The organism is Streptomyces sp. NPDC097595, from assembly GCF_044761525.1.
Classification (GTDB): Bacteria; Actinomycetota; Actinomycetes; order Streptomycetales; family Streptomycetaceae; genus Streptomyces; species Streptomyces drozdowiczii_A.
Map to the genome: position 1 here is coordinate 253,275 of NZ_JBIWCN010000009.1, position 45,350 is coordinate 298,624.

Consider the following 45,350-nt stretch of genomic DNA (forward strand, 5'->3'; position numbering starts at 1 on the left):
GTTACGCGGCGCGGCGGCTGCGCTGCGCGGTGCCCCTGGAGGCACCGGCGCTGCGGGACGCACCTGCGCTGCGGGACGCACCGGCCCCCCGGCCCCGGCCGCGGCTGCCCGAGCGAGTGCCCGTACCTGCCGGCCGCGTACGCGGCTTGGGCTGCGTCGGCTGCGGGACCTCTATGACCACCGCGACGCCGGACGGTTCGCGGGCGCCCGTGATGCGGGTCAGCTCCTCGTCACTGGAGCGGATGCGCGTGGTGCGCGGGTCGATGCCCGCGTCGCGCATCAGACGGGTCATGTCGCGCTTCTCGTCGGGCAGGACGAGGGTGACGACACTGCCGGACTCACCGGCACGGGCCGTGCGGCCGCCCCGGTGGAGGTAGTCCTTGTGGTCGGTCGGCGGGTCCACGTTGACCACGAGGTCGAGGTCGTCCACGTGGATGCCCCGGGCCGCCACGTTCGTCGCGACGAGAGCCGTGACCTGGCCGTTCTTGAACTGGTCCAGGGTCCGGTTGCGCTGCGGCTGCGAGCGCCCGCCGTGCAGCGCGGCAGCGCGTACCCCACTGGCGAGGAGCCGCTTGGCGAAGCGGTCCGCGGCACGCTTGGTGTCCACGAACATGATCACGCGACCCTCGCGGGCGGCGATCCGGGTCGCGACGGCCTTCTTGTCGGTCTCGTCCAGGACATGGAGGACGTGGTGCTCCATGGTGGTGACCGCACCGGCGGACGGGTCGACGGAGTGCACGACGGGGTCGGTCAGGAACATCTTGACCAGGCGGTCGATGTTCTTGTCCAGGGTCGCCGAGAACAGCATCCGCTGGCCGCCCGCCTCGACCTGCCTGAGCAGGGCGGTGACCTGGGGCATGAAGCCCATGTCGGCCATCTGGTCGGCCTCGTCCAGGACGGTGATGGCGACCTGGTCCAGTCGGCAGTCGCCGCGCTCGATGAGGTCCTTGAGCCGGCCCGGGGTCGCGACCAGCACCTCGGCGCCGCGCCGCAGCGTGGCGGACTGCCGGGTGATCGACATGCCGCCGACGACCGTGGCCAGGCGCAGGTTGACCGAGGTGGCGTACGGCGTCAGCGCGTCGGTGACCTGCTGGGCGAGCTCGCGGGTCGGGACGAGGACGAGGGCCAGGGGGGCCTTCGGCTCGGCGCGGCGGCCGGAGGTGCGGGCCAGCAGCGCGAGCCCGAAGGCGAGGGTCTTGCCGGAGCCGGTGCGGCCCCGGCCGAGGATGTCACGGCCGGCCAGCGAGTTGGGCAGTGTGGCGCCCTGGATCGGGAACGGCTCGGTCACGCCCTGCGCGGCAAGGGTCTTCAGCAGGGCGGCGGGCATGTCCAGCTCGGCGAACGCCTCGACGGCGGGCAGTGCGGGGGTGATGGTCTCGGGCAGCGCGAATTCGCCCTGCGGCGGCGTGGCCCTGCGACGGGGCGACGCCTTTCCGGTTCCCTTGCCGGAACCCTGTGCGGTTGCCTGTGCCCGGTCCGTGCCGCGCGCCCTGGACGGGCGGTTGCGGGCGGGACGGTCCTGGCGTTCGGAGCGGGTCATATCGGGATTGTCCTCCTGGGACAGCACGAGCCGGGGCCCGCACCTTGACGGTGCGGGCCCCGGCTGCGAGGTACGCGTCCGGCGATAATTAGGCCGGGACGATGTTCTCCGCCTGCGGGCCCTTCTGGCCCTGCGTGACGTCGAAGCTGACCTTCTGGCCCTCGACGAGCTCACGGAAGCCCTGGGCGTTGATGTTCGAGTAGTGGGCGAAGACGTCGGCGCCGCCGCCGTCCTGCTCGATGAAGCCGAAGCCCTTTTCAGAGTTGAACCACTTCACGGTTCCAGTAGCCATGTCGATCTCCTAAGGAGGTGCAGTGCCGGAAATTCGCACTTTACGAATTCCAAGTCGCCGCATTGAGCCCCATCCGGAGAAAGCCGGAAAACAATAAAGCGCCTGACGAAGCATTCCCGTCAGGCGCACATAAAGTTCATGGGTACCAAAACTGCAACGCCACCACCGTAGCACGACCCGGCGGCGGATGTCGGGAGGCGGTCCGATCAGCCGTCGTTGCCCCTGCGGATCGTGCGCAGCGGGCGGCCCGGGCGCCAGGTGCTGATGACCATGGTGTCGCCGCCCTCCAGGCCGACCCGCACCACCTCGGTGGGCCGGACGCGGAACAGGTGGAAGGGCTCGGGCGGGGTGCGCCCCTCGACGAAGCGGGCGAGGACGGCGGGGTCGGTCACCTCGACGGCGTGCCCGGAGATCCGGACGTCCCCGTCGGCCAGCTCGGCGTCGGGCCCGGGGTTGGCGTGCACGCTGAAGCGGGGGTCGCGGCGCAGATCGAGGGCCTTGCGGGAGTTCGGCATCATGCCGAGGTGCGGCTCGTCCTCCCAGAAGTCCACCTCCAGGCCGGTGAGCCGGGGCGATCCGTCCTTGCGGAGGGTGGCGAGGACATGGTGCTTGTACTGCGCGAACCTCCGTCGCACGGTGTCGGCGAAGTCGGGTTCGGCGGTGCGGAAGTCGGTCCAGGTGCTGGTGGTCATGGACTCATGGAACCGGAGAATCCCGTCATCCCCTGTCCGGTATTCCGGTCTGACACGATGAGCGCATGCGGAATGATCACTTCACGGAGCGCTCGCGTGCCCTGGTGCGGCGGCTGCATCCCCTGGACTGGCTGGCCGGAGGGCTGCTCCTGCTCGGGGTGATCGCCGCGGCGACCGGGCTGCTGCCTTCCGGTCCCGCCGAGGACCAGCTGCGGCGCATCGGGCCGCTGCTCGCGTTCCTGGCGACGGTGATCGTGCTGGCGGAGCTGGCGGGCCGGGCCCAGGTCTTCGACGTGGTCGCGGCGTGGGTGGCGCGGGCCGGGCGGGGGCGCTATCCGCTGCTGTTCGGGCTGTGCGTGGCGTTCGCCTCGCTGACCACGATCACCCTGAATCTGGACACGACGGCCGTGCTGCTCACCCCGGTGATGCTGGCGCTGGCCGGGCGGGTGGGCATCGCGGCGGTGCCGCTGGCGATGACGACGGTGTGGCTGGCCAACACGGCGAGCCTGCTGCTCCCCGTATCGAATCTGACCAATCTGCTGGCGGCGGACCGGGTGGCGCTGTCCCCGGCCGGTCTGGCCGGGGTGATGTGGCTGCCGCAGCTGGCCGCGATCGGGATGACGGCGCTGTGCCTGTGGGTCTTCTACTGGCGCCGGGGCCGGCGCGGCGCCGACTCGTACACCCCGCCGCCCGTGCCCTCGCCCGACGACCGGGTGCTGCTGGGGGTCTGCTCGGTGGCGTGCGCCGGGTTCCTGCTGGCGATCCTGGTGGTGGACGTGCCGCTGTGGTCGGCCTCGCTGGTGGCGATGGTCGTCGTGGTGGCGGCGTACGCGGTGCGGCGGCGCGAGGAGCTGCGGCTCTCGCTGGTCCCGTGGCGGCTGCTGGTCCTGGTGCCGGGGATGTTCCTGGTGGTGGAGACGGTCAACGCGCACGGGCTGCACGAGGTGCTGGTGCGGGCGCTCGGCTCGGACGACGGCCTCGCGGGCATGCTGCGCACCGCCGGGGTGGGCGCCGGGCTCGCCAACGTACTGAACAACCTTCCGGCGTACGTGGCGGGCGAGGCGGTCGTCCCGGCGGACAACCACCACCAGCTGCTGGCCCTGCTCATCGGGGTCAACGCGGGCCCGCTGGTCACCCCGTGGGGGTCGCTGGCGACGCTGCTGTGGTTCGAGCGGTGCCGGTTCCAGGGGACGCGGATCGGCGTACGGCGCTTCGCGCTGACCGGCCTGGTCCTCGCGGTCACGGCGACGGCGGCGGCGACCTGCGCGCTGGCGCTGACCGTCTGAGCCCCCGGCGCCACCTGTCCCCGGACGCGCCACGGCGCCTGCCGATTCGTCCGGTCGGGGACGGGCAGGCGCCGCGTTCAGTTCCGCACGCCGTTGTGCGGGACGTCTGTGTGCCGTATCAGACCGTCAGGGAACGGTCCGTCGGGCGGATCGGGGCCGGCAGGGCGCTGGCTCCGGTCAGGAAGCGGTCCACTCCGCGCGCCGCGGAGCGGCCCTCGGCGATGGCCCACACGATGAGGGACTGGCCGCGGCCCGCGTCACCGGCGACGAAGACGCCGTCGACGTTGGTCGCGTAGTCCGCGTCGCGGGCGATGTTGCCGCGCTCGTCGAGCTCCAGACCGAACTGCTGGACCAGGCCGTTGGCCTGGTCGGTGCCGGTGAAGCCCATCGCGAGCGTGACCAGCTGCGCGGGGATGACCCGCTCGGTGCCGGGCTTCTGCTCCAGCTTACCGTCCTTGAACTCCACCTCGATCAGGTGGAGGGCCTGGACGTTGCCGTCCTCGTCGCCCTCGAAGTGGGTGGTCGAGACGGAGTAGACCCGCTCGCCGCCCTCCTCGTGCGCGGAGGTGACCTTGTAGAGCATGGGGAAGGTCGGCCAGGGCTGGTTGGTGTTCCGCTCCTCGCCCGGCTTCGGCATGATCTCCAGCTGGGTGACGGACAGGGCGCCCTGGCGGTGCGCGGTGCCGACGCAGTCGGCGCCGGTGTCGCCGCCGCCGATGACGACGACGTGCTTGCCCTCGGCGGTGATCGGGGAGACCGTCAGGTCGCCCTCCTGCACCTTGTTGGCGAGCGGCAGGTACTCCATCGCGAAGTGCACACCGTTCAGCTCCCGGCCCGGGACGGGCAGGTCGCGCGAGACGGTGGCACCGGCGGCGATGACCACGGCGTCGTAGCGGCGGCGCAGCTTCGCGGCGTCGATGTCCCGGCCGATCTCGGTCTCGGTGCGGAACTTGGTGCCCTCCGCGCGCATCTGCTCGATGCGGCGGTTGATGTGCGACTTCTCCATCTTGAACTCGGGGATGCCGTACCGGAGGAGGCCCCCGATGCGGTCCGCGCGCTCGTAGACGGCGACCGTGTGACCGGCCCGGGTCAGCTGCTGGGCGGCGGCGAGGCCGGCCGGACCCGAGCCGATGACGGCGACGGTCTTGCCGGAGAGGCGCTCGGGCGGCTGCGGGGTCACGTCGCCGCGGTCCCACGCCTGGTCGATGATCGAGACCTCGACGTTCTTGATGGTGACGGCCGGCTGGTTGATGCCGAGCACACACGCCGACTCGCACGGGGCGGGGCAGAGCCGCCCGGTGAACTCCGGGAAGTTGTTCGTGGCGTGCAGCCGCTCGGACGCGGCGGTCCAGTCCTCGCGGTAGGCGTAGTCGTTCCACTCGGGGATGAGGTTTCCGAGCGGGCAGCCGTTGTGGCAGAACGGGATGCCGCAGTCCATGCAGCGGCCGGCCTGCTTGCTGATGATCGGGAGCAGCGAGCCGGGGACGTAGACCTCGTTCCAGTCCTTGACGCGCTCACCGGCCGGGCGGGTCTGCGCGACCTCGCGGCCGGTGGTCAGGAAGCCCTTGGGGTCAGCCATTGGTCGCCGCCTCCATCATCTTCTCGGTGGTCTCCTGCTCGGAGAGACCGGCGAGCTCAGCGGCGTCCTTGGCGGCGAGCACTGCCTTGTAGGTGGACGGGATGATCTTGCTGAAGCGGGCCACGGCGGTGTCCCACTCGGCGAGGAGCTTCTCGGCGACGGTGGAGCCGGTCTCCTCCTGGTGGCGGCGCACGACGTCGTGCAGCCACTGCTTGTCGGTGTCGGTCAGCTCCTCGACCGCGCCGAGGTTGCCGGCGTTGACGTTGTCGCGGTCGAGGTCGATGACGTACGCGACACCGCCGGACATGCCGGCCGCGAAGTTGCGCCCGGTCTCGCCGAGCACCACGGCGTGGCCGCCGGTCATGTACTCGCAGCCGTGGTCGCCCACGCCCTCGGAGACGACGGTGGCGCCGGAGTTGCGGACGCAGAACCGCTCGCCGGTGCGGCCGCGGAGGAACAGTTCGCCGCCGGTGGCGCCGTAGGCGATGGTGTTGCCCGCGATGGTGGAGTACTCGGCGAGGTGGTCGGCGCCGCGGTCGGGGCGGACGACGACGCGGCCGCCGGACAGGCCCTTGCCGACGTAGTCGTTGGCGTCGCCCTCCAGGCGCAGCGTGACACCGCTGGGCAGGAAGGCGCCGAAGGACTGGCCCGCGGAGCCGGTGAAGGTGATGTCGATGGTGTCCTGGGGCAGGCCCGCACCGCCGAACTTCTTCGTGACCTCGTGGCCGAGCATCGTGCCGACGGTCCGGTTGATGTTCCGGATCGCGATCTGCGCGCGGACCGGCTGGGCGGTCTCGGGGCTGTCGGCCTTGAGGGCGTCGGCGGCGAGCTTGATCAGCTCGTTGTCGAGGGCCTTGTCGAGGGCGTGGTCCTGCTCGGTGTTCCGGTACCGGACCGCGCCTTCGGGCAGCTCGGGGACGTAGAACAGCGGGGCGAGGTCCAGGCCCTGCGCCTTCCAGTGCGTGACGGCGCGGTCGGTGTCCAGCAGCTCGGCGTGGCCGACGGCCTCCTCGATCGTGCGGAAGCCGAGCTCGGCGAGGAGCTCGCGGACCTCCTGCGCGATGAACTCGAAGAAGTTGACGACGTACTCGGCCTTGCCGGAGAAGCGGTCGCGCAGCACCGGGTTCTGGGTGGCGATGCCGACGGGGCAGGTGTCGAGGTGGCAGACGCGCATCATGACGCAGCCGGAGACGACGAGCGGCGCGGTCGCGAAACCGAACTCCTCGGCGCCGAGCAGCGCGGCGATGACGACGTCGCGGCCGGTCTTGAGCTGGCCGTCGGTCTGGACGACGATGCGGTCGCGCAGGCCGTTGAGCAGCAGGGTCTGCTGGGTCTCGGCGAGGCCGAGCTCCCAGGGGCCGCCCGCGTGCTTGAGGCTCGTCAGCGGGGACGCGCCCGTGCCGCCGTCGTGGCCGGAGATGAGGACCACGTCCGCGTGCGCCTTGGAGACGCCCGCCGCGACCGTGCCGACGCCGACCTCGGAGACCAGCTTCACGTGGATGCGGGCCTGCGGGTTGGCGTTCTTGAGGTCGTGGATCAGCTGAGCCAGGTCCTCGATGGAGTAGATGTCGTGGTGCGGCGGCGGGGAGATCAGGCCGACGCCCGGGGTGGAGTGCCGGGTCTTGGCGACCCACGGGTAGACCTTGTGGCCGGGCAGCTGGCCGCCCTCGCCGGGCTTGGCGCCCTGGGCCATCTTGATCTGGATGTCGTCCGCGTTGACCAGGTACTCGCTGGTGACACCGAAGCGGCCGGAGGCGACCTGCTTGATGGACGAGCGGCGGGCCGGGTCGTAGAGCCGGTCGGCGTCCTCGCCGCCCTCACCGGTGTTGGACTTGCCGCCCAGCTGGTTCATCGCGATGGCGAGGGTCTCGTGGGCCTCGCGCGAGATGGAGCCGTAGGACATGGCACCGGTGGAGAACCGCTTGACGATCTCCGAGGCGGGCTCGACCTCGTCGATGTCGATCGAGGGGCGGTCCGAGGTGAAGCCGAACAGGCCGCGGAGCGTCATCAGCCGCTCGGACTGCTCGTTCACCCGGTCCGTGTACTTCTTGAAGATGTCGTACCGGCGGTTGCGGGTGGCGTGCTGGAGGCGGAAGACCGTCTCCGGGTCGAACAGGTGCGGCTCGCCCTCGCGGCGCCACTGGTACTCGCCGCCGATCTCCAGCGCGCGGTGCGAGGCGGAGATGCCGGAGGCCGGGTAGCCCTTGGTGTGCCGGGCGGCGACCTCCTTGGCGACGACGTCGAGACCGGCGCCGCCGATCTTGGTGGCGGTGCCGTTGAAGTAGCGGTCCACGAAGGACTGGTCGAGGCCGACCGCCTCGAAGACCTGGGCGCCGCGGTAGGAGGCGACCGTGGAGATGCCCATCTTGGACATGACCTTCAGGACGCCCTTGCCCAGCGCGTAGATCAGGTTGCGGATGGCGTCCTCGGCCTCGATGCCCTCGATGAAGGTGCCGGCCCGGACCAGGTCCTCGACGGACTCCATGGCGAGGTACGGGTTGACCGCGGCGGCGCCGTAGCCGATCAGCAGCGCGACGTGGTGGACCTCGCGGACGTCACCGGCCTCGACCAGCAGGCCCACCTGGGTGCGCTGCTTGGTGCGGATGAGGTGGTGGTGGACGGCGGAGGTGAGCAGCAGCGAGGGGATCGGCGCGTGCTCGGCGTCGGAGTGCCGGTCGGAGAGGACGATCAGGCGGGCGCCGTCCTCGATGGCGGCGTCGACCTCGGTGCAGATCTCCTCGATCCGGGCGGCCAGCGCGTCGCCGCCGCCGTGCACCCGGTAGAGGCCGGAGAGCGTGGCGGCCTTCATGCCCGGCATGTCGCCGTCGGCGTTGATGTGTATGAGCTTGGCCAGCTCGTCGTTGTCGATCACCGGGAAGGGCAGCGCGACGCTGCGGCAGGACGCGGCGCCCGGCTCCAGGAGGTTGCCCGAGGGGCCGAGGACGGAGCGCAGCGAGGTGACGAGCTCCTCGCGGATGGCGTCCAGCGGCGGGTTGGTGACCTGCGCGAACAGCTGGGTGAAGTAGTCGAACAGCAGCCGGGGCCGGGCCGAGAGCGCGGCGATCGGCGAGTCGGTGCCCATGGAGCCCAGGGGCTCGCCGCCGGTGCGGGCCATCGGGGCGAGGATGACGCGCAGCTCCTCCTCGGTGTACCCGAAGGTCTGCTGGCGGCGGGTGACGGAGGCGTGCGTGTGGACGATGTGCTCCCGCTCGGGGAGGTCCTCCAGCTCGATCTCGCCGCTCTCCAGCCACTCCTGGTAGGGGTGCTCGGCGGCGAGGGACGCCTTGATCTCGTCGTCCTCGATGATGCGGTGCTCGGCGGTGTCCACGAGGAACATGCGGCCGGGCTGGAGGCGGCCCTTGCGGACGACCTTGGCGGGGTCGATGTCCAGGACGCCGACCTCGGAGGACAGCACGACGAGGCCGTCGTCGGTGACCCAGTAGCGGCCGGGGCGCAGACCGTTGCGGTCGAGGACCGCGCCGACCTGGACGCCGTCGGTGAAGGTGACGCAGGCCGGGCCGTCCCAGGGCTCCATCATCGCGGAGTGGTACTGGTAGAACGCGCGGCGGGCCGGGTCCATCGAGTCGTGGTTCTCCCACGCCTCGGGGACCATCATCAGCACCGAGTGCGGCAGCGAGCGGCCGCCGAGGTGGAGCAGTTCCAGGACCTCGTCGAAGGACGCGGAGTCGGAGGCGTCCGGGGTGCAGACGGGGAAGATCCGGTCGAGCGGCGCGTCACCGAAGAGGCCGGAGGCGAGCTGGGACTCGCGGGCCTTCATCCAGTTCCGGTTGCCCTTGACCGTGTTGATCTCGCCGTTGTGGGCGACGAAGCGGTACGGGTGGGCGAGCGGCCAGCTCGGGAAGGTGTTGGTCGAGAAGCGCGAGTGGACCAGGGCGACCGCGGTGGCGAACCGGGGGTCGGAGAGGTCCGGGAAGAAGGGCTCCAGCTGACCGGTGGTGAGCATGCCCTTGTAGACGATGGTGCGGGCGGAGAGCGACGGGAAGTAGACCCCGGCCTCGCGCTCGGCGCGCTTGCGCAGCAGGAACGCCTTGCGGTCCAGTGCGATGCCGGTGCTCTCGCCGTCCGAGACGAAGAGCTGGCGGAATTCGGGCATCGTGGCGCGGGCGCCGTTGCCGAGGATGTCCGGGGTGACCGGGACCTCGCGCCAGCCGAGGACCGTGAGGCCCTCCTCGCCGGCGATCTTCTCCAGCTCGCGGACGGCGCCGGTGGAGTCGTCGGCGGGCAGGAAGGCGATGCCGACGGCGTAGCCGCCGGCCTCCGGGAGCGCGAAGGGGACCTCGGCGCGCAGGAACGTGTCCGGGACCTGGAGCAGGATGCCGGCACCGTCACCGGAGTCGGGCTCCGATCCGGTGGCACCGCGGTGTTCGAGGTTGCGGAGCACGGTCAGAGCCTGCTCGACCATCTCGTGGCCGGGCACACCGGTCAGAGTGGCTACGAACCCCACGCCACAGGCGTCGTGCTCGTTGCGGGGGTCGTACATCCCCTGGGGGGCGGGGCGACCGTCCATGGGCGACCAGGCGTCGGTGCGCATCGGCTCTCCCGTCGTCGTCGTGGCATATGCAGTGCCGAGGGACGACGTTGGCCCTCTGCGAAATTTCGTGCAGATTACATGATGGGGCGCTTCTCAAAAAGCGGATGAACCATTCCAACATGCGGACACCGTCGACGACGGTGGAGTGGGTCGCTGTCGGAGGATCGGCGCCCGGGAGACGCGGAGAGCAGGCGTCGTTGCCTGCGGTGTCTACGGCTCATGCCCGGTGGCGGAGAAAACGAAACCGCCGGGTAATGGCTACTTATGTGCAGCCCTGCATAGAGACTCATTTTACGGTGCGCGGTGCGGTCGCGCCCAGGGGCGCGGGCCAAGACGTACGTCACACGCGTGGCATACGCGTAACGGGCCGATTGCGTGAACCGGCCCCGTTACGCGTACGAAGCAGGCGGGGTCAGCCGCCGGCCGCCACGCCGAACAGGGCGCCCAGGCCGTACGTGATCGCGGCGGCCGCGCCGCCCAACGCCAGCTGGCGCAGTCCGCTGAACCACCAGCTGCGGGCGGTCACCCGGGCCACCACCGCGCCGCAGCCGAACAGTCCGGCGAGGGCCAGCAGCACGGCCGGCCACAGCGCTTCCGCGCCCAGCAGGAACGGCAGCACGGGCAGCAGGGCGCCCAGCGCGAAGGCGCCGAACGAGGAGAAGGCGGCCACCAGGGGTGACGGCAGGTCGCCCGGGTCGATGCCCAGCTCCTCGCGGGCGTGTATTTCGAGGGCCTGCTCCGGGTCGCGCGAGAGCTGGCGGGCGACCTCGCGGGCGAGCCCGGACTCGACGCCCCGGGACTCGTAGAGCGCGGCGAGCTCCCGCTCCTCGTCCACGGGGTGCTTGTGCAGCTCGCGCCGCTCGACGTCCAGCTCGGCCTCGACCAGCTCGCGCTGCGACGCGACGGAGGTGTACTCACCGGCCGCCATGGAGAAGGCACCGGCGGCCAGTCCGGCGAGGCCGGTGATCACGATGGTGCGGTGCGAGACGTCGCCGCCGGCGACGCCGGTCATCAGGGCCAGGTTGGAGACGAGGCCGTCCATCGCACCGAAGACCGCGGGACGCAGCCAGCCGCCGTTGACGTCACGGTGGGTGTGGTTGTCCCGGTGCGCCTCGTGCAGTACGGCGTCGGTCTCGATGATGGCCACGACTTATCCCTCTCCCCTGATCCGGGTGTTCCGGAGACGGACCTCCTGCCCGCCCGCCCCCGCTCGACACCATCGAAAATACGCACGAAAAATCGCTCCTGCCAGCAAGGCAGGCCGTACTTACCACCCTGCGTAACCGGATAGGTACGGCTTCCCTTGCTGTCCGGAAGGTTTCATCCGAGTGGCCCTTTTGTGTGGATAACCGGCCTTCGTCGCGGCTTCGCGTGGAACGGATCCCACAGGCACGAGTACTGGCTCGGTACGAGCGAAGGGTCGACGCGATGGAGACGGTCGCAGGAAATCCGACGGCGCCGCGGGCGGGCGGCACAGAGGCGGCACGGCGGCCTCCGGACGAACCGGCCCCGGGCGGGTCCCGCGACCGGGCCAGGGGCGCGCTGCTCGGCCTCGCGGTCGGCGACGCGCTCGGCGCCCCGGCGGAGAACATGCGGCCCTCGGAGATCCGGCGCCGCTGGGGCCGGATCGAGGGCTTCGTCAGCGACGACCCGGCGGGCACCGACGACACGGAGTACGCGATCTTCTCCGGGCTGCTGCTGGCCCGGCACGGCTCGGAGCTCACCGTCACCGATGTCGAGCGGGCCTGGCGGCTGTGGATCGCCGACCTGGACGAGGGGCCGTTCCGGGGCGCCGGTTTCAGCGAGCGCGGCACGCTGGAGAACCTGCGCCGGGGTCTGGCCGCGCCGATCTCCGCCCAGCACCGGCACGCCTGGAGCGACGGCCTGGCGATGCGGGCCGCGCCCTTCGGCGTCTTCGCGGCCGGCCGCCCCGGCGAGGCGGCCCGGCTGGTCGCGGTCGACGGCCGGGTCAGCCATGAGGGCGAGGGCATCTACGGCGGCCAGGCGGTGGCCGCCGGGGTGGCCGCCGCGATGACCGGCGCCTCGGTCACCTCGGTGATCGCCGCCGCGCTCTCGGTCGTCCCCATGGACTCCTGGACGGCCCGCTCCCTGCGCCGCGCGGTGACGGCGGCGCAGCGCCCGTACCCCGACCGCCTCACCGGCGAACGCGCGGTCCGCTCGGCCGTGGTGGTCGGCGGCTACCCCTGGACGGACCTGGCCCCGGAGGCGGTCGGCCTCGCCTTCGGCGCGTTCGCGTCGGCGCGCGGCGACTTCCGTACGGCGGTGCTGATGGCGGTCAACATGGGCCGCGACGCCGACACGACGGCCGCGGTGGCGGGCGCCCTCTCCGGCGCCCTGCACGGCGCGTCGGCGATCCCGCGCCTCTGGTCGGAGGCGATCGGCCCGGTACGCGGCAGCTGCCTGCCGTCGATGCGGGGGTACCACGTACTCGACGTGGCGGACCTGCTGGTGGCGGGGGCCGCCGGGGCGGTGGCGGACGAACCGCCGCACCCCGCCCCGGGGGCCCAGGCAGCACCCCCCGGCGGCCCGCCGGGCCTTACTCCAGCCGAAGGCGCGGCGGCGCTCCCCGCCGGGGAGTCGCGGCAGAGCCTCGGCACCAGCGTGGCGGACCGGTGAACGGGACCCGGCGCGCCCGCGTCGAAGGACTGCTCGTCGGGCTGGCCGCAGGTGACGCCGCCGGATGGCCCGCCGCCCGGCATCGGGCGGCCCGGATGCCGGAGTGGACCCGGCGCCTGACCCGGGAGCTGGACACCTTCGCCGAGCAGAACGCGACGACCACGCTCCCCGTACCCATCGCGCTCAACCAGCCCCCCGAGCCGCTGCGGCTCGGTCCGTCCGACGACGCCGAGTGGGCGGCGTTCGCGGCGGGGACCGTGCTGGCAGCGGCCGTCGCGGGCTCCGGGCCCGGACACCCGCGGGTCGGCCCGGACGGCGTCGACGGACGGGTGCGCGCCGCCGTCGCCGGGGCCTGGAACTCCCTCGCCGCCGAGGTCGCCGCCGCCGCGGCCCGCGCGACCGAGGTGGAGGCGGCCGTGCTGCCCCTGCGCGCCCGGATCTCGGTGCGGGCCGGGCTCGGGAACCTCGCGGCCGGGCTGCGGCCGCCCGCCACCGGGCACGACAACCCGCACTACTTCGACGACGCGGCGTGCGTACGGGCGGCCGTGCTCGCGGTCGTCCACCCGGGCGACCCGCACGCGGCGGCGGAACTCGCCGAGTTCGACGCGCGCTTCACGCAGGACGGCGACGGGGTGCACGGGGCGCGGGCGATGGCCGCCGCGAGCGCCGAGGCGCTGGGCGGGGCCGACGTGGACACCGCCGTGACCGCCGCGCTGGCCCAGCTCCCCGACGGCACCGAGATCGCCCGCAACGCGGCCCACGCGGTCCGGATCGCCCGGGAGTTCGCCGGGGAGCGGGCCGGGGCGTTCGCGCTCGTCCCGGTCCTGGAGCACCAGATCGTGGACCACGTCTACAGCTACGGGATCGCCGCCGCCGAAACCGTACCGGTCGCCCTGGCCCTCGCCACCGCGTCGAGGGGCGACATCGCGCAGGCCGTGCCCGCGGCGGCCTGCCTGTCCCGGGTCGCGGACTCCGCGCCCGCCCTGGCCGGGGCGCTGACCGGGGCGCTGGGGACCATCGGCTCCGTGCCCGACGGCTGGCGCGAGACCTGCCGGATCCTCGCCGGCTGCGCGCTGCCCCGATTCGCCGGCACGGATCTGCTGGAACTCGCCGGGCTGCTGGCAGACACGGAACCGGCCCCCCTGGGTGGACAATTCGGACATGACATCCACCGTGCCCCTGGCGCCCACGACGTCCCCCTCCCCCACGACAGCCACGACAGCCCCGACGCCCACGCTCGATGACCGGATCGCCGGCGCCCTCGTCGGGGCCGCCGTCGGCGACGCGCTGGGCGGCCCGGTCGAGGGCCGCTCACCGGAGCAGATCACGGCCCGGCACGGCGGCAGGATCACCGGGATCGTCGGCCCCTGGGACGGCGACGACTGGCGGACCGCCCGCCCGATCGCCCCGTACCACAAGGGCGATGGGCACGTCACCGACGACACCTTGATGACGCACGCGCTGGTCCGGGTGTACGGGAAGGTGCGCGGCCACCTCGACGCGTACGCGGTCGCCGACCACCTCGTACCGGAGATGATCGGCGAACCGCGCTGGATTCCCGAGCTGGAGGCCGAGGCGCTGCCGCTCCAGCGCGTCTTCCTCGCGGAGAAGTGGATCGTCGCCCGGCTGCACTACGGGCACGTCGACCCGCGCGAGGCGGGCTCCGGAAACATCGTCAACTGCGGGGCGGCGATGTACATGGCCCCGGTCGGTCTGGTGAACGCCGCCCATCCGCAGGCGGCGTACGCCGAGGCGATCGACGTCGCGGGCGCCCATCAGTCGAGTTACGGCAGGGAGGCGGCGGGCGTCTTCGCGGCCGGGGTCGCCGCCGCCTGCGCGCCCGGGGCGACGCCCGCCACGGTGGTGGAGGCGTGCCTGGCCCTCGCCAAGGACGGCACCCGCGCCGCGATCGAGGCCGTCTGCGAGGCGGCCTCCCGCCACCGGGACGTCGAGTCGGCGCTCGTCCCGCTGCGCGCGGCCGTCGCCCCCTTCGACACCGTCGGCCCCGACTACCGCGCACCCTCGCTCGGCGCCCGCCGCCCGTCCCGGCTGCACGCGATCGAGGAGCTGCCGGCCGCCCTCGGGATGCTGCTCGCCGCCGACGGGGACTACCGGCAGGCGGTCCTCGGCTCGGTCAACTACGGCCGCGACTGCGACTCGATCGCCACCATGAGCGGCGCGCTCGCGGGCGCCCTGCACGGCGAAGGCGCCGTCCCCGCCGACTGGGCGGCCACGGTCGCCGAGGCCAGCCGCCTCGATCTGCGCGCCCCGGCCCGGACCCTGGCCGAGGTGGCCCGCGAGGTGTTCGCCCGGGACACCGCCGGCCGCCGGGCCCACGAGGCCGCCTTCGCCGCGCTGGCGGGCACCCCGTGACCACGGCGGTGCGGGTGACCTGGGTGCAGCCGGAGGACCTGGTGGGCCACGAGCTGCGGCAGGCCGCCGAGGACGGCCGCGACGCACGCGACATCGCCCGCCGGTGGTACGAGGCCGGCGGCTCCCCCGCCCCGGAGCGCGCCGGAGCCTCATCCCCCGGCGCCCCGCCCGGGCTGCGCGCGGTCGCCGAGCGGCTCCTGGACGAACTCGCCCTGCTGGAGTCCCCGCTGGCCGGTGACGAGCCGGACGGCCTGGACGCGATCCGGGCCGCCTGCCCGCAGTGGCCGCACGACCGGCGCGTGCGAGCGGCCGGCCGGGAGCGGCTGCACGCCGCCTGGCTGGGCCGCGCCGCCGGCTGCCTGCTGGGCAAACCGGTCGAGAAGCTGCCGCTGGAAGGCATCCGCGCCCTGGCCCGGGCCACCGGCAACTGGCCGCTGAACACCTGGTTCACCGCCCGGGGCCTGCCCGCCCCGCTGGCCGCCACCTATCCGTGGAACCGGCGCTCCGCGCCCACCTCGCTCGCCGAGAACATCGACGGGATGCCCGAGGACGACGACCTCAACCACCCCCTGCTCGCCCTGCTGCTGATCCGGCGTCACGGCACTTCCTTCACCACGGCGGACCTGGCCAGGCTGTGGCTGGACGAGCTTCCGGCCGGGCGTACGTTCACCGCCGAGCGGGTGGCTTACCGCAATCTGCTCGACGGCATCGAGCCCCCGGACACCGCCCGGCACCGCAACCCGTTCCGCGAGTGGATCGGCGCCCAGATCCGGGCCGATGTGCACGGCTGGACCCGGCCCGGCGACCCGGCGGGCGCCGCCGGACAGGCGTACCGCGACGCGGTCCTCACCCACACCGGGAACGGGGTCTACGGCGCCATGTTCACGGCGGCGGCGCTGGCCGAGGCGGCCGCCGGCGAGACCGATGTGCACGGCTGCCTGGCCACCGGCCTGCGCGTGGTGCCGCCGCGTTCGCGGTTCGCGGCGGCGGTACGGGACGGCATCGCGGCCGCCCGCGAGGAGCGGGACTTCGATACGGTCGTGGACCGGCTGCACGCGGCGTACGGCAGGTATCACTGGGTGCATGTGCTGCCCAACGCGGCCCTGCTGGCCGCCGCCCTCACCCACGCCGACGGCGACTTCACCGGTTCGATCTGCAAGGCGGTGTCCGGCGGCTGGGACACCGACTCCAACGGCGCGACCGCCGGTTCGCTCGCCGGACTGCTCGCCGGGCGGCCGGACGCACTGCCCGACCGGTGGACCACCCCGCTGAAGAACCGGCTCGCCACGTCCGTCCCCGGCTTCGACGGGACCGGCTTCGACACCCTGGCCGCCCTGACCCACCGGCTCACCCACGAGGAGGCACTCCGCCCATGACCAGCATCGCGGTGCTCGGCAGCACCAATATGGATCTTGTGGCCTACGTCGACCGCGCCCCGGAACGCGGCCAGACCGTCACCGGACGGGAGTTCCGCACCATCCCCGGCGGCAAGGGCGCCAACCAGGCCGTCGCCGCCGCCCGCGCGGGCGGGGACGTGCTGATGATCGGCGCGGTCGGCGACGACGAGTACGGCGTACGGATGCGGGAGAACCTGGAGCACTCCGGCGTCGACACCGACCTGCTGCACACCGCCGAGGGCCCCAGCGGCACCGCGCACATCGTGGTCGACGCCAAGGGCTCCAACGCGATCGTGGTCATCCCCGGCGCCAACGGCACCATGACCGCGCTCGGCCCGGGCGAGGTGGCCGCCATCGCCGAGGCGGATCTGCTGCTGCTCCAGCTGGAGCTGCCGATGTCCGCCGTCATCGAGGGCGCCCGAGCCGGTCACGCCCAGGGGGTACGGACCGTGCTCACCCCCTCCCCCGTACAGGAGCTGCCCTCCGAACTCCTGGACCACGTCGACCTGCTGATCCCCAATGAGCACGAGGCGGCGGAGCTGTCCGGCTACGACGACCCGCACGCGGCGGCGGAGATCCTGCTCGGCCAGGTCCCGGCGGTGCTCATCACGCTCGGCTCGAAGGGCAGCCTGTACGCGGCCCGGGGCAGCCGCACCATCCACTTCCCGGCCCCGGACGTCACCGCCGTCGACACCACCGGCGCCGGGGACACCTTCGTCGGCACCCTGGCCGTGGCGATCGGCGAGGGGCGGCCGATCCCGCAGGCCGTCGCCTGGGCCTCGGCCGCCGCCGCGCTCTGCGTACAGAAGCCGGGCGCCTCGGTCTCCATGCCGTACCGCAGCGAAATCGACGGCGCGTGAACGCCCCCGCGGCGCCGCCGCTCACCGGACTGCGGGTCGTCGATCTCGCCACGCTCTTCGCGGGCCCGCTCTGCGCGACGATGCTGGGCGACTTCGGCGCCGAGGTGATCAAGGTCGAACATCCGGTGCGCCCCGACCCCTCCCGGGGCCACGGGCCCGCGAAGGACGGCGTGGGCCTGTGGTGGAAGCTCCTCGGCCGCAACAAGCGCAATCTGACGCTGGACCTCTCCGCCCCGGAGGGCCGCGATCTGCTGCTGCGGCTCGCCGCCGACACCGACGTGATCATCGAGAACTTCCGCCCCGGCACGCTGGAGCGGTGGGGCCTCGGGCCCGATGAGCTGCACGCGGTCAACCCCCGGCTCGTGCTGGTGCGCGTCACGGGCTTCGGCCAGTTCGGCCCGTACTCCCACCGGCCCGGCTTCGGTACGCTCGCCGAGGCGATGAGCGGCTTCGCGGCGATCACCGGGGAGCCGGACGGGCCGCCGACCCTGCCGCCGTTCGGCCTGGCCGACTCGATCGCCGCGCTCGCCACGGCGTACGCGGTGATGGCCGCCCTCGCCGGGCGCGACCGGACCGGCGAGGGGCAGGTGGTCGACATGGCGATCATCGAGCCGATCCTGACCGTGCTCGGCCCGCAGCCGCTCTGGTACGACCAGCTCGGGTACGTACAGCCGCGCACCGGGAACCGGTCGCGCAACAACGCCCCGCGCAACACCTACCGCACCTCGGACGGGCAGTGGGTGGCCGTCTCCACCTCCGCGCAGTCCGTCGCGGAACGGGTGATGCGGCTGGTCGGGCGGGCGGAGCTGATCGAGGAACCGTGGTTCGCCTCCGGCGCCACCCGCGCCGAGCACAGCGACGAGCTGGACGAGGCCGTGGGCCACTGGATCGCCCGGCACAGCCGGGAGGAGGCCCTGTCCGCGTTCGAGAAGGCGGAGGCCGCCATCGCCCCCATCCACGACGTACGGGACGTGATGGAGGACCCGCAGTACCGGGCGCTGGACTCGGTCACCGAGGTGGACGACCCGGAGCTGGGCCCGCTGCGGATGCAGAACGTCCTCTTCCGGCTCTCCCGGACCCCGGGCGCGATCCGCTGGACGGGCCGCCCGCACGGGGCCGACACCGAGGAGATCCTGACCGAGCTGGGGCTGAGCGGGCCCGAGATCTCGGCGCTGCGGGCGGAGCGGGTGCTGTGAGCGCGGCGGCGCCCCTGACCCTGCTGTACGTGCCCGGTGACCGGCCGGACGTCGTGCGCAAGGCGGCCGCCTCGGGGGCGGACGTGGTGATCGTGGACCTGGAGGACGCGGTCGCCCCCGACCGCAAGGAGTACGCGCGTGCCGCGACGGTGGAGCTGCTGTCGGACCCGCCGGCCGGCACGGGGCCGCCCGTGCACGTCCGGGTCAACGACGAGGCGGACGTGCTGGCGCTCGCCGGGCTGCCGGGGCTCGGCGGGCTGCGGCTGCCGAAGATCACCCATGCCGCGTCGGTCCACCACATCGCGGCGCGGGCCCCCGGGGTGGCCCTGTGCCCGCTCCTGGAGTCGGCCCTCGGCATCGAGCACGCGTACTCGGTGGCCTCCGCCCACCCCCAGGTCCACGCCATCGCCCTGGGTGAGGCGGACCTCCGCGCGGATCTGGGCGTACGGGAGGACGCGGGGCTCGACTGGTCGCGCAGCCGGGTGGTGGTCGCCGCCCGGGCGGCGGGCCTGGCGCCGCCCACGCAGTCGGTGTTCGCGGACGTCCGGGACCTGAACGGCCTCTGGACCTCCTGCGCCCACGGCCGGGCCCTGGGCTTCCTGGGCCGGGCGGCGATCCACCCCCGCCAGCTCCCGGTGATCGAGCGCGCGTACCGCCCGACGCCGCAGGAGGTCGAAGCGGCCTGGGAAATCGTGGAGGCGGCCCGCGACCAGGCAGGCGCCCAGGCCCTCCCGGACGGCCGCTTCGTGGACGCGGCGGTGGTTGCGCAAGCGCGGCGGACGCTGGCGCTGGCCCAACGGAAGCGGTGACCTGGCGCTCCACCTGACCGCGTTGTCCTCAATCGCCGGACGGGCTGGATTTCCGCCGCACCGCCACATCAAGCCCGTCCGGCGATTGAGGACACCCCACGACGGCGAAGGGGCCGCCGAATACCTCGGCGGCCCCTCACTCTGTTTGCGCGCGGCGTCAGCCCTTCGCGGCCTCGGCCGTACCGTCCGCCTTCGGCGAATCCGCGTCCGCGTCCGCCTCCGCGGCCTCCGGCTCGTCCGCCTCATCCGAGGCGTCGTCCTTCGAGTCGTCCGAGGACTCCGGCGCCTCCGGCGCCCCGGGCTCGACAATCTCCTCGCGGCCCGGCCGTACCTTCGCCGAGATCACGATGTACGTCACCGCGAGCACGAACACGATCAGCGCGGTCCACACGTTGAGCCGCAGGCCCAGGATGTGGTGGGCCTCGTCCACGCGCATGTACTCGATCCACGCGCGCCCCGCGCAGTACGCCGCGACGTACAGCGCGAACGCCCGCCCGTGGCCGAGCTTGAAGCGGCGGTCGGCCCAGACCACCAGGAGGGCCACGCCGACGCACCACAGCGACTCGTACAGGAAGGTCGGGTGGTAGGTGCCGGCGAGCCGGTTCGGGCCGTCGCTGATCTTCAGCGCCCACGGGACGTCGGTCGCCTTGCCGTACAGCTCCTGGTTGAACCAGTTGCCCCAGCGGCCGCACGCCTGGGCGAGGGCGATGCCGGGGGCGAGGGCGTCGGCCCAGGCGGGCAGCGGGATCCCGCGGCGGCGGCAGCCGATCCAGGCACCGACCGCGCCCAGCGCGATCGCACCCCAGATGCCGAGGCCGCCCTGCCAGATCTTGAAGGCGTCGACCCAGTCCTCACCGTCGCTGAAGTACAGCTGGTAGTCGGTGATGACGTGGTAGAGCCGGCCGCCGACAAGCCCGAAGGGCACGGCCCAGACGGCGATGTCGGCAACGGTGCCGGCGGTGCCTCCTCGGGCGACCCAGCGCTTGTTGCCGAACCAGACGGCGACGAAGACACCGATGATGATGCAGAACGCGTAGCCGCGGAGCGGGATCGGTCCGAGATCGATCACGCCGGTCGACGGGCTGGGAATGTAGGCAAGGTTCATGGCAGCGTCGACGCTACCCTGCCGGGCGGGAGGTAGGACAACCCGCCCGGCAACGTCTGGGTAACGAGCGGGCCATCGATCGCCCGACCGGCCCTGCTCCAGGCCTTACGGCGTCGGCGTCGCGGTGCCCGGCTTCTTGCCCTTGTTGGCCTCGGCGACCCACTTCTTCAGATTGGCCACGGTGATCGGCTCGTCGCCCTTCTTCGGGAAGATCGACTCGCCGTTGAGCAGGGCCGTCGGCGTGCCCTGGAAGCCGCCGTCGCTGAAGGCCTTGTTGGACTTCTCCACCCACGCGTCGTGCTTGCCGTCCTCGACACAGCCGCGGAAGTCGGGCGTGTCCAGGCCGGGGACCTTCTTGGCGAGGTCGATCAGCTTGTCGTTGTCCCCGAAGGCGTCGTCGGTCTCCGCCGGCTGGTTGCTGTACAGCACGTCGTGGTACGCGGGGAACTTGCCGGCGTCCTGCGCGCAGGCGGCCGCGTTGGCCGCCTTGAGGGAGCCGCTGCCGCCCATGTTGCCGTCGATGATCGTGGCGAGGTGGTAGTCGACCTTGATCTGGCCGTCGCGCTCCATCTCGTGGACCGTGTCGCGGAACGCGGTCTCGAACTGGGCGCAGACCGGGCAGCGGAAGTCCTCCCAGATGGTGAGGGTGGACGGGGCGTCGTCCGCGCCGACCCGGATGGCCAGGGCGTCCTTTCCGGTCGCTCCGGACGGGGCGACGGCGGGTCCGGACGCCTTGGACTTGTCGCTCTTGCCGTCGGTGTTCGCCGCGATCACGCCGACGACGGCGGCCAGGCCCAGGACCCCCACCACGGCCGTGGACACGATCAGCGTGCGGCGCCGGCGGTCGCGCGCCTTCGCCTGCTCGCGCTGCTGGATCAGCCGGTCTCGCGCGGCCCTCTTACCCTGTTCGTTCTTCTCGCTCACACCGCGCAAACGACCCGGGGAGGCACTCGCGTGCCTCCCCGGACCGAGGTCCACCCGTTCGGGTTACCCCAGGTGTCAGCGCTTTCGAACACCTTCGGCAAGCTCGGCCGCCAGTGAACGGACGCTCGCGAGCCCGGCCGCCTCATCGGGGGCGTCCAGCATGCACTTGACGAAGGCCGTGCCGACGATGACGCCGTCGGCGAAGCCGGCGACCTCCGCGGCCTGCGCGGCGTCGGACACCCCGAGGCCGACGCAGACCGGCAGCTCGGTGGTGGCCCGGGTCCGCAGGACCAGGTCCTGGGCCTGCGCGCCGACCGAGGCGCGGGTGCCGGTGACGCCCATCAGGGACGCGGCGTAGACGAAGCCGGAGCCCGCGTCGGTGATGGTGGCGATCCGCTCGTCCTTGCTGCTGGGCGCGACGACGAAGACGGTGGCCAGGCCGTGCCGCTCCGCGTGCTCGCGCCACAGCGCGGACTCCTGGACCGGCAGGTCGGGCAGGATGCACCCGGCGCCGCCCGCCTCGGCCAGCTCGGCCGTGAACCGCTCGACGCCGTACCGGTCGATCGGGTTCCAGTACGTCATGATCAGGATCGGCGCCCCGGTGGCCTCGTGGGCCTCGCGCACCGTGCGCATCACGTCGGCGATCCGCACGCCGCCGCGCAGCGCGATGTCGTCGGCGGTCTGGATGACCGGGCCGTCGAGGACCGGGTCGCTGTGCGGCAGCCCCACCTCGATGACGTCGGCGCCGCCCGCCACGGCGGCCTTGACGGCCTCGATGCCGCCGTCGACGGTCGGGAAGCCGGCCGGCAGGTACGCGATGAGCGCCGCCCGGTCCTCGGCCCGCGCGGCGGCGAGCGTGCTGTTCAGCAGTTCGATGTTGCCGCTCACTGCGCGTCCCCCTCGATCTCCGCGTTCCGGCTGCCGGCGTCGGCCTCGACGGCCGCGTCGGTGTCGTACAGCCCGAAGTAGCGGGCCGCCGTGTCCATGTCCTTGTCGCCGCGCCCGGAGAGGTTGATCAGGATCAGCCCGTCCTTGCCCAGCTCCTTGCCGACCTCCAGCGCCCCGGCCAGCGCGTGCGCGCTCTCGATGGCCGGGATGATGCCCTCGGTCCGGGAGAGCAGGCGCAGCGCCTGCATCGCCGCGTCATCGGTGACGGCGCGGTACTCGCCCCGGCCCACGTCCTTGAGGTAGGCGTGCTCGGGGCCGATGCCCGGGTAGTCCAGACCGGCCGAGATGGAGTACGGCTCGGTGATCTGGCCCTCGTCGTCCTGGAGGACGTAGCTGCGCGAGCCGTGCAGGATGCCGGGCTCGCCCGCGGTCAGGGTCGCCGCGTGCTCGCCGGTCTCCACGCCGTGTCCGGCGGGCTCGCAGCCGATGAGCCGGACCTCCGCGTCGGGCACGAAGGCGTGGAAGAGGCCGATGGCGTTGGAGCCGCCCCCGACGCAGGCCACGGCGGCGTCCGGCAGCCGGCCGGTCCGCTCCAGGATCTGCCGTCTGGCCTCCACGCCGATGACGCGGTGGAAGTCGCGGACCATCGCCGGGAAGGGGTGCGGGCCCGCCACCGTACCGAAGAGGTAGTGGGTGCGGTCCACGTTGGCGACCCAGTCGCGGAACGCCTCGTTGATGGCGTCCTTGAGGGTGCGGGAGCCGGATTTCACGGCGATGACCTCGGCGCCGAGCATCCGCATGCGCGCCACGTTCAGCGCCTGGCGCTGGGTGTCGATCTCGCCCATGTAGATGGTGCAGTCGAGGCCGAAGAGGGCGCAGGCGGTCGCGGTGGCGACGCCGTGCTGACCGGCGCCGGTCTCGGCGATCACACGGGTCTTGCCCATGCGCCGGGTCAGCAGGGCCTGCCCCAGCACGTTGTTGATCTTGTGCGATCCGGTGTGGTTGAGGTCCTCGCGCTTGAGGAAGACGCGGGCGCCGCCGGCGTGCTCGGCGAAGCGGGAGACCTCGGTGAGGGCGCTGGGCCGGCCGGTGTAGTGGACCATCAGCTCGCCGAGCTCGGCGGCGAACGCGGGGTCGGCCTTGGCCTTCTCGTACTCGACGGCGACCTCGTCCACGGCGGCGACCAGCGCCTCCGGGATGAACTTGCCGCCGTACGCGCCGAAGTAGCCCTCGGCGCTGGGGATCAGACCCTCCGGGTCCGGGATGAAGAAGTCGGAAGACATGCGGAACGTGCTCCTCGTCGTCACAGGGGTGGTGGTCGCACCGTCTGCGCCGTGAGCGGAGCGCCGCCCCGGTCCGGGACCGGGGCGGTTTCGGGCACGCGGGACCGCGGCCGGGCTCGCTCTACAGCGCGCGCGTCCTGCGCCATCGCATGCCGTTGACCTGACCGGGCTCGGCGCCGATCACGTACCGCACCCGCCGGCCGTGCACCCGGCGCGCGGGCGCCCGGCAGCCGCGGTGCCACGAGGGCAGCGCGCAGCGCATCGGCTCGGGGTGCGGGAGGGACACGGCCGGATCAGCCCCGTCCGTGGCGCAGGGCGGGGTGGGCGCCGGCGGCGACGAGGTCGGCGACGGCGGTCCGCGGGTCCCGGCCGGTGACCAGGGACTCGCCGACCAGCACGGCGTCCGCGCCGGCGTTGGCGTAGGCGATCAGGTCGTGCGGGCCGCGGACGCCGGACTCGGCGACCTTGACGATGTGGTCCGGGATCTCGGGGGCGACGCGCTCGAAGGTGGAGCGGTCGACCTTGAGGTCCTTGAGGTTGCGCGCGTTGACGCCGATGATCCGGGCGCCGGCCTCGACGGCGCGCTCGGCCTCCTCCTCGTCGTGCGCCTCGACCAGCGGCGTGAGGCCGATGGACTCGGCGCGCTCGATGAGGGACACCAGCGCCTCCTGTTCGAGGGCGGCGACGATCAGCAGCACGAGGTCGGCGCCGTAGGCACGCGCCTCCCACAGCTGGTACGAGGTGACGATGAAGTCCTTGCGGAGGACCGGGATGTCGACCTTGGCGCGGACGGCCTCCAGGTCGGCCAGCGAGCCGCCGAAGCGGCGCTCCTCGGTGAGGACCGAGATGACGGAGGCCCCGCCCGCCTCGTAGTCCGCGGCGAGCGCGGCCGGGTCGGCGATGGCGGCCAGCGCGCCCTTGGAGGGGCTGGAGCGCTTGACCTCGCAGATGACGGTCACGCCCTCGCCGCGCAGCGCGGCGACGCCGTCCTTGGCCTGGGGGGCACGGGCGGCGCGTTCCTTGAGCTCGTCGAGGCTGACGCGCGCCTGCCGCTCCGCGAGGTCGGCGCGAACGCCGTCGATGATCTCGTCGAGCACACTCACGCGAGCGGCCCCCTTCCGGAACGGTGACAAAAAAACGTAACAGGCCACAGGATCAGCCACTCCGATGTTATCCGCAGGAGGGCGCTGGGCCCGCATCCGGCCTGCGGCTGTCCCACTGGCTGGGACTTCACGGGGCGAGCGCGGAGCCGAAGGGAAGGTTCCGGATGACGGTGAAGAGCAGCAGTACGGCGCCGATCGCCCACCAGTGCACCGGTCCCAGCCCGATCCGCAGGGGCTTTCCGCGGGCCTCGCGGATCAGCCATACGGCCCACAGCACGGCGAAGATCCCGTAGCCGACGACGGCGAGCGCGTTGGCGCCGAAGGCGGCGGCCAGGTCGCCGTGCGCGAAGTCGTGGGCGCTGCGGAGGCCGCCGCAGCCGGGGCAGTAGATGCCGGTGAACCGCAGCAGCGGGCAGACGGGGTAGTGGCCGGGCTCGTTCGGGTCGACGGTGGCGACGTATCCGAAGGCGCCGACGACGGCGGCGAGCACGCCCACCGGGACGGCGATCCGCCGCAGCCGGGAGGCGCCCGCGGGGGCCGTCGGGAAGAGGGGGGCCCGCACGGGTGCGAAGGGCGGCGGGGCCGGGGCGGGGTCCGACGGGGCGGCGGAGGGGGTTGGCGTTGCGTCCACCCGGTGATTGTCGCCGCTGACGCGGAAAGGCGCAGCCCGGTCCGGGCCGCGCCTTTCCGGCGTACGTGGTGCGGGGGTCAGGAGGTCTGCGCCTGGCCGGCGCGCGCGCGGGCGGCGGCCAGCTCGGCCGGCTCCTTCGGCATGCCGAGGCCCGCGGCCTTCATCGCGAGGCCGACGACACCACCGAGCAGGATGACGCCCATGCCGGCCCAGAAGCCGAGCGGGTTGGCCGCGACCATGAAGACGCCCGCGACGCAGAAGCCGATGAAGGCGATGATGACACCGGTCCAGGCGGCCGGGGTGTGTCCGTGGCTGCTGCCCGCCATGAGTTGCTCCTCGTTGGTGTTGCGCTGTTGGAATCGCTCGGGTCGCTGTGCCCACGGCCCGTGCCGCTGTGCCAGCTCACCGTCATTGTCCCGTACGTGCGGGTAGGACGTGAGCTGGGGGGTCATGCCTCGCGCGTCGGGTCCTCGCCGCGGTCCAGGGCCTTCCACAGATCCTCGGGCCGGTCGGGGTCGAGCGGGCGCGGGGCCTTGCGGGGGCGGGGGGTGCCGTCGCGCTCGTAGCGCCCGGACATCGTGGGCCACCGGCTGCCGTAGCGCAGGGCGAGCAGCCCGGCGAGCAGGATCAGCAGGCCGCCCACCGCCGTGACGTACGGCCAGGCGGTGTGGCTGAGGGCCGTGATGGAGGCGGCGGCGTCGCCGCTGGTCCGCGCGGCCTTCTCGTCCAGCGCCCCGCTGTCGGACGCGCCGAGGAAGGCGCTGAGCGCGGCGCCGAGTCCGCTGAGCGCGAGGAGTCCGGCGACCACGCGCCGGCCGGCACCGCGTACGGCGAAGACGGCGACGAGGGCGGCCAGGCCGACGATCGCGAGGGCGGCGGGGAGTCCGGTGACGTCCTGCCCGTCGGCGCTCAGCGGGAGGCTGCCGCCGCCGACGGGGGCCTTGCCCTCGGCCCAGGTCTGCCCGGAGGCGAGCAGGACGACGGTCGCGCCGGCCGCCCCGAGGAGCAGGCCGGCCGCCAGGGTGCGGCGGCTCCCCGCACTGTCGGGCGCGGCGGCGGCTTCGGTACGGGGCTGGGGTACGGGGACGGCACTCACGTACTCCACTATCCCTCACCGGCCGGGAACGCCCCACCGCGCCCCTGGCCGGGACGCGGGGAGGTGAGGCTCAGGCGCCGCCGAGGCGGTTGGCGGTGTGGACGGCGCGGAGGACGGCCGCCGCCTTGTTGCGGCACTCGGTGTCCTCGGCGACCGGGTCGGAGTCGGCGACGACACCCGCGCCCGCCTGGACGTACGCGGTGCCGTCGCGGAGCAGGGCGGTGCGGATGGCGATGGCGGTGTCGGAGTCCCCGGCGAAGTCGAGGTAGCCGACGCAGCCCCCGTACAGGCCCCGGCGGGTGGGTTCCAGCTCCTCGATGATCTGGAGGGCGCGGGGCTTGGGGGCGCCGGAGAGGGTGCCGGCGGGGAAGCAGGCGGTCAGCACGTCGAAGGCGGTGCGGCCCTCGGCGACCTTGCCGGTGACGGTGGAGACGATGTGCATCACGTGCGAGTAGCGCTCGATGGACATGAAGTCGACCACCTCGACGCTGCCCGGTTCGCAGACCCGGCCCAGGTCGTTGCGGCCGAGGTCGACCAGCATCAGGTGCTCGGCGCGCTCCTTGGGGTCGGCGAGGAGTTCGTCGGCGAGGGCCTGGTCCTCCTGCGGGGTGGCGCCGCGGTGCCGGGTCCCGGCGATGGGGTGGACCATGGCCCGGCCGTCCTCGACCTTCACCAGGGCCTCGGGGCTGGACCCGGCGACGTCGAAGCCGTCGAACCGGAAGAGGTACATGTACGGCGAGGGGTTGGTGGCGCGCAGCACCCGGTAGACGTCGAGGGCGCTCGCGGTGCACGGGGTCTCGAAGCGCTGGGAGGGCACCACCTGGAAGGCTTCGCCGGCCCGGATGCGCTCCTTCACGTCCTCGACGGCGTCCTGGTAGGCCTGGCCGCCCCAGAGCGCGGTGTACGGGGGCAGCTCGGACGGGGGCAGGGCGGCGGGGGTGTTCTCGACGGGGCGGCGCAGGTCGCGCTCCATCGCGTCGAGCCGGGCGACGGCGTCGGTGTACGCCTCGTCCACGCCGGTGGCCAGGTCGTTGTGGTTGATGGCGTTGGCGATGAGCAGGACGCTGCCGGCCCAGTGGTCGAGGACCGCCAGGTCGGAGGTGAGCAGCATGGTGAGCTCGGGCAGCTTCAGGTCGTCGCCGCCGCTCTCGCCGATCTTCTCCAGGCGGCGCACGATGTCGTAGCCGAGGTAGCCGACCATGCCGCCGGTGAAGGGCGGGAGGCCGGATTCCCGGTCGTGCGGGGTGTGCAGGGCCTCGATGGTGGCGCGCAGGGCGTGCAGCGGGTCGCCGTCGACGGGGACGCCGACCGGCGGGGTGCCGAGCCAGTGGGCCTCGCCGTCGCGGGTGGTCAGCGTGGCGGCGCTGCGTACGCCGATGAAGGAGTAGCGCGACCAGGTGCGGCCGTTCTCGGCGGACTCCAGGAGGAAGGTGCCGGTGCGCTCGCCCGCGAGCTTGCGGTAGAGCCCGACGGGGGTGTCGCCGTCCGCGAGGAGGCGGCGGGTGACGGGGATGACGCGCCGGTCGACGGCCAGCTTGCGGAAGGTGTCGAGGTCCATGGCCGCAGACCCTACTGTCCGAGGAAGAGAACGTCGGCGTCGAAGCAGGTGCGGTCGCCGGTGTGGCAGGCGGCGCCGGTCTGGTCGACCTTGACGAGGACGGTGTCCGCGTCGCAGTCCAGGGCGACGGACTTGACCAGCTGGATGTGGCCCGAGGTGTCGCCCTTGACCCAGTACTCCTGGCGGCTGCGGGACCAGTAGGTGCAGCGGCCGGTGGTGAGGGTGCGGTGCAGCGCCTCGTCGTCCATCCAGCCGAGCATCAGTACCTCGCCGGTGTCGTACTGCTGGGCGACGGCCGGGACCAGTCCGTCGGCGCCACGCTTGAGGCGGGCGGCGACGGCGGGGTCGAGGGCGCTGGCGGTCCGGGGGGTGCCGGGCGGGGGCGTGCTGCTCATGGGCCCCATTGTGCCGTGGCCGCGCGGGGTGTCCGGGCGGGCGTCCACTGGGCGGACGGGGGACGGCGGTCGTACGCTGGCGGGCATGTCGACCCATGCGAAGCGCGAACGTCTTCTGCTCGCCGACCTGTTGGAGGCGGCGGGTCCGCAGGCCCCGACCCTGTGCCACGGCTGGACGGCCCGTGATCTCGCGGCCCATGTGGTGGTGCGGGAGCGGCGGCCCGACGCGGCGGCCGGGATCGTCATCGGGCCCCTGAAGAGCCGCCGGGACCGGGTCATGGCCGAGTTCACCGAGAAGCCGTACGAGGAGCTGATCCAGCTCATCCGGACCGGCCCGCCCCGGATGTCCCCGTTCGGCCTGAAGCAGCTGGACGAGGCGGCGAACACGGTGGAGTTCTACATCCATACGGAGGACGTGCGCCGGGCCCAGCCGGACTGGACGCCCCGTGAGCTGGACCCGGTCTTCGCGGACGTGCTGTGGGCGCGTACAGAGAAGGCGGCGCGGATGCTGGGCCGGAAGGCGCCGGTGGGCCTGGTGCTGCGCCGCCCGGACGGGCAGACCGCGGTCGCGCACCGGGGGACGCCGGTGGTGACGGTGACCGGTGAGCCGGGCGAGCTGCTGCTGTTCGCGTTCGGGCGGCAGGACGCGGCGCGGGTGGAGCTGGAGGGCGAGCCGGAGGCGATCGGCCGGGTGTCGCAGGCGAAGCTCGGGATGTAGCCCGTACGCGTAACGGCTCGGGCGCCCCGGTCAGCGCGGGAGTTCCGCCCGGCGGAGCGGGGCGAGGACGAGGCCGGTGCACGCGCCGGCGACGCACAGGGCGGCGCTGGCGACGAAGACCGGGCCGGTGCCCCAGAGGGCGACGGCGGCTCCGGTGACGGGGTAGCTGAGCGGCGCGAGGGCGTGGGTGAAGAGCGTGGAGACCGAGGTGACGCGGCCCAGGTAGGCCGGGTCGGTGACGGTCTGCATGAGCGCGCCGCACAGCGAGCCGCCGAGACCGGCGAAGAGCCCGACGAGGACCGCGACGGCCGCGGCGAGCGCCACGGAGGGCACGTACGCGAGGGCCGCGATGGCGAATGACCCGACCAGGACGGTCAGGCACATGACCAGTCCGGCCCTGGGCACCCGGCCGCGTACGGCGAGGAGGAGGGCGGAGGCGCCCGCGCCGACGCCGAAGCCGGCGACGACCCAGCCCATGCCGGAGGCGCCCCAGCCGCGTTCGTCGCTGAGCAGGATGAGGCCGAGGTTGAGAGGGCCGACGAAGCCGAGTTCGCTGACGGCGACGACGAGCATCAGGGGCCCGAGGAGCGGGTGGCGGCGGATGTGGCGCAGCCCGTCGGTCAGTTCGCGCCAGGCGGTGCCGGTGGGGGCGGTCGCTTCCGGTGCGGGCAGGGGGGCCATCCGTACGGCCAGCAGGAGCGGGAGCGACACCGCGAAGAGGATGCCGGCCGCGGCGAAGGCGAGGACCGGGCCGCCGAGGGCGACGGCGACGCCGCCGAGCGGGGCGCCGACGACGTTGGCGGTACGGGTGGCGAGGCCGCGCATGCCCTGGACGCGGGCGAGCTGGGACGCGGCGGTGATCCGGGGCGGCAGGGCGCCCACGGCGGGCAGGAAGAGGGCGTCGACGGCGCCGAAGACGAGCGCGACGGCGATCAGCATCCACACCGTGGGCGAGGTGAGCAGCAGGGCCCCGGCGAGGCCGAGGATCACCAGGCAGCGGGCGGTGTCACTGCCGACGACCACGCGGCGCGGTCCGAACCGGTCGGCGAGGACTCCCCCGCCGAGCAGGAGCGCCGCCCGGGGTATGGAGCCCGCGGCGAGCACGAGACCGGTCTGCGAGGCGTTGCCGGTGCGGGCGGCGGCCCAGGCGAGGGCCATGTAGTACACGCTGTCGCCGATCATGGACGCGGTGTACGCGCCGAGCCAGCGCAGGACGTTGCCGTCGCGGTGGGCCGGGCGGGCGGCGGCCTCGGCGGGGGCGGGCAGGGTGGCGGTCACGGTCTCGTCCTCTCGGGGGGGCCGGGTCAGGTGCGGAACGGGAAGCCGTACAGGTGGAACGCGACGTTCTCGCGGTTCTCGGTGTCGCCGGCCTCCTCGCGGGCGCGGGCTTCCCGGTCGTAGCGCTTGATGAGGTCGTTCATCTCGGAGGCCAGCGCGGAGAGCTCCTCGGCGGTCAGCCGTGCGAGGTATTCGGAGCTGAAGGAGGCGCGGCGCCACTCGGCGGGCCAGGCGCGGTTCGCGTCGAGGTGGCGGCGGTACATCTCGACGTGCTGGTCGAAGGAGAGGCGGGTGACGGCGGAGTGCGTCGCGGCCTTCTCCGGCGCGTCGCTGAAGTCCTCGTCGTGGAAGGTCAGCCCCTCCGATGCGGGCTGCCACCAGCGCTCGCGGCCGTCCCTGCCCTGCCGGTCGGCCTCCTCGATCAGCCCGTGGTCGGCGAGCTTGCGCAGGTGGTAGCTGACGAGCGAGACCGCCTCGTCCACCTGCTCGGCGAGCTGGGACGCGGTGGCCTGCCGGGCGATGTAGAGGGCCCGGTAGAGCTTCATCCGCAGGGGGTGCCCGAACGCCTTGAGGGTGCCCAGGTCGGAGACCCGGCGTGATTCTTCGCGTGCCATGCCCCGAGCGTAGATAGGAAAGAAAACTTGCGCAATATTTATTGCGAAAGAAGTGTTGCGCGTTTTGGTACGCGGCCGGCCTGGCGGACCTCGCGGGGTCTCAGCCCGTCAGCAGGCGGCGGGCCGTCAGGGCCAGGGAGACCTCGGTCGCGTCCGAGGGGCGGGTCAGACAGCGGCCGGTGAGCTGTTCGAAGCGGCGGAGGCGGTTGAGGACGGTGTTGCGGTGGCAGTAGAGGCGGGCGCCCGCCCGGGGCGCCGACCCGTCCGCGTCGAACCAGGCGGTGAGCGTGTCGATGAGCACGTCCCGGTCGGCCGCGTCCAGCCGGTCCAGGGGGCCGAGGACCCGGTCGACGAGCGCCGCGCCGAGCGCCGGGGACGAGACGACCAGGGCGGCGGGCAGGTGCGCGTCCAGCAGGACGGTCCCGCCGTCCGCCGGGCAGGCCCGCAGCGCCGTGTCCGCGAGGCGGCGGGCGTCCCCGACCGCCGCGAGACCGTCCACCGCCGAGCCGATGCCGGCCCGGGCCCCGGGCGGCACGCACAGCCCGGCGGCCAACTCGGCGAGGGCGTCCGCCGGGTCCGTACCGTCGGCCCGGCCCAACGGCAGGACGGCGTAATCCGCTTCGGCCCCCGCATGCCACACCGCCTCCGTTCCGGCGGGGAGTTCCAGGGGCGGGTGCGCCGCGCCGTGCGGGGAGCGGCGGGCGTCGCGCAGGGCGAGCACCGCGTACCGGCCGTCCTCCGGGAGGCCGAGGGCCGCCGCCGTGTCCGGGAGGTCGGCGACCCGGGCGGTGCCGTCGAGCAGCGCGGCGGTCATCAGGCGGTGCCGGTTCTCCCGGCGCCAGGCGAGGCGGCGTTCCGCCCCGCGATAGGCGTCGGCGACGACCCCGCAGTGCTCGTCCACGAAGTTCCAGACGTCCGCGGCGACATGGACCAGCAGCCGGATGTCCTCGGGGTGGCGGCGGGCGGTCTCGTCCACCAGGTCCTGCCAGACCATCGCCCCGCCCATCCGGAACGCGTGCAGGACCGCGTCCAGCGGCACCCCCTGCTCGGCCCGGACCTCGCCGATCCGCCGCGAGGTGCGGTGCGCGGCCTCCCGGAACTCGCGGGGCTGGATGAGCGAACCGACGTTGTGCCGCAGCGACTGGTGCACCTCCTGCCAGATCTCCGCCGGGTCGGCCTCGATCGCCGCGCAATAGGCGGGCTCCCGCTCCCGCAGCGCCTCCACCATCCGGTCCGTCAGCTCCGGGAGCGCCGCCACCAGCACCCGGGCGGCCCGGTGCAGGACGGCGACGGCCTCGCGGTCGGCCAGCGACCGGAAGCGGCGCGGGGCCGGGTCGGCGGGCGGCGGCGTGTGCAGCGCCCTGACCCGTGGACGTACGACCTGCGGCATGGCGGCCTCCACCGGGATGCGGCCGGCTCGGTGCACGGCCGTTCCGGCACGCCCCGCCCAGGACAGGGCCGCGGGCGCACCGAATGATCCTGACGCCCGCAGAATGACATACCGCCCAGTCGGTACCTAGGGGTGTGCGGCCTCCTTCTCATCACGGTCCCGCAACTCCGTTGGTCTCAGCACCCGTTCCCCAACAGCCCGGCCAGCTCCGTCCGGGAGCGCACGCCCAGGGCGGCGAAGACGTTGCGCAGGTGGTGGTCGACGGTCCGGGTGCTCACCGAGAGCCGCCGTGCGACCTCCCGGTTGGTGGCCCCCTCGGCCACGCACCGGGCGATCCGCGCCTGCTGCGGGGTGAGCCCGGCCAGCGGCGCGGCCGCCTTGGCGGGCCCCGGGACCTCCACCGCCGCACCGGCGGCCCGCAGTTCACCGCTCGCCCGGGCCGCCCAGGCCGGGGCCCCGCACCGCTCGAAGCCGACGAGGGCGTCCCGCAACGGCTCGCGGGCCTCACGGGTGCGGCGGCGCCTGCGCAGCCAGGACCCGAACAGCAGCCGGGTCCGGGCCTGTTCGAAGTCGCCGCCGGCCCGGTCGTGATGGGCGAGGGCCTCCGCGTACCGCCCGGCGGCCTCGGCGTCCGGCGCCAGCAGGGCCCGGCAGCGGGCGAGTTGGGCGGGGACCTGGGGGTCCGTGGTCCGCGTCGCCCACACGGCGAACTCCGCCACCGCCTCGGCCACCGCTCCTCCGCCCCGGACCGCCCGCCCGGCCGCCACGGACGCCTCGACGTAACAGGGCACGGCGAGCATCCGGGTGGCGAAGTGGCCGCGCCGGGGCCCGGGCCGGACGAGCGGGTCGAGCCGTGCCGCCGCCTCCGCCGGGCGCCCGGCCGCCAGATCGGCGCGGGCCGACGCCCAGGTGGCCAGGGTCTCCGCCTGGACGAGCCCGTGCGGGGCGGCGCCCGCGAGCGCGGCCCCGGCGTGCGCCGCACACTCCCGCGCCCCGCTCTCCACCGATGCCGCGAGGGCGAGTACGGCGTGCAGGTGGGCGGCGGTGTTGGGCCGCCCGGTACGGCGTGCCGCGCGCAGGCCGTCCAGCGCGTGGGCCCGGGCGCGTGCGTGCCGCCCGGCGCGCAGCTCCGCGTAGGCCAGGTGTTCCAGGGCCTGCGGCAGCAGGGCGTCGGCCCCGCTCGCGTGTGCGGCGGCCAGGGCGCGGGTCCCGGCCCGGCAGGCGGCGTCGAGGTCGCCGAGCACCAGACCGGCCGCCCCGGCCCGTAACAGCGCCTCGGGCTCGCGGGCGTCGGAGCCGAGACAGCGGCGCAGCAGCAGGTGCCCGGCACCGGTCCGCCCGCGCAGCACGGCGCACATCCCGTCCCGGTAGTGGGCCAGGTCCCGGTCGGCCGCGTCCGCCGGGATACGGGTCAGCGCCTCCAGGTACCCGAGGGCGTCCCCCGCCGCCCAGGCGGCCTCGGCGGCCCCGAGCAGGGCGTCCCTGGCGCGCCCCGGATCGTGCGGGGCGAGCAGGGCGGCGGCGGTGAGCAGGGCCGCGTGGGCGTCGGGGGCGGGCTCGTCGGCAAGGGCGAGCAGGCCCCGGGTGTGGTGGGCGGGGCCGGTGGTGCGTCCCGCCCGGGCCAGCAGGGCGCGGGCCCGCCCCGGGTCCCCAGCGAGCCGGTACTGCTCGGCCGCCGCCGCGTACCGGGCGGACCGCGCCGCCTCGTCCGGGGTCAGCCCGGCCGCGTGGACCAGGGCGGTCGCGCGGTCGGCGTGCGGGCGGGGCGGGGCCGCCGCGGCCTCCAGTGCGGCGGCGAGCGGGGCGTCGGGGCCGGGGGCCGCGCAGGCCCGCTGGATCAGGGCGGCGGGCCCGGGCGCGAGCAGACCGGCGAGCAGGGCGTGCACGGCGCGGCGGCGGTCCGGGGGCGCCCGGTGCAGGAGGGCGCGGCGCATCAGGGGCTCGCCGAAGTGGACGCGGTCGCCGGCCCTTCGGAGCGCGCCGGCCGTGCCGCCCGGGGCGTGCAGGGCGAGGTCGGACGTGGCGGGCGGGAGGGCGGCCGAGGCGGCGGCCCTGCGTACGAGGGCGAGGTCCGCGCCCGCGCCCTCGGGCTCGTGCGCGTGGGCGGCGGCCGCGATCAGGAGCAGGGTCCGGGTGGCGGCGGGGAGGTGGCCGACGCGGTCGGCGTGGGCGGCCAGGACCTCGTCCCCGCCGGGCAGCGGGTGCGGCAGCGGGGTCCGTCCGGTGAGCTGGTCCGGGGTGAGGCGGGCGGTGAGCGCGGTGAGCAGCCCGGGGTTCCCGGCCGCCTCCCGGAGCAGTTCGCCCCGCGCGACCGGGTCGGCCCGGTCCGCCCCGGTGAGCCGGTCCAGGAGCGCGGAGGCCGCCTCCTCGTCCAGGGGACCGGGGCGGAGGGCGGGCAGCCCGGCGAGGCCGGCCTCGTCCCCGGCGGCGATCAGCACGGCGACCGGGGTGCCCGGTCCGAGCCGGCGGGCGGCGAAGGCGAGGGCGGCACGGGAGTCGGGGTCCCAGAGGTGGGCATCGTCCACGCACACGAGGAGCGGCCGCCCGCCGCCGAGGCGCCGGAGCAGGGCGAGGAGGCCGTCGCGGGGCACGCGGGCGGGCGCGCCGGGTGCGGGACCCGCCGCGCACAGCAGCGCGTGCAGCCCGCTGTACGGCACCCACCGTTCGTCGGGGGCGCCGACGACGTGGAGCACGGGTCCCGCGTCCCGGTCGCGGTGCGCCGCGAGGGCGTGGGCGAGGAGGGCCGTGCGGCCCGAGCCGGGCGGGCCCGCGAGGACCAGCGCGCCACCGTCGCCGCGTTGAAGGCGCGTCAGCAGGGCGTCAAGGGAGGCGAGTTCGCCGCTGCGGCCGTACAGCCGGAGCGGACTGCGCACGGTCGTGGGGGGAGTCACGCCCGGCACGCTAGGCCCGCGTACGGGGACCGGGAAGGTGCGCGTACGACGGTGGGGCGCCCTCCCAGGGAAGGACGCCCCATGTCTGTGCGCGCGCACAACCGGCCGGTCAGCGCACCGGGTGTCCGGCTTCCGCCAGCGCGCCCTTGACCTCGGAGATGCGCAGGTCGCCGAAGTGGAAGACGGACGCGGCCAGGACCGCGTCGGCCCCGGCGTCGATGGCCGGTGCGAAGTCCGCGAGCCGGCCCGCGCCGCCGGAGGCGATGACGGGGACGCGGACGTGCTTGCGGACGGCGGCGATCATCTCGGTGTCGTAGCCGTCCTTCGTGCCGTCGGCGTCCATCGAGTTGAGCAGGATCTCGCCGGCGCCGAGCTCCGCCGCCCGGTGGGCCCACTCGACGGCGTCGATGCCGGTGCCCCGGCGGCCGCCGTGCGTGGTGACCTCGAAGGTGCCCTCGGGGGTGCGCCGGGCGTCCACCGAGAGCACCAGGACCTGGCGGCCGAAGCGCTCGGCGATCTCCCGGATCAGCTCCGGCCGGGCGATGGCCGCCGTGTTGACGCCCACCTTGTCCGCGCCGGCCCGCAGCAGCTTGTCGACGTCGTCCGGGGTGCGGACGCCGCCGCCCACCGTGAGCGGGATGAAGACCTGCTCGGCGGTGCGGCGCACCACGTCGTAGGTCGTCTCCCGGTCGCCGCTGGACGCGGTGATGTCCAGGAAGGTCAGCTCGTCGGCGCCCTCGGCGTCGTACAGCTTCGCCATCTCGACGGGGTCGCCCGCGTCGCGCAGGTTCTGGAAGTTGACGCCCTTGACGACCCGGCCGTTGTCCACGTCGAGGCAGGGGATGACGCGTACCGCGAGGCTCATCGCTCACCCGCCCGGTAGGCCTCGACCTCGACCTCGACGACCAGGCCCGGGTCCACGAAGCCGGAGACCACGACCATGGTGGCGGCGGGGCGCACGGCGTCGAACAGCTCCTTGTGGGCGCGGCCGACCTCGTCGGTGTCCCGGGCGTGCATGACGTACATCCGGGTGCGGACGACGTCCTCGCGGCCGAGGCCCAGCTCCTTCAGCGCCTCGAAGGCGACGTTGAAGGCGGTGACGGCCTGGTCGTACGGGCCGCCCGCGGCGATCTCGCCGCCCACCACCGAGGTGCAGCCGGACACCAGGACCATGCCGTTCGGCAGTTCGACGGCGCGGGAGTAGCCGAACTTCTCCTCCCAGGGGGCGCCGGAGGAGACGCGGCGCACGGAAGAGGAGTCGGTCATACGGAGACCGCCTCCAGCGCCTCTTCGAGGGTGAACGCCTTCGCGTACAGGGCCTTGCCGACGATCGCGCCCTCGACGCCCGCCGGGACCAGCGAGGCGATGGCGCGCAGGTCGTCCAGCGAGGAGACGCCGCCGGAGGCGACGACGGGCTTGTCGGTGGCGGCGCAGACGTTCTTCAGGAGCTCCAGGTTGGGGCCCTGGAGCGTGCCGTCCTTGGCGATGTCGGTGACGACATAGCGGGCGCAGCCCTCGGAGTCGAGGCGGGCCAGCGTCTCGTAGAGGTCGCCGCCGTCGCGGGTCCAGCCCCGGCCGCGCAGCGTGGTGCCGCGCACGTCGAGGCCGACGGCGATCTTGTCGCCGTGCTCGGCGATGACCTTGGCGACCCATTCCGGGGTCTCCAGGGCGGCGGTGCCGAGGTTGACGCGGCGGCAGCCGGTGGCGAGGGCGGCGGCGAGCGAGGCGTCGTCGCGGATGCCGCCGGACAACTCGACCTTGATGTCCATGGCGCCGGCGACCTCGGCGATGAGGTCGCGGTTGTCGCCGGTGCCGAAGGCGGCGTCCAGGTCGACCAGGTGCAGCCACTCGGCGCCGGAGCGCTGCCAGGCCAGTGCGGCCTCCAGCGGGGAGCCGTAGGAGGTCTCGGAGCCGGACTCGCCGTGCACCAGGCGGACCGCCTGGCCGTCGCGGACGTCTACGGCGGGGAGCAGTTCAAGCTTCGGCATTACAGCGTCTCGATCCAGTTGGTCAGCAGCTGGGCGCCGGCATCGCCGGACTTCTCGGGGTGGAACTGGGTGGCCCACAGCGCGCCGTTCTCCACGGCCGCCACGAACCGTTCGCCGTGCGTGGCCCAGGTGACTTCGGGAGCACGGATCTTCGCGTTGGTGACTTCGAGGGACCAGTCGTGCGCCGCGTACGAGTGCACGAAGTAGTACCGGGCTTCGGCGTCGAGTCCGGCGAACAGCTGGGATTCCTCGGGGGCTTCGACGGTGTTCCAGCCCATGTGCGGGACGACGTCGGCCTTCAGCGGGCCGACCGTGCCGGGCCACTCGTCCAGGCCCTCGGTCTCCACACCGTGCTCGATGCCGCGCTCGAACAGGATCTGCATGCCGACGCAGATGCCCATGACGGGGCGTCCGCCGGCCAGCCTGCGGCCGATGACCCACTCGCCGCGGGCCTTCTTCAGTCCCTCCATGCACGCCGAGAACGCGCCGACGCCGGGCACGAGCAGCCCGTCCGCGTTCATCGCGGCGTCGAAGTCGCGGGTGATCTCGACGTCCGCGCCGACGTGGGCGAGGGCGCGTTCGGCGGAACGGACGTTGCCGAAGCCGTAGTCGAAGACGACGACCTTCTTCTTCGTATCCACGTGTCGCTCGTCGCTTTCTAGTCCCAGAGACCTTGAATGCGCAGGACGCCCGCCACCAGGCACATCAGCGATGCGATGGAGAGCAGGACGATGACGCCCTTGGGCATGCCCTGCTTGGAGAAGGAGTAGACCCCGCCGGCCAGGAACAGGCCGAGCAGGATCAGGATGGTGTTGAGGCCGGTCACAGCGCGCCCTTCGTGGACGGGAGGATTCCGGCCGCGCGCGGGTCGCGCTCGCTGGCGTAGCGAAGTGCGCGGGCGAGCGCCTTGAACTGGCACTCCACGATGTGGTGCGCGTTGCGTCCGTACGGGACGTGGACGTGCAGGGCGATCTGGGCCTGGGCGACGAACGACTCCAGGATGTGCCGGGTCATCGTCGTGTCGTAGGCGCCGATCATCGGCGCCATGTTCTCGGGCTCGGTGTGCACCAGGTAGGGGCGGCCGGAGAGGTCCACGGTGACCTGGGCGAGCGACTCGTCCAGCGGGACGGTGCAGTTGCCGAAGCGGTAGATGCCGACCTTGTCGCCGAGGGCCTGCTTGAAGGCGGCGCCGAGCGCGAGGGCGGTGTCCTCGATGGTGTGGTGCGAGTCGATGTGCAGGTCGCCGTCGGTCTTGACGGTGAGGTCGAAGAGACCGTGCCGGCCGAGCTGGTCGAGCATGTGGTCGTAGAAGCCGACCCCGGTCGCGACGTCGACCTTGCCGGACCCGTCGAGGTTGATCTCGACCAGGACGGACGTCTCCTTCGTGGTGCGTTCCACGCGGCCTGTGCGGGGGTTCATGCGTCGTGCTCCTTCTTCAGTCCGCGCACCGCATCGAGGAACGCGTCGTTCTCTGCCGGGGTCCCCGCGGAGACCCGCAGCCATCCCGGTACGCCGTTGTCCCGGACCAGGACGCCCCGGTCGAGGATCTGCCGCCACGCGGCGTGGCTGTCGGCGAAGCGGCCGAACTGGACGAAGTTGGCGTCCGATTCGGTGACGTCGAAGCCGAGACCGCGCAGTTCGGCGACGATCCGGTCGCGCTCGCTCTTGAGCTGCGCGACGTACCCGAGGAGCGTATCGGTGTGCTCCAGGGCGGCGAGCGCGGTGGCCTGGGTGACGGAGGACAGGTGGTACGGCAGCCGGACCAGCTGCACCGCGTCGACCACGGCCGGGTCGGCGGCCAGGTAGCCGAGGCGGAGCCCGGCGGCGCCGAACGCCTTCGACATGGTGCGCGAGAGGACCAGGTGGGGACGGCCCTCGATCAGCGGGAGCAGCGAGGGGTGGTGGCTGAATTCGCCGTACGCCTCGTCCACGACGACCATCGACGGCTTGGCGGCCTGCGCCGCCTCGTACAGCGCGAGGACGGTGTCGGCGTCGACGGCGGTGCCGGTGGGGTTGTTGGGCGAGGTGATGAAGACGACGTCCGGGCGGCGCTCGGCGATGACGGCGCACGCGGCGTCGACGTCGATGGTGAAGTCCTCGTTGCGCGGACCGGAGATCCAGCCGGTGCCGGTGCCGCGGGCGATGAGGGCGTGCATCGAGTACGAGGGCTCGAAGCCGATCGCGGTGCGCCCGGGCCCGCCGAAGGTCTGGAGCAGCTGCTGGAGGACCTCGTTGGAGCCGTTGGCGGCCCAGACGTTGGCGGTCTCGACGCGGTGCCCGGCGGTGCGGGTGAGGTAGCGGGCGAGCTCGGTACGCAGCTCGACGGCGTCCCGGTCGGGGTAGCGGTTGAGGTCGCGGGCGGCCTCGCGGACCCGTTCGGCGATGCGGTCGACCAGGGCGTCGGGCAGCGGGTAGGGGTTCTCGTTGGTGTTGAGCCGTACGGGGACGTCGAGCTGGGGCGCGCCGTACGGGGACTGGCCGCGCAGTTCGTCGCGGAGGGGCAGGGCGTCCCAGGGGTTGGCCGTGGGGCCGCCCGCGTTGTTCTTCGTCACTGCTGGGGAACCTTCCACCCGAACCTGGCCTTGAGCGCGGCGCCGTGGGCGGGGAGGTCCTCCGCCTCGGCGAGGGTCACCACGTGGTGGGTGACCTCGGCGAGCGCGTCGCGCGTGTAGTCGACGATGTGGATGCCGCGCAGGAAGGACTGCACGGACAGGCCCGAGGAGTGGCAGGCGCAGCCGCCGGTGGGCAGCACGTGGTTGGAGCCGGCGCAGTAGTCGCCGAGCGAGACGGGCGACCAGGGGCCGACGAACACCGCCCCGGCGTTGCGGACGCGGTCGGCGAGCGCGGCGGCGTCGGCAGTCTGGATCTCCAGGTGCTCGGCGGCGTACGCGTTGACGACGGTGAGGCCGTCCTCCAGGTCGTTGACGAGGACGATCGCGGACTGCCGGCCGGCCAGGGCGGGCTCGATGCGCTCCTCGACGTGCTTGGTCGCGGCGACCTGGGTGACCAGCTCGGCCTCGGTGGCGGCGGCCAGCTCCTCGGAGTCGGTGACCAGCACGGCGGCGGCCATCGGGTCGTGCTCGGCCTGGCTGATCAGGTCGGCGGCGACGTGCACCGGGTCGGCGGTGGCGTCGGCCAGGATGGCGATCTCGGTGGGCCCGGCCTCGGCGTCGATGCCGATACGGCCCTTGAGGAGGCGCTTGGCGGCGGCGACGTAGATGTTGCCGGGGCCGGTGACCAGGTCGACGGGGCGGCAGTCCTCGGTGCCGTACGCGAACATCGCGACGGCCTGGGCGCCGCCGGCCGCGTAGACCTCGTCCACGCCGAGCAGGGCGCAGGCGGCGAGGATCGTCGGGTGCGGCAGTCCGCCGAACTCCTTCTGGGGCGGCGAGGCGACGGCGAGGCCGGGGACGCCCGCCTCCTGGGCCGGGACGACGTTCATCACGACGGAGGACGGGTAGACCGCGCGGCCGCCCGGCACGTAGAGCCCGACGCGGTCGACGGGCACCCACTTCTCGGTGACCGTGCCGCCGGGGACGACCTGCGTGGTGTGCGTGGTGCGGCGCTGGGCGCGGTGGACGAGGCGGGCGCGGCGGATGGACTCGTCGAGGGCGGCGCGGACGGCCGGGTCGAGCTCGTCCAGGGCCCGGTCGAGGGCGGCGGCGGGCACCCGGACCGATTCCAGCCGGACGCCGTCGAACTTCTCCCCCCAGTCGATCACTGCCGCCGAGCCACGATGGCGTACGTCCTCGCAGATGGGCCGCACCGTCTCCAGGGCGGCTTCCACGTCGAACTCGGCACGGGGCAGCAGGTCGCGCAGGGCGCCACCCTCGGGGAGGGCATCGCCGCGCAGATCGATTCGAGAGATCACACCGCAATTCTCGCAGACCGCCGCGCGCGGCCGGACGCCCGTATCACTGGCTGATACATGCCGGTGCTGTGACGGCTGACTATGTGCGTTCATTCCGTCACTCAGAGGGAATAACGGGATCACGCCTCCGAACGAAAGGGGCACCGGTGACGGAGCGGCACGACGATGATCTCCCGGACGGCCTCAGCGGGGCGGAGCTGGGCATGTGGCAGTCCTTCCGGAACGGCACGACCTACGACCTCCGGTCCCGCGACCGGGCCCTCGACGATCCCTTCGCCCCGCACGAGTGGGGCCCCGAGCGCAGTGTGGCGGCCCGGGTGGTCGCCCGGCTGCTGCTGAGCGGACCGCCGGCCCGGCCGGGCCGGGTGACGGCACTGAAGCTCTGGGGCGTACGGATCACGGGGAAGCTGGACCTGGCGGGCGGGCGTGTCGATCCGTACGTGGAGCTCACCGGCTGCCGGTTCGACGAGGAGGTGGTGTTCCCGGAGTGCCACTTCACGACCCTGCGGCTCGTGGGGTGCGCGATGCCCCGGTTCGACGCGGCCCGGCTGCGTACCGAGGGCGATCTGCATCTGCCGCGCTGCCGGGTCGAGCACGGCATCCGGCTCACGGACGCCCAGATCGGCACGGACCTCCTGGTCAACCAGATCGAGGTCGGCCCGGACCGGCAGGGGCGGGCGCTGCTCGGGGACGGTCTCGCGGTCGCCCAGGACCTCCAGGCCGAGATGGCCGACATGCTGGGCGAGCTGAGTCTGCGCGGGGCGAAGGTGGGCGGTTCGCTGAGCCTGCGCGGCAGCCGGCTGCGCGCGGGCCGGGGCCGCCGCGCGCTGAACGCCCCGCAGCTCAGCGTCGAGCGCACGCTGTACATGAGCGAGGCGTGGGTCAGCGTCGACACGGGGAACCAGGGCACCACTCCCCCGTACGGCATCGCCACCTCGCCGACCCCGGCGCACGGCACCCGCTCGCAGGTGTTCCGGTGCCGGGGCGGGGTGCGGCTGGACGACGGCAGGTTCGGTGACGCGGTGGACCTGCACAAGGCGGTCTTCGTGATGGACACGCACGAGGAGCTGTCGCTGCGCCGGACGGTCACCCCGGAGCTGCGGTTCAACCCGGAGCGGCCGGTGCGCGGCCGGGTGGTGCTCAACGGCGCGAAGGTCGTCACGCTGATCGACATCTCCACGAGCTGGCCGGGCCCGGGCGGCCTCGCGATGGGCGGGTTCGTGTACGAGAACCTCGTCCCGTACGGACACTTCCCGCTCTCCCGGCGCCTGGAGTGGGTGGCGGCGGCCACCCCGGAGTACGTGCCGGAGCCGTACGAGCGGCTGGCGGCGGTGCTCCGCAGCTGCGGCGAGGACGCGGACGCGCGGGAGGTGCTGCTCGCCAAGCAGCGCCGCCGCCGCGAGACCCTGCCGCCGGCCGGGAAGCTGTGGGGCTACCTCCAGGACTGGACGGTGGCTTACGGGTACCGGCCGGGGCGGGCCGCGGTGTGGATGGCGGTGCTGTGGGCGGCGGGCACCCTGGCGTTCTCGCGGTACGACCCGGCGTCGCTCAAGGGCGCGGAGCATCCCCAGTGGAACGCGGCGCTGTACGCGCTGGATCTGCTCGTCCCGGTGATCGATCTCGGCCAGCAGGGCTACTGGCGGCTGGAGGGCGGCTGGCAGTGGATGGCGGCCGGGCTGGTCCTGGTGGGATGGATACTGGCCACCACGGTCGCGGCGGGCGCCTCCCGGCTGCTGCGCCGGGGCTGACCGCCGGGCGCCGGGGCGCGGGTCGCCCGCCCCGGCCACGGCGGGCCGCACGGGCCCGGGCAGACCACGGACCTTCTGCCCACCACCAACGAGAACCAGCCAGAATCCCGGGATTCCTTTACCGCTCCTTGACCGACGGCGGGACAACCCATCCGCTCGGCACAAATGCTTCACAGCGCACCCCCTGGCGCCCGCCTCCACCTGCGCTTTTGAATGGTCTGCACCATGCCTTTCCTCCGCGCTCTGCTCCGAACCGCGCGCGTGATCCGGCACACCCCGGTGCTCTCCACCGGGCTGCCCGCGGACCACGCGGTGCTGCTCGACGCCCCCGACGAACGGCTGTCCCCGGCGCTGGTGGCCGCCGCGGCCGGGGAGTACGAACCGGCCGCGAAGCTCCTGGCGACCACCCGGGACGCGGCCGAGTGGGAGAGCCGGGACCGCTATCTGAGACGGCTCGTCGCGTTCGCCCGCAACCGGGACGGCTGGCTCGCGGACTGGCTGGCCGCCGCGCCGCACGATCCGGACGCGCTGCTCGTCAAGGCGCAGCTCGCGGTCGACCGCGCCTGGGAGTCCCCGGCGCGCGCGGAGCAGCTGCGCGAGCTGGGGCCGCTGATCACGGCGGCCGCTGCCAGTGATCCGCGCGACCCGGTGCCGTGGCGCCTGGCGCTGGACCACGCCCGGGGCACGCAGGCCACGCACACCACGTTCGAGGCGCTGTGGGGGGAGGCCCTCCAGCGCTCCTCGCACCATTACGGCTGCCATGTGGCCGCCCTCCAGTACCTCTCGGCCGCCTGGTACGGCTCGCACCGCGAGTGCTTCGACTTCGCCGAGCGGGCCGCCGAGGACTCGGTGCCCAGCTCCCTGGTGCAGGCGCTGCCGCTGCGGGCCGCGTTCGCGATGCTGACGGAGGGTCCCTGGGACACCCGGTCCACCTCGGTGCAGCAGGAGCGGATCGACGCGGCGGCGGATCTGGCCATCTCGCTGTCGGACTCCTTCGCCCCGGGCGACCCGTGGCCGGCCGAGGTCCGCAATCTGCTCGCCTACGTCCTGGTGGTACGGGGCCGGTGGGCGGAGGCGCTGGAACAGTTCGGCCGGATCGGCCCGCACGCCTCCTCGTTCCCGTGGGCTTCGGTGTCCGGCGATCCGCTGGGCCGGTTCCTGGACGCGCGGGACGGCGCACGGCTCCGGGTGGCCTCCGCGACCCCGCTGAGGCAAGGCTCCGGACGAGGGCGGGCGCGCGGCCATTACGCTTGACCGCTGTGACCACCGCTCGCCTGCCCCTGTTCCCGCTGAACGCGGTGCTGTTCCCGGGCCTCGTGCTGCCCCTCAACGTCTTCGAGGAGCGATATCGCGCCATGATGCGGGAGCTCCTCACCATCGACGAGGACGAACCGCGCCGCTTCGCCGTGGTCGCCATCCGGGACGGCCGGGAGACCGCCGTGACGGGTCTCGGCATGCCGGAGGCGGTCCGCAAGCCCGTCGAACGCGGCCCGGCCGACGGCTTCGGACCCGACCCCCTCCAGTCGCTGCACCGGGTGGGCTGCGTCGCCGACGCCGCGACCATCCGGGAGCGCGCGGACGGCAGCTTCGAGGTCCTGGCCACCGGCACCACCCGGGTCCGGCTCCTGTCCGTGGACGCGTCCGGCCCCTTCCTCACGGCCGAGCTGGAGGAGCTGGAGGAGGACCCGGGCGACGAGGCGGGCCCGCTCGCCGAGGGCGTCCTGCGGGCCTTCCGCGGCTACCAGAAGCGCCTGGCGGGTGCGAGCGAGCGCTCCCTCACCACGGGCGCGGAACTGCCGGACGACCCCTCGGTCGTCTCGTACCTGGTCGCCTCCACGGTGGTCCTGGACGTCCCCGCCAAGCAGCGGCTCCTCCAGGCCCCCGACACCGCGACCCGCCTCCGCGAGGAGCTGCGGCTCCTGCGCTCGGAGACGGCGGTGATCCGGCACCTGCCCTCGCTCCCGGCGGTGGACCTGACCGTCGCCCCGACGCACCCCAACTGAGGCCATGGCCAAGAAGCAGAAGAAGTCCCCGTCCGGCGGCACCCCCGCCACGGTCGCCCTGACGGCGGCGGGCACGGCGTTCACCGTCCACGCGTACGAGCACGACCCGGCGTCGCCCTCCTACGGTGAGGAGGCGGCCCAGGCCCTGGGCGTCTCCCCCGACCGCGTCTTCAAGACCCTGGTCGCCGACGTGGACGGCCGCCTGACGGTCGCGGTCGTCCCGGTCGCCGGCAGCCTCGACCTGAAGGCCCTGGCCGCGGCGGCGGGCGGCAAACGCGCCACGATGGCGGACCCGGCCGCGGCGGAACGCACCACGGGCTACGTCCGCGGCGGCATCTCCCCCCTGGGCCAACGCAAACGCCTCCCCACGGTCCTGGACGCGTCGGCCCGCACCCACCCCACGATCTGCGTCTCGGCGGGCCGCCGGGGCCTGGAGGTGGAGCTGTCCCCGGAGGACCTGGCAGCGCTGACAGACGCGACCTTCGCGGACATCGGCCGGGGTTGACGCGAGGCGCGGGACCCCCAGCGCACCGGTTCCGTCCTCAAACGCCGGACGGGCTGGAAAATCCAGCCCGTCCGGCGTTTGAGGACCGGGGTCCGGGGCGGAGCCCCGGTTTCGGGAAGGGGCGGGGGGGGGAAAGCCCCCCCGCGCC

General features: G+C 73.7%; 42 protein-coding genes. 13 read left to right on the forward strand and 29 right to left on the reverse strand.

The features are described 5' to 3' along the window. Position 1: 1 nt before the first annotated feature. From ACIQZN_RS16800 to ACIQZN_RS16810, 3 genes are all read right to left on the reverse strand, one after another. Entirely contained in the window at positions 2 to 1,540 is a 1,539-nt protein-coding gene (locus ACIQZN_RS16800; RefSeq protein WP_403993617.1) for a DEAD/DEAH box helicase, read from the reverse strand. Between the two features lie 88 nt (positions 1,541 to 1,628). After that, a complete protein-coding gene (locus ACIQZN_RS16805) occupies positions 1,629 to 1,832 on the reverse strand; it encodes a cold-shock protein (protein ID WP_018104519.1) in 204 nt (67 codons plus the stop codon). Positions 1,833 to 2,038: 206 nt separating this feature from the next. Beyond that, complete coding sequence (locus ACIQZN_RS16810; protein WP_403993621.1) at positions 2,039 to 2,524, reverse strand: pyridoxamine 5'-phosphate oxidase family protein; 486 nt, start codon at positions 2,522 to 2,524, stop codon at positions 2,039 to 2,041. Between the two features lie 65 nt (positions 2,525 to 2,589). Between ACIQZN_RS16810 and ACIQZN_RS16815 the strand changes: the two genes are divergently transcribed. Then, positions 2,590 to 3,810 (forward strand): SLC13 family permease, encoded by a 1,221-nt coding sequence (locus ACIQZN_RS16815; RefSeq protein WP_403993624.1) that lies wholly within the window; start codon positions 2,590 to 2,592, stop codon positions 3,808 to 3,810. 118 nt (positions 3,811 to 3,928) lie between these two features. Here ACIQZN_RS16815 and ACIQZN_RS16820 read toward each other — a convergent pair whose 3' ends face one another. The 3 genes from ACIQZN_RS16820 to ACIQZN_RS16830 form a co-directional block, all read right to left on the reverse strand. Then, positions 3,929 to 5,389 (reverse strand): glutamate synthase subunit beta, encoded by a 1,461-nt coding sequence (locus ACIQZN_RS16820; protein WP_403993627.1) that lies wholly within the window; start codon positions 5,387 to 5,389, stop codon positions 3,929 to 3,931. Next, positions 5,382 to 9,941, reverse strand: a complete 4,560-nt coding sequence (gene gltB / locus ACIQZN_RS16825; RefSeq protein ID WP_403993630.1) for a glutamate synthase large subunit — start codon at positions 9,939 to 9,941, stop codon at positions 5,382 to 5,384. Before gltB ends, ACIQZN_RS16820 begins: the two co-directional genes overlap by 8 nt. 412 nt (positions 9,942 to 10,353) lie before the next feature. Then, positions 10,354 to 11,088: a VIT1/CCC1 transporter family protein gene (locus ACIQZN_RS16830; protein ID WP_403993633.1), complete on the reverse strand. Its 735-nt coding sequence runs from the start codon at positions 11,086 to 11,088 to the stop codon at positions 10,354 to 10,356. Positions 11,089 to 11,369: 281 nt separating this feature from the next. Between ACIQZN_RS16830 and ACIQZN_RS16835 the strand changes: the two genes are divergently transcribed. From ACIQZN_RS16835 to ACIQZN_RS16865, 7 genes are read left to right on the forward strand one after another with little or no spacing between them, the layout of a single operon-like run. Then, a complete protein-coding gene (locus ACIQZN_RS16835) occupies positions 11,370 to 12,578 on the forward strand; it encodes an ADP-ribosylglycohydrolase family protein (protein WP_403993636.1) in 1,209 nt (402 codons plus the stop codon). After that, a complete protein-coding gene (locus ACIQZN_RS16840; RefSeq protein ID WP_403993639.1) occupies positions 12,575 to 13,822 on the forward strand; it encodes an ADP-ribosylglycohydrolase family protein in 1,248 nt (415 codons plus the stop codon). Before ACIQZN_RS16835 ends, ACIQZN_RS16840 begins: the two co-directional genes overlap by 4 nt. Then, positions 13,740 to 14,951, forward strand: coding sequence for an ADP-ribosylglycohydrolase family protein (locus ACIQZN_RS16845; protein WP_403993642.1), 1,212 nt, complete (start codon positions 13,740 to 13,742; stop codon positions 14,949 to 14,951). The genes ACIQZN_RS16840 and ACIQZN_RS16845 overlap by 83 nt, the downstream gene beginning before the upstream one ends. After that, positions 14,948 to 16,327, forward strand: coding sequence for an ADP-ribosylglycohydrolase family protein (locus ACIQZN_RS16850; protein WP_403993645.1), 1,380 nt, complete (start codon positions 14,948 to 14,950; stop codon positions 16,325 to 16,327). Before ACIQZN_RS16845 ends, ACIQZN_RS16850 begins: the two co-directional genes overlap by 4 nt. After that, complete coding sequence (rbsK, locus tag ACIQZN_RS16855) at positions 16,324 to 17,208, forward strand: ribokinase (protein WP_403993648.1); 885 nt, start codon at positions 16,324 to 16,326, stop codon at positions 17,206 to 17,208. The genes ACIQZN_RS16850 and rbsK overlap by 4 nt, the downstream gene beginning before the upstream one ends. After that, positions 17,205 to 18,404 carry a CaiB/BaiF CoA transferase family protein gene (locus ACIQZN_RS16860; RefSeq protein ID WP_403993651.1) on the forward strand — a complete coding sequence of 400 codons (1,200 nt, stop codon included), beginning with the start codon at positions 17,205 to 17,207 and terminating at the stop codon, positions 18,402 to 18,404. The genes rbsK and ACIQZN_RS16860 overlap by 4 nt, the downstream gene beginning before the upstream one ends. Continuing rightward, positions 18,401 to 19,213 (forward strand): HpcH/HpaI aldolase/citrate lyase family protein, encoded by an 813-nt coding sequence (locus ACIQZN_RS16865; RefSeq protein ID WP_403993654.1) that lies wholly within the window; start codon positions 18,401 to 18,403, stop codon positions 19,211 to 19,213. The genes ACIQZN_RS16860 and ACIQZN_RS16865 overlap by 4 nt, the downstream gene beginning before the upstream one ends. A 157-nt stretch (positions 19,214 to 19,370) precedes the next feature. On the opposite strand, the gene lgt is transcribed toward ACIQZN_RS16865, so the two are convergent. The 11 genes from lgt to hisI all read right to left on the reverse strand — a co-directional run bounded on the left by lgt (position 19,371) and on the right by hisI (position 28,196). Beyond that, complete coding sequence (gene lgt, locus ACIQZN_RS16870; protein ID WP_403993657.1) at positions 19,371 to 20,318, reverse strand: prolipoprotein diacylglyceryl transferase; 948 nt, start codon at positions 20,316 to 20,318, stop codon at positions 19,371 to 19,373. Between the two features lie 105 nt (positions 20,319 to 20,423). Continuing rightward, positions 20,424 to 21,242, reverse strand: coding sequence for a thioredoxin domain-containing protein (locus ACIQZN_RS16875; RefSeq protein ID WP_403993660.1), 819 nt, complete (start codon positions 21,240 to 21,242; stop codon positions 20,424 to 20,426). A 75-nt stretch (positions 21,243 to 21,317) separates the two neighbouring features. Then, on the reverse strand, positions 21,318 to 22,130 hold the full coding sequence (gene trpA / locus ACIQZN_RS16880) for a tryptophan synthase subunit alpha (protein ID WP_403993663.1): 813 nt from the start codon (positions 22,128 to 22,130) through the stop codon (positions 21,318 to 21,320). Then, positions 22,127 to 23,413, reverse strand: coding sequence for a tryptophan synthase subunit beta (gene trpB / locus ACIQZN_RS16885; protein WP_403993666.1), 1,287 nt, complete (start codon positions 23,411 to 23,413; stop codon positions 22,127 to 22,129). Before trpB ends, trpA begins: the two co-directional genes overlap by 4 nt. Before the next feature lie 121 nt (positions 23,414 to 23,534). Next, positions 23,535 to 23,699 carry a tryptophan biosynthesis modulator TrpM gene (gene trpM / locus ACIQZN_RS16890; RefSeq protein ID WP_403993669.1) on the reverse strand — a complete coding sequence of 55 codons (165 nt, stop codon included), beginning with the start codon at positions 23,697 to 23,699 and terminating at the stop codon, positions 23,535 to 23,537. Positions 23,700 to 23,706: 7 nt separating this feature from the next. After that, positions 23,707 to 24,516: an indole-3-glycerol phosphate synthase TrpC gene (gene trpC, locus ACIQZN_RS16895; protein WP_403993672.1), complete on the reverse strand. Its 810-nt coding sequence runs from the start codon at positions 24,514 to 24,516 to the stop codon at positions 23,707 to 23,709. Between the two features lie 127 nt (positions 24,517 to 24,643). Beyond that, positions 24,644 to 25,078, reverse strand: a complete 435-nt coding sequence (locus ACIQZN_RS16900) for a DUF2752 domain-containing protein (protein ID WP_403993746.1) — start codon at positions 25,076 to 25,078, stop codon at positions 24,644 to 24,646. A gap of 146 nt (positions 25,079 to 25,224) precedes the next feature. After that, positions 25,225 to 25,473 (reverse strand): HGxxPAAW family protein, encoded by a 249-nt coding sequence (locus ACIQZN_RS16905; RefSeq protein WP_403993675.1) that lies wholly within the window; start codon positions 25,471 to 25,473, stop codon positions 25,225 to 25,227. A gap of 122 nt (positions 25,474 to 25,595) precedes the next feature. Continuing rightward, entirely contained in the window at positions 25,596 to 26,252 is a 657-nt protein-coding gene (locus ACIQZN_RS16910) for a TIGR02234 family membrane protein (RefSeq protein WP_403993678.1), read from the reverse strand. Positions 26,253 to 26,313: 61 nt separating this feature from the next. Beyond that, positions 26,314 to 27,801 (reverse strand): anthranilate synthase component I, encoded by a 1,488-nt coding sequence (locus tag ACIQZN_RS16915; protein ID WP_403993681.1) that lies wholly within the window; start codon positions 27,799 to 27,801, stop codon positions 26,314 to 26,316. An 11-nt stretch (positions 27,802 to 27,812) separates the two neighbouring features. Next, positions 27,813 to 28,196: a phosphoribosyl-AMP cyclohydrolase gene (gene hisI, locus ACIQZN_RS16920; protein ID WP_403993683.1), complete on the reverse strand. Its 384-nt coding sequence runs from the start codon at positions 28,194 to 28,196 to the stop codon at positions 27,813 to 27,815. An 85-nt stretch (positions 28,197 to 28,281) separates the two neighbouring features. Here hisI and ACIQZN_RS16925 point away from each other — a divergent pair, with 85 nt between their 5' ends. Next, entirely contained in the window at positions 28,282 to 28,914 is a 633-nt protein-coding gene (locus ACIQZN_RS16925) for a TIGR03085 family metal-binding protein (RefSeq protein ID WP_403993686.1), read from the forward strand. 30 nt (positions 28,915 to 28,944) lie between these two features. Here the strand turns inward: ACIQZN_RS16925 and ACIQZN_RS16930 are convergent, their stop codons facing one another. The 12 genes from ACIQZN_RS16930 to hisD all read right to left on the reverse strand — a co-directional run bounded on the left by ACIQZN_RS16930 (position 28,945) and on the right by hisD (position 40,946). Beyond that, the gene (locus ACIQZN_RS16930; RefSeq protein WP_403993690.1) at positions 28,945 to 30,192 is read right to left on the reverse strand and encodes an MFS transporter; all 1,248 of its coding nucleotides are present in this window, start codon (positions 30,190 to 30,192) and stop codon (positions 28,945 to 28,947) included. Positions 30,193 to 30,218: 26 nt separating this feature from the next. Continuing rightward, the gene (locus ACIQZN_RS16935) at positions 30,219 to 30,806 is read right to left on the reverse strand and encodes an ArsR/SmtB family transcription factor (RefSeq protein ID WP_403993693.1); all 588 of its coding nucleotides are present in this window, start codon (positions 30,804 to 30,806) and stop codon (positions 30,219 to 30,221) included. Positions 30,807 to 30,906: 100 nt separating this feature from the next. Continuing rightward, positions 30,907 to 32,196 (reverse strand): PucR family transcriptional regulator, encoded by a 1,290-nt coding sequence (locus tag ACIQZN_RS16940; RefSeq protein ID WP_403993696.1) that lies wholly within the window; start codon positions 32,194 to 32,196, stop codon positions 30,907 to 30,909. A 176-nt stretch (positions 32,197 to 32,372) separates the two neighbouring features. After that, a complete protein-coding gene (locus tag ACIQZN_RS16945) occupies positions 32,373 to 35,069 on the reverse strand; it encodes an AAA family ATPase (RefSeq protein ID WP_403993749.1) in 2,697 nt (898 codons plus the stop codon). 127 nt (positions 35,070 to 35,196) lie between these two features. Further along, the gene (gene hisF / locus ACIQZN_RS16950) at positions 35,197 to 35,952 is read right to left on the reverse strand and encodes an imidazole glycerol phosphate synthase subunit HisF (RefSeq protein WP_073968225.1); all 756 of its coding nucleotides are present in this window, start codon (positions 35,950 to 35,952) and stop codon (positions 35,197 to 35,199) included. Continuing rightward, on the reverse strand, positions 35,949 to 36,353 hold the full coding sequence (locus tag ACIQZN_RS16955) for a RidA family protein (protein ID WP_403993699.1): 405 nt from the start codon (positions 36,351 to 36,353) through the stop codon (positions 35,949 to 35,951). Before ACIQZN_RS16955 ends, hisF begins: the two co-directional genes overlap by 4 nt. Then, complete coding sequence (priA, locus tag ACIQZN_RS16960) at positions 36,350 to 37,075, reverse strand: bifunctional 1-(5-phosphoribosyl)-5-((5-phosphoribosylamino)methylideneamino)imidazole-4-carboxamide isomerase/phosphoribosylanthranilate isomerase PriA (RefSeq protein ID WP_164641438.1); 726 nt, start codon at positions 37,073 to 37,075, stop codon at positions 36,350 to 36,352. The genes ACIQZN_RS16955 and priA overlap by 4 nt, the downstream gene beginning before the upstream one ends. Further along, positions 37,075 to 37,716 (reverse strand): imidazole glycerol phosphate synthase subunit HisH, encoded by a 642-nt coding sequence (hisH, locus tag ACIQZN_RS16965; protein ID WP_403993703.1) that lies wholly within the window; start codon positions 37,714 to 37,716, stop codon positions 37,075 to 37,077. The genes priA and hisH overlap by 1 nt, the downstream gene beginning before the upstream one ends. 17 nt (positions 37,717 to 37,733) lie before the next feature. Beyond that, the gene (locus ACIQZN_RS16970) at positions 37,734 to 37,901 is read right to left on the reverse strand and encodes a hypothetical protein (protein ID WP_199879176.1); all 168 of its coding nucleotides are present in this window, start codon (positions 37,899 to 37,901) and stop codon (positions 37,734 to 37,736) included. Continuing rightward, positions 37,898 to 38,494: an imidazoleglycerol-phosphate dehydratase HisB gene (gene hisB, locus ACIQZN_RS16975; protein ID WP_391261019.1), complete on the reverse strand. Its 597-nt coding sequence runs from the start codon at positions 38,492 to 38,494 to the stop codon at positions 37,898 to 37,900. The genes ACIQZN_RS16970 and hisB overlap by 4 nt, the downstream gene beginning before the upstream one ends. Beyond that, complete coding sequence (locus tag ACIQZN_RS16980) at positions 38,491 to 39,627, reverse strand: histidinol-phosphate transaminase (RefSeq protein ID WP_403993708.1); 1,137 nt, start codon at positions 39,625 to 39,627, stop codon at positions 38,491 to 38,493. The genes hisB and ACIQZN_RS16980 overlap by 4 nt, the downstream gene beginning before the upstream one ends. Then, complete coding sequence (hisD, locus tag ACIQZN_RS16985; RefSeq protein WP_403993711.1) at positions 39,624 to 40,946, reverse strand: histidinol dehydrogenase; 1,323 nt, start codon at positions 40,944 to 40,946, stop codon at positions 39,624 to 39,626. The genes ACIQZN_RS16980 and hisD overlap by 4 nt, the downstream gene beginning before the upstream one ends. A gap of 146 nt (positions 40,947 to 41,092) precedes the next feature. Here hisD and ACIQZN_RS16990 point away from each other — a divergent pair, with 146 nt between their 5' ends. From ACIQZN_RS16990 to ybaK, 4 genes are all read left to right on the forward strand, one after another. Then, positions 41,093 to 42,694, forward strand: a complete 1,602-nt coding sequence (locus ACIQZN_RS16990; RefSeq protein WP_403993714.1) for an oxidoreductase — start codon at positions 41,093 to 41,095, stop codon at positions 42,692 to 42,694. A gap of 225 nt (positions 42,695 to 42,919) precedes the next feature. After that, positions 42,920 to 43,948: a hypothetical protein gene (locus ACIQZN_RS16995; RefSeq protein WP_403993717.1), complete on the forward strand. Its 1,029-nt coding sequence runs from the start codon at positions 42,920 to 42,922 to the stop codon at positions 43,946 to 43,948. 5 nt (positions 43,949 to 43,953) lie between these two features. Next, a complete protein-coding gene (locus ACIQZN_RS17000; RefSeq protein WP_403993720.1) occupies positions 43,954 to 44,697 on the forward strand; it encodes an LON peptidase substrate-binding domain-containing protein in 744 nt (247 codons plus the stop codon). Positions 44,698 to 44,701: 4 nt separating this feature from the next. Continuing rightward, a complete protein-coding gene (ybaK, locus tag ACIQZN_RS17005; protein ID WP_403993723.1) occupies positions 44,702 to 45,202 on the forward strand; it encodes a Cys-tRNA(Pro) deacylase in 501 nt (166 codons plus the stop codon). Positions 45,203 to 45,350 lie beyond the last annotated feature (148 nt).

Bases quoted from the DNA above. Each gene is read 5' to 3' on its own strand.
- hisB (WP_391261019.1), bottom strand. From the start codon at position 38,494: ATGAACCCCCGCACAGGCCGCGTGGAACGCACCACGAAGGAGACGTCC.
- lgt (WP_403993657.1), bottom strand. From the start codon at position 20,318: ATGAACCTTGCCTACATTCCCAGCCCGTCGACCGGCGTGATCGATCTC.
- hisF (WP_073968225.1), bottom strand. From the start codon at position 35,952: ATGAGCCTCGCGGTACGCGTCATCCCCTGCCTCGACGTGGACAACGGC.
- ACIQZN_RS16845 (WP_403993642.1), top strand. From the start codon at position 13,740: ATGACATCCACCGTGCCCCTGGCGCCCACGACGTCCCCCTCCCCCACG.
- ACIQZN_RS16800 (WP_403993617.1), bottom strand. From the start codon at position 1,540: ATGACCCGCTCCGAACGCCAGGACCGTCCCGCCCGCAACCGCCCGTCC.
- ACIQZN_RS16810 (WP_403993621.1), bottom strand. From the start codon at position 2,524: ATGACCACCAGCACCTGGACCGACTTCCGCACCGCCGAACCCGACTTC.
- ACIQZN_RS16925 (WP_403993686.1), top strand. From the start codon at position 28,282: ATGTCGACCCATGCGAAGCGCGAACGTCTTCTGCTCGCCGACCTGTTG.
- ACIQZN_RS16835 (WP_403993636.1), top strand. From the start codon at position 11,370: ATGGAGACGGTCGCAGGAAATCCGACGGCGCCGCGGGCGGGCGGCACA.
- ACIQZN_RS16905 (WP_403993675.1), bottom strand. From the start codon at position 25,473: ATGGCGGGCAGCAGCCACGGACACACCCCGGCCGCCTGGACCGGTGTC.
- gltB (WP_403993630.1), bottom strand. From the start codon at position 9,941: ATGCGCACCGACGCCTGGTCGCCCATGGACGGTCGCCCCGCCCCCCAG.
- ACIQZN_RS16995 (WP_403993717.1), top strand. From the start codon at position 42,920: ATGCCTTTCCTCCGCGCTCTGCTCCGAACCGCGCGCGTGATCCGGCAC.
- ACIQZN_RS16815 (WP_403993624.1), top strand. From the start codon at position 2,590: ATGCGGAATGATCACTTCACGGAGCGCTCGCGTGCCCTGGTGCGGCGG.
- ACIQZN_RS16820 (WP_403993627.1), bottom strand. From the start codon at position 5,389: ATGGCTGACCCCAAGGGCTTCCTGACCACCGGCCGCGAGGTCGCGCAG.
- ACIQZN_RS16805 (WP_018104519.1), bottom strand. From the start codon at position 1,832: ATGGCTACTGGAACCGTGAAGTGGTTCAACTCTGAAAAGGGCTTCGGC.
- rbsK (WP_403993648.1), top strand. From the start codon at position 16,324: ATGACCAGCATCGCGGTGCTCGGCAGCACCAATATGGATCTTGTGGCC.
- ACIQZN_RS16935 (WP_403993693.1), bottom strand. From the start codon at position 30,806: ATGGCACGCGAAGAATCACGCCGGGTCTCCGACCTGGGCACCCTCAAG.
- hisI (WP_403993683.1), bottom strand. From the start codon at position 28,196: ATGAGCAGCACGCCCCCGCCCGGCACCCCCCGGACCGCCAGCGCCCTC.
- ybaK (WP_403993723.1), top strand. From the start codon at position 44,702: ATGGCCAAGAAGCAGAAGAAGTCCCCGTCCGGCGGCACCCCCGCCACG.
- ACIQZN_RS16940 (WP_403993696.1), bottom strand. From the start codon at position 32,196: ATGCCGCAGGTCGTACGTCCACGGGTCAGGGCGCTGCACACGCCGCCG.
- ACIQZN_RS16955 (WP_403993699.1), bottom strand. From the start codon at position 36,353: ATGACCGACTCCTCTTCCGTGCGCCGCGTCTCCTCCGGCGCCCCCTGG.
- trpB (WP_403993666.1), bottom strand. From the start codon at position 23,413: ATGTCTTCCGACTTCTTCATCCCGGACCCGGAGGGTCTGATCCCCAGC.
- priA (WP_164641438.1), bottom strand. From the start codon at position 37,075: ATGCCGAAGCTTGAACTGCTCCCCGCCGTAGACGTCCGCGACGGCCAG.
- ACIQZN_RS16915 (WP_403993681.1), bottom strand. From the start codon at position 27,801: ATGGACCTCGACACCTTCCGCAAGCTGGCCGTCGACCGGCGCGTCATC.